The sequence below is a fragment of the Pontibacillus yanchengensis Y32 genome, assembly GCF_000770635.1.
GTDB classification, from domain to species: Bacteria; Bacillota; Bacilli; order Bacillales; family BH030062; genus Pontibacillus; species Pontibacillus yanchengensis.
Genome location: NZ_AVBF01000014.1, coordinates 1 through 57671, shown reverse-complemented (window position 1 = coordinate 57671; position 57671 = coordinate 1). Strand labels below are relative to the sequence as shown.

The window sequence follows — 57671 nt, the reverse complement described above, 5'->3', positions numbered from 1 at the left end:
AAGGTATCCTTACAAGAAGCATTAAAAAAACAACAAGATTAAAAGGAAAACCAGCGTGGCATCCCAACCATGCTGGTTTTTTTTGTGCGTTTATAACCGCGCGCCCTTAGCTTTAGTTTATGACTTTTCAATAATCTGGATTATCGGCTAGACTAAAAGAAGGGAGGAGATAGTTTATGCAAATTAAAATAAGAGATGAAGAACCACAAGATTATAAAGTAGTTGAAGAAATTGCTAGAGAAGCATTTTGGAATTTATATTTTCCTGGATGTCATGAACATTATGTTATACACAAAATGAGAGAACATGAAGATTTTATTAAAGAACTTTCGTTTGTTATTGAAGTTGATGGTAAGGTAGTGGGTGGTATTTTCTATACTCATTCAAAGATAGTATCCGAAGATAATAAAGAATACAAAACAATTAGTTTTGGACCCGTTTTTATATCTCCTGAATATCATAGGCAAGGACTTGGGAGAAAGGTAATAACTCATTCTATTCAAGTAGCAAAGGATATGGGGTATCGTGCAATCATCACACTAGGATATCCATATCATTATGAGCCATATGGATTTCTAGGAGGGAAAAAATACAACATATCCATGCCTGATAAAAAGTTCTATAAAGGATTGTTGGTATTACCTCTTTATGAAGGCGCATTAGATAATATATCTGGGTATGTGATGTTCTCAGATGTACTAGAAGTTGCCGAAGATGAAGTAAATGAATTTGATCAATCATTTCCTCCAAAAGAAAAGAAGTTTCAAGAAAGTCAAAATGAATTTGAAAAAGCAGCATCTATGCTGGATGAATAATTTCGGTAGAATTCGAATGATCGAATTCAAGTTCTCTCTGAATTCCAGGCGCAAATCTAACATAAGATTTTGCGTCTTTTTATTGGATATATAGCTTGAAAATCTGGTACAAACCATCACGGGAAAGGTATCTGTTAAAAAGCATAAAATATGTGAATGAAGGTGATAAAAGTAAGTTGTTTATTTGAAGGTCTACATAGAAATACCTCTAGGTCGAAGTTCGACTTAAGCCTTTAACGTGTGACAACGTGGAACTCCCTACGTCGTATAGGAGAACAGAACGCAGGTTGTTCCACAGCCACTTTTATTCTACTTGAGCCTTTAATAAAGCTTTATATAAATTGCTTTTCTAGCTTGACTTCCTTATGAAACACATAGACTAGATCCTCAATAACGGCACTTGCGGTTGGTAGTTTGCCTGCGCCGGGACCTGTAAGTGTGAAAGTTCCCAGAATATCGGTGTGGACAGTAATGCCGTTGTTTACACCATCTACGCTATAGAGTGGATGTTCATCATTAATTTGCATTGGTTGTATGGATGCAGCCACTTCTCCATTACGCATTTCAACAGTTGCTATATGCTTGATTTTCTGTCCTCTTTGAGCCGCATGTTGTATCTGATCATTTGATATTTCTCTAATTCCTTCTCGATATACATACTCCCAATTTGGTTGTTGACCATAAACCAATTCACTTAAAATCATGGACTTATAAAATGCATCATGTCCATCTACATCATTACTTGGATTAGCTTCTGCATACCCCTTCTCTTGAGCTTGCTCTAAAGCATCTTCAAAAGAGGTGTGATTCATCGTCATTTCAGTGAGGATATAGTTTGACGTACCATTTAGTATAGCTTCCATCTTTTCAATTTGATTTACCTGTAACAATTGCTTGAGTGTCCGTAGAATAGGCGTACCAGAAGCTGTAGTAGCTTCATAACCTATATGAACTTGATTCTTGGTAGCTTTTTCTTTTAATTTTTTTCCATAACGAGCGAACATTGCTTTGTTGGCTGTGATGACATGAATTCCTTTTTCAATGGCTTGGGATAGGTACTCAAAAGCTGGGTGATCTCCAACTGTCGCTTCAATGATGACATCTACGTCTTTAGAAAGAATATCATGGTAATTTGTTGTAATTGGTATGTTGTTTGGAAGATTACGCTGTTTTGAAGAATCGTTCACGAGTACGCCTACGAGCTCTGTATCTGTTCCTAGCTTTTCGGATATATATTGGCCATGAGAAAGGAGTGTCTCATACACTCCTTGCCCAACTGTCCCTAGACCCAGAATGGCTATCTTAATAGTCATGCTTTTCCTCCTTGCTCTGCCTCATATCAAACGAGGATTATACTTTAGCTGTTTCATGAGTGCTTTTTGGAGCTCTTACACGTTGAGCTTCACGATATAAACTATCCGTTTCCTTGTAAGAAATTGATAAGTCGTTCAGACGTTGTTTGGATGTCGGATTTATGATGTTCTGGGTGATGAAGAAAGTAGAGTCATGAATCGTTGAAGCAGCTTTTTCGATGCCAAGATTACTTAGGGCATACACAATGTCTGTCTTTTCAGGTAATGATTCATATTCAAAATAAAGAGTAAAACCTAAACGTTCCAATTTAGAGAATTCTTCTGGTTTACTGGTTCGATCAGCGCCAAACACAGCAATGGTTTTAGGGCGTACGCTGTGTTCATCTCTAAATAAGGAAGAAGAAAGCACTTCTTCTATAGCTGGTTGATAATTGGAATAATCACTCTTTAAACCAGTAGCTTGCTCGATTGCATATTCTAAATCACTAATAAGATCATCTGTTGACTCTAGTCCTATGGATAAACGTATTAGATCCTCTGTAACACCTGTTTTAACAAGGTCTTCTTGATTTAACTGTTGGTGCGTAGTCGATGCTGGATGAATGATTAGGGATTTTGCATCTCCGACGTTGGCAACATGAGACCATAAATGTATATTGTCAATTACTTTTCGTCCTTCTTCACGTCCACCTTTAATACCAAACACGATAATGGAACCATAGCCATTATGAAGGTACTGCTGTGCTAATTGGTGGGATGGATGGTTTTCAAGACCTGGATAGGATACCCAATCAACTCCAGGATGCGCCTCTAGGTAACGGGAAATTATCTGCGCATTTTCAAGATGTCGTTCTACTCTAAGGTGAAGTGTTTCTAGTCCCTGTAAAAGATAAAATGCATTTTGGGGACTTAAACATGCACCAATGTCACGCAAAAGCTGCACACGAAGTTTAACTGCAAATCCTGCTGGTCCGACATCTATGCCATATCGAATACCATGATAACTTTCATCAGGCTCAGTGAAGCCAGGAAACTTGTCGTGATTCCAGTTAAAACGGCCACTATCTACGACGACACCACCTATAGAATTTCCGTGTCCTCCAATCCATTTCGTTGCGGAGTGGATAACAATATCTGCCCCCCAAGAAATCGGTTTACAGACGTGAGGAGTGGCAAATGTACTATCCACTAGAAGAGGGATATGATGCGCGTGGGCAACATCCGCAACACCTTCAATATCAAGCACATCTAAACTAGGGTTTCCGATTACTTCAGCAAAGATAGCTTTTGTTTTAGGAGTAATGGCTGAACGGAAGCTTTCTGGATCCGTTCCATCCACAAACGTTACGTTAATTCCATATTTCGGAAGCGTTACTGCAAATAGATTATAAGTCCCACCATATAGGTTCGTGGAAGTAACAATTTCATCACCAGCACTTGCTATATTTAAAATGGCTAAAGTAATAGCTGCCATACCTGAGGAAGTAGCTACTGCAGCAACACCGTCTTCTAATAATGCAACTCGTTGCTCAAAAGCATCGATGGTAGGGTTGCCAATTCTGGTGTAGATGTTTCCAGGTTCTGCTAATGCAAATAAATTTTGAGCATGTTCTGTGTCATTAAACACGTAGGATGTTGTTTGATAAATAGGTACCGCTCGTGATCCAGTAGTTGGATCTGGGGATTGACCTCCATGTAAACTTAGTGTCTCCAATTGATATTGATGATAGGGTAGTGTCATACAACAATTCCTCCTTAAAATTTTGAAAGATACTAGGAAAAATTGCCTGACAGGTAAGGGGGAAGAGGGGATAATAAAAACCCCCTTCCTAAGAAGAGGGTGTATATGTACAGTCCTCCTCTTATCTTCCAGATCCTCATGACCTGTAGGAATTAGCACCTTTTCCAAACCGTTTGTCTGGATGGTTGCCGGGCTTCACAGGGCCTAGTCCCTCTGCCGCTCTAGATAAGAGATATGAAATTAACTTTCATTGTTCCACTTGTATAGGATTATATCCTATACTGCATTAAAACGTCAATACAGTTGTTAGATAAATTAGAATATTAAATCTGCAATGAATATTCTAACGATAATATAGTGACTATTTAGCAAAATATGTTAGTTTAATACTTGCAACAACTTAAAAGGTATAGAATACTAAATGGTAAGAGAAAAGGGAAGCAGGAGTTGAGATTTTAATGCTTAAATATGCAAGTTTTGGTAGAAGGTTTTTGGCTGATATATTGGATTACTTATTGTTCGGTTTAGTAGTTGCTACAATAATCTTTTTTGTAACAGGTGAATTTTCTTTAGTGGATGCGAGCGACTCTATTTACTTTGAGCTCTCCCATCTTCTCTATATGACCTTGTTGCCTTTACTTTGGAGTGGCTATATTGTTGGTAAGCGAATATTTAATATTTATGTTACCAAGGATGATCAACCTTTAACATTAACAACTATGGCACTTCGTGAAATCTTTGGTAAGTATATCTTAGCAGGTCTTACACTAGGTATTACTTTAATCATTAGTTTTTTTATGGTAAACATTCGTGAGGATCGACGTGCTATTCATGATTTGATTGCTGGAACGTATGTGGTTCATGGGAAGCCAGCAAAAACATAAGCCTTTTTCATTTTTGGTATAATGAAGGTAGTATTATATATGGATGTGATACACAATGGCAAATAAGATTATTCTCTTTGATGGGGAATGTAACTTCTGTGATGCTAGTGTGCAGTTTATTTTAAAACGAGACAGGCAAGAACAGTTTACATTTGCTTCTCTACAAGGTGAACACGGTCAAAAATTATTAAAGCAGCATGGTATAGCTTCAAGTGTTGATAGCTTTGTTCTAGTGGATGGTAATCAGATACACTTCCAATCAACCGCAGCGCTTAACGTGTGTAAGGAATTGGCTGGCGCATGGAAATTGCTCTATGGGTTTATTGTCATTCCAAAACCAATTAGAGATAAAGTGTATAAAATTGTTGCTAATAATCGGTATAAATGGTTTGGGAAGAAAGAGCAATGTGCTTTACCTTCACCAGAAACAAGAAAGCGTTTTTTAGACTAAGAAAACCTCCTAGTGGTAGGAGGTTTTTATGTTGTATAGTAAGTGAAGTGGCCACGTCCAGCTCCAGCGCCTCCCCCCTCGGGGTCTTAAGGTAATCCTCGATGTGGCAAAAAACGCCACTTCGAGGTTTGCCTTAAGCCTGTCGGAGGTGACCAAGGCGCTTGCGCTTATGCATCGTCCAGCTCCAGCGCCCAGCGACTAGTATGCTTCCCTCGCCTCCGTACGATAAGTTAACATCGAATCACTACGTTCTTCGTGTTTCCTTTATCTCCTACGGCTTCAGGGAAGTTCGATTAAAATCGCTACGTCACGTAGCAACATCGAACCAACCCACGTCGTGTGGGCAGCAGTTTGTACGTCGCTAACCGGGCGCCCCGAGCTTTTGTTCTTAGCCCTTGCGCTTTCGTTTCTAGCGATGTTCTTTATCTCCTTGAAATCCTTTTTTGGAATTACGGTTAGAGGCTCTTTCCATCTTCTCACGACTAATTGTTTCATCGTTTAACTCTACATTACCAAGGCTTTCTGTAGGCGTCATGTTATTCTTTTGTGCAGCATCATGTGTAACTTTGCGTTTGGTCATAGTAGACCCTCCTTTCCCTTCTATTTTTTACAAATCATAAGGTATCATGCATGTATTATTCCTTTTCAATTTCCTTCATCATAGTGATGAATGCTTCAGGATCTTCAAATTGTTCCACTTGCCAATTGGCATGAATCCACTTCACTAATTCCTCTTTAGAATTAAAAACTTCACCACTTGTATCTTCTTTTCTAATCATGTAGCGTCCATTGTCAGGATCAATGGTGACTACACAAGGGTAAGCTCCGCTTTTGCCATACAATTGATATTCCAAAACACAGTCTCCTTTTTATCGTAGTATTTACCCTTAACATGGACTTATTCTTAATACGATTAATGAATGAATCTTGTGGGAAAATCAATACTAAGAACACTTATATAAGGAGGTATACTCTTATGAAAAAAATTAAAATCAACCGTGAAAGTAATAATAAATTAGCTGGTGCTTTTAACGCTAACATGAAAATCAGTAAAGCGTTTAATGAACAAGATAAAGAAGATGGTGTTACAGAGGGTGAATTACTGTCTAGTTATTACATGAAAGAAGACATAGATGATGTGAACTATTCAACACAAAGAAACGGGAAAAGCGTTGACGACCAGGTTCGTAACCACGAATAGTGCGATGAAGAAATAGTTTTTATTTGTAGGCTTTAATAAAGGATTAATCTTCAAAAAACCGGCATGCTTTGAGAAGCATGCCGGTTTTATGTTAGTCCAGTTCATTATGACCTTCTTCATCCTCAAGGTAGCTATCTTTTTCAGAATAATGTATTTCTCCTACTATCGACATCATTCCGGACTCGTCTAGGTCTTCTTCATATTCATCATGTTGGGCGTTAGGGTACACTGTTACATTATTGCCATACATATCAACACCTGTGAAGTTTTCATAATCCTCAACGTAGCTAACATTTTCATCTGAGTTTATATACGTATCATCATATTGTTCAATATCCTGACCTGAGAAATCGGAAGGTGTTTCAGAGGTTCCGTAACGGGCCACATCTTGCCATGAATCCTCTGAGTCATAGAATGCGGTAGAAGTGGATTCATCTGAACGTCTACGTAATCCAGGTTGAAGTACTTCTTCCTCAACAGGACGTTGCTCATGTTCTTCTTGGTCTGGACTGTGTTCTTTACAATATACGGTCGTCGGAAGGGCTTCCAAACGTTCGAATGGTATTTCTTTATTACATTCTTCACAACGTCCATAACTTCCTTGATCCATTCTATATAGTGCTTGAACAATATCTTTTAACTCTTTTTCTGCATGCTCATTTAATGCAATATCCTTTTCGCGTTCATATAGATAAGTGGCATTATCACCAGGATGGTTATCATAATTGGAAAGCTCACTAACGGACTCTTGCACGGCTTCGTTTTCCAAGCCATAGTGGTCATTTTGCTCTGAATGGGTCAACAGCTCTCTTTGTTGACTGTACAATTCTGTTCTTAGTTGCTGGGTTTGTTTCTCTGTTAACATGGTTTTCCCTCCTTGGAGGTTTTACTTTTCAATCATACATATAGTATTTACATCCTTTATGAATTCATGCTTTAAGATATACCATCAAGTCTTACGATAAATACGTCTTAAGGCTTATTTGAAAATATGGCTGTAGCTCATTATGCAAAGCTTTTGAGACAGGTATGATAAGAGTAAGAAAGATGAAAGGAGGGCAACCACATGAAACAATTTCTATGGTTTATCGCTGGATTAGTTGCTTTATCTCTAGTTCTTGCTAACTTAGGTCCAATGATTTTGCTTGGAGTTAGTGTATGGTTGTTGTACATCATTTTCAAGAAATTTATGAAGACCGATTCTACAGCAAAAAAAGTCTTATGGGTCATATTGGGCTTAATTGTTTTAAGCATAACGGTGTCCAATTTATACGCCTTAATTGGAGTAGCTGCAGCTTATGTTCTTTATGTACTCTATAAAGGCTGGAAATCAAAGAAAAATGATCACGTTGTTGGCGATTCTATCCAAAAAGATGATGATCCATTTATTAATTTTGAAAAGCAATGGGCAGAATTAAACAAATCGTAAGGGAGAGATTACATTGGCAAATTTATTTACTCGTATTAAAGAATCCATTTCAGCTGATTTACACGATATGTTAGATGAAAAAGAAGAAAAAAATCCTGTCGCAGCGTTGAACCACTACCTTCGACAAAGTGAACAAGAAACAGAAAAAGTACGTAAGCTTGTAGAAAGACAATATCGTCTGAGAGAAGAGTTCTCGAAAGAAGCTCAACAGGCGAGAGATATGGCTGATAAGCGAAAGCAACAACTAGAAGTTGCACGAAAAGCTGGAGAAGAGCAAATGGTTGAGTTTGCAATGAGAGAATATGAAGAATACACAGCTCGTGCTGAGCGAATGGAGCAATCAAGACAAGAAGCAGCCAGCCAACTAGAAACGTTAGAACAAAAGTATGAAGAAATGAAGCATCGATTAAAAGACATGAAACTTAAGCGAATGGAAGTGATGGGGCGCGAAAATATCGCAAGAGCTCATCATCGTATGGATAGTGTGATCAATGAGTCTTCTGATAAGCCATATTCGCGTTTTGGTGAGCTAGACCAATACATTCAAGATTTAGAATACAAAGTGAACAGTTCCTATTACAAAAGTACATTTGACAGTAAAATTGCTCAATTAGAAAAAGATATGGAAAATAAAGAAAACGTTTCAGTACAATCCTAAAAATATGATATCCTAAAAGAAATTAGTGAAGAAAAAAAGGCGCAGTGCTCTGCGTCTTTTTATATCGAAAGGTACAGGTTATTATAATAAGATCAACTACGAAAGAAAGGAGGACATCAAATGCTATCACGGTTATCAACCAGTACATTAAATTGGATTATCATCATTGGATTTATACTGTTAGGCGTAGAAATAATTTTCTTTAATGGTGGTTTAATCTTTTCGTTACTGTTCTCCTCTCTTTTATTGTATGTAGGGAAAAGAAAATACTACAGAACCCTTGGTAAAGTTCTGTTCTGGGTAGGAGTCATCACACTTTTCTTTACAGTAATAAATATGATTGCTGTACGTTTCTTATTGATAGCAGGTATTGTCTTATTTGTTCGTTATTACTATAAGACAAAACAAAATCCTGACAAATGGGAGGATATATTTGCAAGTTCAACGGTTCAGGATAATGAGCCCTTATTGCGAACAGCACCATTACTTAAACAACGACTAATGGGCGATCAAATCACAAGTGAAATTGGATATGAATGGCATGATGTCAATATTCATGGTGGATTTGGGGACCGTGTACTTGATTTGAGTAATACCGTTCTACCGGATGAAGCTCTCATTTCTATACGTCATTTTATTGGGAATATTGAAATCTACGTTCCCTATGAGGTTGAAGTAAGTATCCACCATAGTTCTGTATTAGGCAGAGCTAATATATTTGGAACCCATCATCTTAAATTGATGAATCATCAACTTTCATACCATACACCTGGATATGTAACAGAGAAGCCCAGGGTTAAGATCGTTACCTCTTTATTCTCTGGAGATATCGAGGTGAAACGAATATGAATTTATTATCTCGTCAAACCATAGCTGGAGTGTTGTTTTCATTCACGATAACTGTTCTGATATTATTTATTACTTTTATAGCATTTCCACTCAATGAGTGGTCTGATTTATGGAATCAAGAAACATTTGATATACCTTATATCATGTTTATTAGTACCTTTGTTATTTGTACAGGTGTACTCGGAGGATGGTATTATGGCTGGATGTGGAGAAGGAGAATCCATGCAATATACCAGCGTTTAGATGAACTAATGAAAGGTCATCCACTCTCATTAGACCAAGCGGAACAGGTTGTCGAATTTATTCAATTGAATCAACAGCTTCAAAAACTTGAAGCTAAACTTACCAAGCAAACAGAATTATCCCAACGGCTAGCAACGGAAAGGGCAAACGAGCGGGAGGAAAGCCTTCAAGAAGTAGTCGTTCAAGAACGTAATCGCTTAGCTAGAGAATTACATGATTCGGTAAGTCAACATTTATTTGCGGCTTCTATGATGATGTCTGCCATAAATGACTCCAACCCTCCTGAAAATGATGACGTAAAGAAGCAAATGGGTATGGTTGAACATATGATTCAACAATCCCAGCTTGAGATGAGAGCCCTGCTTCTTCACTTGCGCCCTGTGCCTCTCACAGGAAAGAGTCTCCAAGAGGGCATGGAGGAACTGTTAACGGAGCTTACTCAAAAGGTTCCGATGGAGATTGACTGGAAGGTGGAAGCATTTCATCTTGATAAAGGGATTGAGGATCAATTGTTCCGGATACTACAAGAAGCAGTCTCCAATACCCTGCGCCATGCAGAAGCACAATCTCTTCACGTCATGCTCATCCAAAGAGATGAATTTGTTATCATGAGGGTAGTTGATGACGGAAAAGGGTTTAAAGTGGAAGAGGAAAAAACAAGTTCATATGGATTACATAACATGCAAGAGCGTGCTATGGAAGTTGGTGGGACATTAAAGGTCATTAGTGTACCAAAGCAAGGTACTCGTCTTGAAGTGAAAGTACCTTATGTTAAAGGAAAGAGGGATGAAAGTGATTAACGTTCTATTTGCAGACGATCACGAAATGGTTCGTATTGGAGTTTCTGCTTATTTATCTTCCCAAAAAGATATTGACGTTATTGCTGAAGCAGATGATGGTCAGCAGGCTGTAGACTTAGCTCTTGAGCATCGACCTGATATAATTTTAATGGATCTTGTCATGAAAGAGATGGATGGTATAGAAGCAACGAAAAAAATAATAGACCAATGGCCTACCGCAAAAATAATCATTGTGACAAGTTTCTTAGATGATGAGAAGGTGTACCCAGCTTTAGAAGCGGGGGCCACCAGCTATATGTTAAAAACATCAAAAGCAAATGAGATAGCAGATGCCATTCGCTCCACATATGAGGGGCAATCCATTCTTGAACCAGAAGTAACAGGGAAGATTATGAACAAAATGCGTCAAAAGCCTGTGGATTATCCTCATGAACATTTAACAGAAAGAGAAAAAGAGATTTTAATGTTGATGGCAGAAGGGAAAACGAATCAAGAGATAGCTGAGGAGCTATATATTGCATTGAAGACGGTGAAAGTTCATGTAAGTAACATCTTAGGTAAGTTAGAAGTACAGGATAGAACGCAAGCCGTTATTTATGCCTTTAAACATGACTTAGTAAAATAGAACATCAATACCCCCTTTTAAGAAACATACATAAAAGGGAAATACCTAACATTTACTAATGAAAAAGACTATGCAAAGGGTGAAGGAAATGTCCAAAAAGAAGGTAGGTATATTATTTGGAGGAAAATCCTCTGAACATGAAGTGTCATTACAGTCTGCTAAGAATATTGTAGATGCTATTGATAAGGAGAAGTATGAGGTAGTATTAATTGGTATCGATAAAGAAGGCGGGTGGCATGTGAATGATCAATCTCATTATTTACTGCATGCTGAAGACCCGAAATTAATATCGTTGAATAAAACAAATGAAGGCGTAGCAGTTGTTCCGGGAAGCTCTAATAATCAGATGTTGAACCTCTCGACAACCACGAGCTTAGGTCAACTAGATGCTGTCTTTCCGATTCTTCACGGAACATTAGGCGAAGATGGTAGCATTCAAGGGATGTTTCGCTTGGCCAATATCCCCTATGTTGGAGCCAATGTGTTAGGTTCTGCCATGTGTATGGATAAAGATATTACGAAGCGGTTGTTACGTGATGCTGGCATTGGCGTAGCTAATTGGTTCTCTTACAAAAAGCATCAAAAAGACCAAATTCAATTTGAGGATATGAAAGAGAATTTGGGTCTTCCGTTTTTCGTGAAACCAGCCAATCAAGGTTCTTCAGTAGGAGTAAGTAAAGTAAGAAATGAAGCGGAGTTTACAAAAGCAATAGAAGAGGCATTTTTATATGATTATAAAGTTATCATCGAAGAAGGAGTAGTAGGAAGGGAAATCGAATGTTCTGTTTTAGGTAACGAAAATCCCAAAGCATCCGTACCGGGAGAAATTTTATCTTCAACCGATTTCTATTCTTATGAAACGAAGTATATTGATGAAAGCGGGGCATCTTTGGAAATCCCTGCTTCATTAGATCAAGAAACCGAGGATCGTGTTAGACAAATAGCTATTGAGGCATTTCAAGTGCTTGAATGTGAAGGGTTATCACGAGTAGACGTTTTCCTAAAAGATAATGGAGAAATTATCGTGAATGAAATCAATACATTACCAGGATTTACGAAGATCAGTATGTATCCAAAGCTCTGGGAAGCAAGTGGGATTTCCTATCCAGCTCTTATCGATGAATTAATTGAGCTTGCTATCCAAAGACATGAGCGTGATGCTTCTTTGAAGAATACCAGAGAAGAATAATACGGTAGCTTACTACCCTAGCACATAATATGTGCTAGGGTTTTTTATATTTTTGTCTGTTAAAGTTTGGTGTTAATTATAGAGACCTGTGTTTTTGCTAAACAGTCGTTTGGGCCTTTTCATTGCGGCTTCTTCTTATGAAGAAGCACCCCTTCTCCCGAAGTTACGGCCTCTCTGTGTGGTCTTCACTCGATCGTATTTCCGCGGAAAGCGAACCATTTCACTGCAGCCCCTTCCTCACAAATGTAACGGCTCCAGACTCAGTAGTTATGAAAGGTTATGGTGCTTAATGGAAGAACCTAAAACTATTTCATTATTATATCAACAACGAACTTTAACACAGCCAATTTCTTTAGAACTACAAATTCAACCTTACCTCCTTGGCTTAACAACCGAATATAGTGTTTATAAATTAATAGAATATTATGAATATCCTCAAACACCTTAACAAACTAAAGGATAAAAGCTATACTTGGTTCCATCATAAAGAAACACGTGTTCATTTGAGGAGGACAAAAATGAAAATAGGACTTTTACCACGATTAATTATTGCGATTATAATAGGAATTTGCTTCGGATTGATACTCCCTCAGTGGTGGATACAATTATTGGCCACATTTAATGGTTTATTTGGTGGCTTTTTGAACTTCATTATCCCACTTATTATATTAGGATTTATTGCTCCAGGTATTGGAGAATTAGGGAAGGGCGCTGGAAAACTAGTGGCACTAACGACGACTGTAGCTTACACCTCAACTGTTGTCGCTGGATTGTTAGCCTTTTTTAGTGGTCGTATGTTATTTCCTAGTCTTTTATCAACAGGGAGCACATCTGGGAACTTTGAAAACCCAGAAGAATTTCTTCAATCTCCGTTATTTGAAGTGAATTTAGAGCCTGTAATGAGTGTGATGACAGCTCTAATTTTAGCTTTTGTCCTTGGTTTAGGATTAGCTGCCATTAACGGAACCTCGTTGCAAAAGGGAATGGTGGATTTTCGTAGCATTATTGAAAAGGTCATTCATTACGTGATTATTCCTTTGCTACCTGTCCACATATTAGGGATTTTTGCGAATATGACTTATGGTGGACAAGTGGCGATGATTATGTCCACATTTATAAAAGTGTTTGCTGTTATTATCGTACTTCACATTGTGATGCTTCTGGCTCAGTATAGTACGGCATCAGCACTATCAGGCAAAAATGTGTTCCAATCATTACGAAATATGGTTCCAGCTTATTTTACAGCACTTGGTACGCAATCTTCTGCCACAACGATTCCAGTGACGCTTAAACAAACGAAAAGCAATCAAGTGAGAGAGAAAATAGCTGATTTCGTAGTACCACTGTGTGCCAACATTCACTTGTCTGGTAGTACGATAACACTTGTCAGTTGCTCGATGGCTGTCATGATGCTAAATGGTATGCAACCTACTTTTACAAGTATTTTCCCATTTATTTTAGCGCTAGGCTTAACGATGATTGCGGCACCTGGTGTTCCTGGAGGAGCAGTCATGGCTGTTCTTGGGCTCCTTCAATCTATGTTAGGTTTTAGTGAAACAATGACTTCATTAATGATCGCCTTATATCTCGCGCAAGATAGCTTCGGTACAGCTACAAATGTTACAGGTGATGGTGCGTTATCCATTATGGTTGATAAGTTGATGGGGAACGACGTAAATAGTGTAGAAGTAGAGGAGGAGGAAAGTAGTAAAACAGCTTAAGAACAAAAACAAAAGCGCTGGAGCGGTACGTGGATATAGATGATAATAAAAGCCGAAGAGGGGACTCTTCGGCTATAAATGTAAATCATTATTCCCAAACGTCTTCTTAAAGTGATAACTCTGCTCTTCTTCAAACAGTTGATTATAATAAACAGCATGAGCGTACCCGTCATAAATGGAAAATAAATAAATCGATGGAAAGAAGAGTAACCATTGTACATCAATTAGGTCGGGTATTAGTGCAAATTTTCCAGTGAATGTATAGAGGACCATTAATGGAATTTTGGTATAGTAACTGATAATGATTGTCCACCCCAACAGTGTCATCCCACTAATTAATTTGTTATTACAGATATGGAAGAGACCTGGGAATATTGTATTCCACACATAAGCCATCTTTGGATTGCGTACATTCAATGTGTTGATCCCCCACGAGTCAATTACTCCAAATGTTAATTCTCTACTAGATTGTTTTTCTTCAATTAAACTGGATTTATTCGTATCAATACAAATCCGATAAGAATCCCATACCGCAAATACGAAAAAGGAACAATATAAAGAAAGCCAATTATAATTAATCACCTCATGTACCTGCGAAAAATTACCAGTCATGGAATAGAAAATGGCCTCATTCAGGCGAGAGAAGTTATTTAAGATAATTTCACCACTTACTAATAATAGTCCTTTTAAATAATGTCCAAGATGAATATGCCCCATACCAGGCAGGGCAGCAGACCACCAAGCTATAATAAGCGGTCGACGTTTCTTTATGTAATTTACATCGAAAGGTCCAATCTTTAGTTTTGCTCTTCTTGGTTTAAACATTTTTACGGTTTGGATATTTTTTGCCAAAATAATCACCTCTAACGAGTATTTTGCCCATATCTAGCCACACTATCTAATGGTGTTATTTGTAAAATGGGGTGTTGTTATGCATGTCTTTGCTGCTTTTGAAAGTAATGAATACGTTGAAATGGCAATTGGAGAAATTATAGAACATCAATTTCCTAGGGAGCATATTGTGTTTGTTGAGATGAACAACGAGGAGAAACAGCGTACGTTAGTAGATACGATTAATTATTCAGATGGCATGAGCTTTTCAGACACAACGGCAACCTTTGCTACTATTGGAATGCTGTTGGGTGTCATTTATGGTTCGGTACTTTTTTTAGGGCCTGTTTTTATTGGATTAATTGGGCTGGTACTTGGAGGAGGAATTGGTTATTTCTTTGATAAGCGGAAAGAAAAGCAAAAGTTAAAGAGAAGGCAACAAGAAATGAATATAAGAACATTATTTGTTATACAATGTAAAACATTTGAAGAAGTACAACTAATTCAAGAAATATGCAGAAAGTATTTCGTTTCCTATCTAGGAGTGTACAACAGAGAAAAGCAATCCAAAAAAGGGGAGTAAGGGAGAAGGTTACGTTTCGTAGCGTTCTCTTTTGCTTTTAACATGTTGTAATGCCTAATACTACTTTTAAAATGATATAATTCTAATAAGCTTTAAAAGATTAGGGAGGTAGAGCACATGGAGCCCTTTATACATAATCATCAGTTCAATTTCATCCAACAACAGATATATACGTTGCAGTATTCTGTTAACAGCGTAGTGGATCAAGAAGTCTTAGAAATTGTCCGACTTAATACGGAAGAAAAAATACTCCATTTGTTTTCGAATATAACTAAGGAACAACAGCAATTATTGTCTTCATTCAAAGACCTAAAGCGAGAGCATGAATTCTATGAATATTTAGAATCACTGTTACCCTACAGAGTAATGTTTCCTTATGTGACGGAACAACATCTAAAGGGTTTGTTTAAGAAAACAAAAAAGTTACAAACCCCAGCTCTTGCTGACATCAACTTCAAATCAATTACATTTCTCGCTTGGAACGACTCTAACGTTCAGAAAAAGTACTTTGTATTTCCGTACAATGGAATAGTTAGAGGGATACAGGCAACGATTACACCGATGCAACAGAAAAATATCTGTTCGCTTTGTAAGCAATTCACTAAGGTTGGAATGGTGACTGCTGAGACAAATAATCGTTTTGAGTCTTCGTATAGAGCGATAGGGAATTATATGTGTCTAGACAGCTATGAGTGCAACCGTAACATAACAGATAGAGAGCCTATTGAAGCATTTTTTGAAGACGTTTTAGGGAACTAACAAGTAATAGGGAGGTAAATATGACGGAAAAAGAGAAGATGCTAGCAGGAGAATTTTATGAAGCAAGTGACCCAGAGCTATCTCAGGATCGTTTGCGAGCGAAGCAAATATGTCATCAATTTAATCAAACGAATCCGAGTCAAATGCAACATAGGCAATCTATACTGAAAGAGTTATTAAATCAAGAAACAGATGCTCATATTGAACCACATTTTTATTGTGATTATGGTTATAACATCCATTTAGGCGAGGGCTTTTATGCGAACCACAATTGTGTGGTGTTGGATTGCAATACTGTAAAAATCGGAGACTATGTACAATTTGGTCCGAATGTACAGGTGTACACAGCTACCCATCCAATTGATTCAAAGCAAAGACTCGAAGGGAAGGAAATGGCTTATCCTATTCAAATTGGGGATTATACTTGGATTGGGGGAAGTACTGTTATTATGCCAGGGGTTACAATAGGAAGGAATACGGTAATTGGTGCAGGTAGTGTGGTAACAAAGTCAATTCCAGATGGAGTAGTTGCTGCAGGAAACCCTTGTAAAGTCATTAAGCACACATAAAAAGTAAATCAAATTGGAAAAGGGTGGTGCCCATAGAGGACACCACCCTTTGTATTTATATATTCACATTTTCATTACTTCAAACCTTATGCCGCGGTATGATCACTGTGCTATACTTTGAAAACCTTAAATAATGAAAGCCCTACCTCTCTCTCATCCTTGCGGCTCCTTGACCGCGCCAGTGAAAATAAGGTGCTGTGCGTTCAATGTTTTCACAGTTGCCAGTTGATTTTACCGTAACGTTAATGGAACTATCTTTTATAGAACAGATTTATCTGTTCTGTAGTACAATTATATAATTTATCATTGTTTTAGGATAATGTAAAGAGTTTATTTGAATTTTTTTGGTTTTGTAGAGGAAAAGATGTGAAGTTATTCAAGATAAGAGGCATAATCTTGAAGACTTGGATTCGAGATAATTCTGAGTGGAGAGATGTTTCCGTTACGTATATAAGAGAAAAAGATGGGCCGGGAAATAGCTCGCTTTCCTGCGGCCTCACACGACGTGAGGTCGGTCGAGTTTGCTACAGGATGTAGCGAATTTACTCGACCTTCCTTAATTACTTACAAAGTCTCCTAGGGCCAAAATACGGCCCTGTGGGGTCTCGACACATCCGTTTTTCCGCGGGAGTCTCGCCATTTCCCGGCCCATCTTTGCCTTAATGTGGTTTAACGGAAACATCGCTATATGTATTTCTTGAGAATTCATGGAACTGATTTAATTTATCTATGCTCTAACAACATATAGAAGTATGTAAACAACCTACTCGTTTATCCTTCTTATCGTTTCTTAATAATCATATGATCTCTATTTTATTAAGAACCTTCTGATACGGACAGCTAACAATCAAAAATTTTCATCTAATCGAAGAATAAGAACTTCAGTTAGCTTACTTACCTAGCACCACCTCTTGTTTATTAACCTTTTATGTTGTAGACCTTCATTCAGAATTCAGTAGCATATACCATTCTCACTCTAACCTTGCCGTGTTTCCGTTCCTCCAAACAACAGCAAAGGTGGCCGTGGAACAAGGAGACTCCCGCCGGAGAAAGAGGTAGGCAAGATCCCCTGAGGGCGTTTTTCCCCGAAGGTAGCTTGCCAGCTCGCCGGCAGGACGCGAGTTGTTCCACGGCCACCTTTATTCTCACGAAAGCAACGGAAACATCTTTCATACCCAGATTTATCTCGAATCCAAGTCTTCAAGATAATGGGGCTATTCTGAAACAAGTATGTGTTTGAAGAAATAAAATCAATCACAGTAAAACTTTTGTACTAAAATTATTTTTATAAAAATAGGAAGATTTTACATAGATATTTCAGGGTAAATTTCAAACAAATAGAATAAAATAAAACCAAAAGGAGGGTAATGATGACCATGAAGAAATGGAACAAAGTAAATGAACGTTTTGAAGCAGATGACCAAGAATATGCTGAAAATATGTACTATAAAGACCATTATAAAGACGATCGTAAAATGACAGATTTAGAATTACTATCCATATATTATAGCAACAACAATACCATCCCCATTGATGTGAGCAAATTTAATAGTAGAAGATAAGAACTCTGCATTTACTGCAGAGTTCTTTTTGTGTGAATCAGGAAAATAATATATAAAAAAAACGTTATCGTTTCGTTATTTTTTGTTTGAAGCGAGTGAATGGACATTTAGTTGGGATGGTCTCATCATCTCGTAAGTAATATTGTTTCCACTCATAGTTATCTTCTTGACCATACCATTTTAATGAGGGGTGAACTGGTATCTTATCGTAGTTGGTTAACCTATCCCGAATTACTTGTTTGATTTTTCTACCAAAAGCTGTTGTATCATTAATTTCATCAAATACCCATCTTGGCTGTAGAGCAATTAGGAAGTGGGAGAAATGACGACTTTTTCTTAATTGATGGGCTGGCGTAGCACAAAAAGCAAAGTAGGGCTCTCCGTGAAAACAAAATTCCCACTCATGGTCATCAGGGTCTTTAGGTATGGAGTCAGGCCATTCTTTTTCATCTAATTTGCTTACACCGTTTAGAACGGACCAGAATAACTGTTCATAGCTTTCATCATTAAAGTGTTGCTTCATTTCTTCAGGGGTGTAGAACAATAGAGCCAAGGATGCATATTTTCCAGTATCTCGAGAACATAAGGTATATTCTTTTACGACATTTGCGAATTGCTGATACGTTTCTTCATTTCTAGGATCGCCTAAAAAACCATAGCGTAATTCATCTTCCATAAATCCTTGGCGTCCAGGTACACATGGATACGTATGATCTCCTATCATAGTAGCAAAATCTTCGAATGCTTGCTGCTTCCATGATTCAAGAGATGAAAGGTTTTCCTCAATCCAACTTCTAGTGTATAGTTCAGTCATTACCTAATTCCTCCTTACACCATATAACATAATCAATGGAGAAAAATAGGTGACTGTCCTATCAAGGTTAAATTAAAATCTTACAAGCTTGAATGAAAAAATATATCCCAAATCCAATTAACACTAATCCAGCTATTACCGAAATGTATGTAAGTATTTTAGGTTTACGTAATTTCTTTAAAGAACTTGCTACAAGTGCCATGATGAAATCCCAACACAATATGCCTAAGAATATTCCGGAGCTATAGATAAATAGTTGAGATTGTCCGTATTGGTCCATGGTCTTAGCAAGAATGGAACCATAAATTCCTAACCAAAACAAAATATTCAACGGGTTGGAAAGTGCCATGAAAAAGCCAGTAAAAAAAGATTTGCTAGATGTAGCTCTTTGTGAATCTTCTTCAGAGGAAGTGGCGTTGGCAGACTTAATACTCTCAACACCGGTGTACACCAAAACAAAAGCACCGAAGAACCATATGAATGTTTTTACAATAGGAATCATAATAAATTGCGCTAATCCAAAATAAATCAGTAACATAAAACCCATGTCTGCGACCATAGCTCCAATTCCTACTAGCCAAGCGCTTAGAAAGCCATGCTTAATTCCTTTATCAAGTTGAGCTGCGTTAATAGGACCTATGGGTGCAGAAAGGGAAAGGCCAAGAAAAATGTAACTAAAGAAAATACTCATCCACTTTTTCCCCCTTGTTCTTACTCTCCCTTATATTTTATGCATCTTAACAAGCTTGTACTACAAATATGAAACCTGATTAGAATTATGCTCGTCAAAAGGTTACGATCTCCGTTCTAAAGGTAATGTCATACATCTTATACCTCCGCCACCTTTTTCTAATTCTGTAACATCTATGGAAAGATATTTTTTCTTTTTCAACTCAGGGTGGTCTCTAAATATTTCTAAGTTGGCTTGTTTGCTAATAAGTATTGTTTCTGGATTAATATTTAAGAAATTAATATCAGGAATGGTTTTGTATGATTCAATCCAATATACATCAAATCCGTGTCGATTCATAAATTCCTGCAACATACTATAACGAATAGAAGATCGGGAGAGAACTTGAATAGGTAAGTAGCGTACAAAACTTTTTGAAATCAATACATTTGGACCGACTACGTTGCAATTCATATCTAAATGAAGCGTGCTTGCGCTTCTAGGTAAATCAATGATTCCAATTTCAGAAAACCCTGCTTCAAATATACTATCTTGTATTCGCTCAATACTTGAGATACTGGTGCGCATTCCTACATTGATAAGGATGGCATCTTTGTTTAGTACTAGTACATCACCAAATTCAAGTGATGTAATATCATTGTTCTCGTGTATTTGAAAGTGATTTGGAAACCATTCCGCCAATAAACCGTGGAAGTGAACATATTCAGGCTTTCGCATAGAAGTCCCTGCTTCACCTGGTATGATGGTATTCCCGAAAACACAAGCTAGATCTCTTACAAACGTGCGATTAATTAGTTGATTACTTAACTTATAGTCTTCCTGAGATAGTGCATCTTCATATGTAATGACATGCACGCCTTCTTGTGATAGAGCTCCTGTCAAATTCTCATGGTTTTCATGGGCGATTTCCTGATTAACAGGGCCGTTCCATCGTACCATTGTTGCTGTTTTTTGGTCCGGTACATCAAGGCCAGAAGGAGGGCATAATACGACAGATTTTAGTTGTTCATGTTCAGAAAAGCAATTTGGTGATAGATTGTTCATCTTTATTACCTCCAAAAGTATTCATCTTATTAGAATCCCCTTGTCCATAGAAATAATACTTTCTGATATAGGTGGATCATTTTTAGAAAGAGAGGAGTGAAGGAATGGTTAAACAATTCATGAAATTTTGGTTATATTATGCTGTAGGTATTGTGGGGATAGTAATCATTAGCGTTGTTCCATTTATTATTCAAGATGGAAATTTGCAAGATAGTTTTAGTATCATATGGAAGATGTGTATACAGTTAGTTAATCCTGAATATTGGGTGTTCATTTATAAAGATAATCCAGAACCGATTTTTTCATTCCTTTGGGGTCCTTTTTTGTATTCTATGCAATTATTAGGGAGCGCACTTTTTATTGGCTTTTCCTTGGCTTTTATACTGGCTTTTTTAGTCAAAAGAAGTCCGAGTGCAGTACGAAGAAGTGTACAGGTATTTTTAAATGTGTTTGAAACAGTACCAGACATCTTGTTTGCTTATGGACTTCAGCTGCTCGTTGTATATGCTTACCAGAAGTTTGGTATGGAATTATTCGGGATTGCAACTACTGGTGATGATTCACGTATCTACTTAGCACCTATCCTAACAATTGCTATAGTTCCCTTTATTTCTATGTTTCGACTCGTCTTAATTGAAATAGAAGTAGAGGAACAGAAACCTTATGTGCAATTAGCTAAAGGGAAGGGGATCCATCTAAACTTAATTTACATAAAACATATGCTCAGAAATATACTTCCTATAGCGATGTACCACTCTAAAGTAATCGTATGGGCTTCTTTATCGAGTCTTTTTGTTATTTCAAGAATCTTCAACATTTTTGGAATTACGTATTATATGACATTAGATTTTCGACCAATGTCTATTGCTTGTTCACTCATCATGATTTTTACTCCTTTTTATATTTTATATAGCCTAGCTGATAAGTATATAGAACGTAATGTGAATATGGGGGTAGCGTCCTCTTCAGTGGAAGAACCATCACCATTTAAAAGAAAAAGCCTCCATTTAACTAGTGGTTTGAAGGAGTTACTCTTCACGTTATTACGTGTTTTACATCCTAATAGATGGCTGAGTGTTTGCAAGAAACTGATAATATCTTTAAGTCGACATATGAGAAATGGGAAGTTTGCTGCAGGAAGTCTATTTTTATTTTGCTTATTTATGTATAGCCTCTATTTATCTTACTTGGCGAAAACACCAATTGATCAAGTGAGATTTCGAAAAGGAGAGGATGGTGGTATTACAGGTGGACCACCTCATCCACCAGGAATGCCTTTCTTGCTAGGTTCCGATCGCTACGGTTTTAGCATAGCTGATCAGATCATTGTTGGGGCAAAATATACATTGCTTGTTGCATTTGTAGTTGCTTTGCTAAGAGTTGGAATCGGTTTTTTATTTGGAATTGGTTATGCGTTCTTCTTGAATTCCAAATTTCAAGAAGTAGTAAAGAAATTGACAGACCCACTTCATTTTTTACCACTTTCCGTTGTTGCATATATATTGTTGAAACCTATTATTTTCCCTGCTACCAGACCAGATATATGGACGTACGGATTTTTTTCAAGAATGGGACTAGAAGTGTTGATCCTCACGATACTTGTAATCCCTCTTACAACGGTATTAGTAGGGAACGAGATAAGGTCAATTCAAGAAAAAGAATTTATTCAAAATGCCAAAACACTAGGGGCTAGTAGTGGACGGATATTAGGTGTGCATATTATGCCACATCTGTGGACGAGATTGTTTCTATTATTTGGTAGACAATTTAATCAAGTATTAATTATCTTGCTGCATCTAGGTGTTTTTAATTTATTCTTCGGCGGAACTATTCAAGAGAAATATGACAACCCTCCAAGAAGTGTAACGAACGAATGGGCAGGTTTAATAGGAGCTAATAAGGACCATATCTACTCAGGTAAGTATTGGATGGTCGTTTGGCCGTTGCTTGCATTTATGGTAACTATCTTTGCCATGCAACTTATTGTAAAGGGAGTGGAGGAAGTGCAGTATAAAAAGCTTGGTGCTCCCCAAGCCAAACCAAAACAACGTAAGAACAATCCCTCGCTGCCTGCTACAAAAGAAGCACATAATCAAGATGAATTTCAATTTAAATATCCATATCATTTTTAGTGAAAACAGTACAGATAGAGTAAATTGTGTTGTTTAGGAAATGATGAGTCTATAAGCTTATTAGTTAAAGAGGTGCACGGTATGGATGTTTTAATGGATGTAATGAAAGTAATTTTTCGGATAGCTACTATACTTCCATTCATGCTTGTAATTGGCTTGTTTATGGGCAAACGATCAATTGGAGAATTACCAGTTTTTGATTTCCTAGTCATTTTAGTGCTTGGTTCCGTAGTAGGAGCTGATATTGCTGACCCCGAAATCAATCATATTCATACAGTGGTGGCAATGATAGGAATAGCTGTTCTTCAGAAAATCATAATTTATCTGAAGCTAAAACATCGACCTGTTGGTAAGTTATTAACGTTTGAACCCATTGTCGTGATATACAATGGCAAATTCGTTATGGAGAATATGAAGAAAATTAACTATTCCATTGATAATGTGTTACAGATGCTCCGAGAGAAAAATGTATTTCATACAGAAGATGTAGAAATAGCTATTATTGAAGCGAATGGAAAAATGAGTTTGAAACTACACCCGAGCAAAGAGTCTATCTTACGCGAGGACCTATCGATATACAAACCTGGCAAGAACTTTGAGTTGCCTGTCATCTTAGATGGTGAGATACAACATGATATCTTGGGGTGGTTAAATAAAACGGAGGAATGGCTGATTGAGCAACTTAACGCCCTAGGTGAGCCTAATCCAGAACTACTCTTTTATGTCGGATTTACACAAAATCAAAACCTTATTGTTTCCAAGAAGCATCAAGCCATGGATCAAATTCCACCAATAGAGCATTGATGTATGTAACTATCCTATGATGAATATCATAGGGTTTTTTGTATGATTTATAGGGTGGATTCATTGGCCGTGGAGGTGGGTCGCTCCAATTTTGGAAAAGTTGCTCCTAAATCTGAATTCTCGCTCCTAATTTCGAAAACTCGCTCGCAACGGCTGCTAGCTCACGTCTGAGCGCAAGTCCCACTGCGGCTGGGGCACCGCACGAAGCCAAAACAGCAGATGCTCCTATTTTTCAAAAGTTGCTCCTATATCCATAAACTTGCTCGCAAAGCTCCCAGATCACTCCGAGCCAAAAATTATATAAATAAGTTAGATGAAAAGCAATTGAGTAATTTTGATCATTTTACATGTAATAAGATTAAAAAATGCCTCAGGTGGTATCAGTGTTAATGGATATTTTTACAAGGAGGTTGGAATAATGGAAACACATACAGAAGAACAAAAGGTCAATATGCCACGGATTGGAGATGCTGCACCACAGTTTAGTGCTGCGACAAGCCAAGGGAATATTAATTTAGAAGATTACAAAGGTAAATGGGTCGTCTTGTTCTCTCATCCATCTGATTTCACTCCAGTATGTACCACAGAATTCGTTGGATTTCAGGACATTTATCCAGAGTTAAAACAGTTGAACACAGAATTATTAGGTTTAAGTGTAGATAGTGTGCCTTCTCATATTGCCTGGATTCGAAGCATTGAAGAGAATTTTGATACCAAAATAGAATTTCCAGTTATCGCTGACTTAGATAAACAAGTTGCCATGAAATATGGGATGATTATGCCAGGTGAGAGCCAAGTTGAAACAAGTCGAGCTGTATTTGTTATTGATGATAAACAAAAAATACGCTCTATTATTTACTATCCTCTTACAACAGGAAGAAATATGCAGGAAATTCTTCGTTTGGTGAAAGCTCTACAAACGACGGATGAGCATGGTGTTTCTACCCCTGCCAACTGGCAAGAAGGGGATAAGGCAGTTGTTTCTCCACCAAAAACCCAAGAAGAAGCAGCTAAACGTGCGCAAGAAGAGGGTATTGAGTATATCGATTGGTATATATCCAAGAAAGATGTGTAACCAATGTTATATAAAACCTGAATAATAAAGGAGGCTATCACGAAGATAGCCTCCTTTTATTATTGTATAGCGAAATTATAAAATTCAATGCTTGGGTACAACTAAAAAAGTGAAGTAGCCACGTCTAGCTTCAGCGCCCAGCGAATTCGGGCGCTTGCGCTTTTGTTCGTTAACTAGATTAATTGTTAATATAACGCTCAAATATAGCACCAAAATCTTTTTGCGTGTACTTTTCTTTACTTTCTGCTAGCCAATTAAAGGCATGTTGATTGATTTGCTTAAATTCTTCAAAGACCTTAGTGTCATTTCCATGCGTATGGTTTTGACTTAGTGCATTGCTTGCATAATCTAAGCTTTGTTTTGTGAAATTCATATAGGTGTCATTTTCTTGCGAGATCTCAGAGATTTTAAGTAATGCTTTGTACAAGTCTTTTAGTTCCTCAAGGTTCTTTTTGTTAACATCAATCGAGAAATGTTCATTTCCCAATGTGAATTTGATTTCTACGTCTAAGTCGACAGTGCCGGCTGTTTCAAGGGCGACATTCTTAATTGTGTTCTTGTAATAATCGTACCGCTTAAGGATGCGTTTTTTGCTTGTAGCACTTGTCCCATCAAGGTGAATGAGCGCTTTATTCGTGAAGCAATATTCATCAGATTGGGACATAATAAGGAAGTAAATGGTTTCGCCATCCTCATGCATTACATAATCATCTGCATCAACCTTATCAAAATCTTCTCGTTGAATAACTTTTCCTACATCACTAAGACCGAGTGCATCAGAAGCAACCTTTTTAAACATGGAACCAACCTTTCCTTTGTGTACTTTTTCAACATCATTATATCACAAACAGATTACTATAAAATGGAAAAATGGAAGTTGTTTCTACATCGTACTGTTTAAGGTTTTATTTAAAGAAGACTCCAAATACCAGAATAACTAATCCATTAATATCCAACTTCTACGGATGCATTCACCATATACATTAGGTCATTTTTGTCTTCTTTATCAGGTAACTCAATACCACTAGTAGTAAGCATACCTCCATCCATGATTACAACAGAGACGTTTCCATAAGGAATGCATTGTTTAATAACTTCGTGATCTACCTTTTCTTGATCAGTAGGTACGGCTAGCTTAATATTGACTACCATATTATCTAAGGACTGTTCTGGAAGGCTATAACGAATACCTGGCATAGAATTGGTGTGAATAGCATTTTTAATGGCACGTTCTGCTGCTTTGGTTATGTTCTGTCCGTGAACATCAACACCCATTCCAGTTTGAATAAATAACAATTGATTCATTTATAATCCAATCCCCTTTCAACATTCATTTAATGCAATGGTATCACACATGCCGTTTGCAGTTGAAATGACAGGTGAAGTACATACATCCTTAATGTTGGGTGAAGGAGGAAAGGTGACTAGTTTCATTGTAATTGGTTACTTTCCATGAATCTTCCAAACGCTCAATATTTGTAATACATGCGTTAATTAGTTTCGTTTTACCCGAGCCAATCTCTCCATTTGATAATACAGATAAAATCCCATTGATCACTGCTCCATGTGCTACAAGTAGAATTTTTTGATTGGGGTACTCTTGATGAACCTGGTGGAGTCCTTGAAAGATGCGTGTTTTGAAAGCTTCCCAAGATTCCATACCTGGGTAATTACGATCTGGATAGAGCGATTGAATCTCATGGAAGTATAAGCCTGAGCCTTTACCAAATGAGCGTTCCTTAAACGCGTCCATCTCGATAATATCCAAAGGAGTTTCCATGTATGTTTGAATGATTTCAGCTGTTTTTTTCGCACGGGATAAAGGGCTAGAAATAATCATGTCCCACTGTTCGGTTTTGAGATGCTCTCCACATTCTTTAGCTTGTTCTATTCCTAATTCATTTAAAGGAATATCCTCTTGTCCTTGTAAGCGTTTATGTTTATTCCAATCGGTTTCTCCGTGTCGTACGAGGCATATTGTTGTAATTGTAATCAGTCCTAACTTCTATAATCTCTTCTTTATCTATTGAAGCGTATTTCTTCATGAGAAGCAAATCAGAAAAATGTAAAATTGGATGGTTGGGACTAGGTATGAGCAGTGCCTTATTCTACCTAGTGCTAATAGGATAAAAGAAAGCTTATTAAAAGGTGTGAACGATATGACAAAATCTGTACTTGTCATTGCTGCACATCCTGATGATGAACTGTTAGGAGTAGCAGGAACATTAAAGAAACTAATGAATGAAGGCTCTACCGTCATTTCCGTTATTGTAGCTAAAGGTAGAAAAGAAGAAGAAGCTAATATGAAGCAAACTATACATCAGGCAAACAAGGAAATAGGTATCAAGGAAGTCAAATTCCTAGAATATGAAAATTTAAAGCTTGAACAATTACCTCTCCATACACTTACAAAAGAGATCGAATTACTAATAAATCATTACCAACCTCAAACCATTTTCACTCATCATTATGGAGATGTAAATCGAGATCATCAACAGGTGTTTGAAGCGGTGTTAACTGCAGTGCGCCCTCTACCTGACCAACCTCCTATAGAACTAATAACTTTTGAAACTGTTTCTTCAAGTGAATGGAATATTCAAACCAATGATAAAACATTTAAACCCAATTATTTTGTAAATATCACTGATACTATTGATGATAAAATCAAAGCTTTAGAAAGCTACGAGGTAGAGATGAGAAACTTCCCTCATCCCAGGTCTTATGAGGGTGTAAAGTATTTAGCACGAGTACGAGGGATGACAGTAGGGGTTTCCTACGCTGAAGCATTTGAAGTGATAAGGAGGGTGTGGTTATGAAGGCAAACGAAATTCTACCTCACTCAGATGTCATCAAGATAATGGATGATTATTATGGAGTATCCTCCCCAATACCAGAAATACCTCATGCCCCAAAGATAAAGCACCAAAAAAAGAAAAAGTCCAAGAAGAACTTATCGATACTAATCGCCACTTTCTGGGACTTCCCTCATACGGGAGGTTTATCAAATTATATCTCTAATTTACGTGATGGATTACAGGAAGAAGGGCATGAGGTAGATGTTATTTCACCTAATCAATTTCCAACTTCAGTAGTGGCTTCGTTAAAGAAGGAAGTTGAGTCTGCATTAAATCGTTTGTTTAGAAAACGATACAAAACAATAAGTAAAAAGATCCTCCAGCATGCAAGGCTACTATTCATATATGAGCATATGCTCGCCAAGCATAAGAATATTGGCTCTTATGATGTGTACCATGCTCAGGATGTATTTACCGCAAATGTACTGGGTCGATTGATAGGGAAGAAGAAACCGGTATTTTACACACCTCATGGTATGTTTACGAGCAACCGACTGAGGTTTAATCGAATTGAGAAGGGCTCGATAGAAGAAGTCTATTATACTCATATGGAAAAAAAGGCGATCCAATATTCTAACGAAATCATTATTTTAGGAGATTCTTTTCGTAAACCCCTTATGGCATTAGGTGCTCGTAACGAAAAGATGATAACGATCCCTACTGGTATTCAATTTAATGTCACAGCAGCGAAACGGGATAAAAGCAATTCCAACAAACTTACGATAACCATTATTTCACGACTTGGACCTAGAAAAGGGCACTCTGTATTTTTTAAAGCCTTATCATTAATCAAAGACTCATTAGATAATGTTGAAGTGCTAATTGTGGGTGATGGAGAGATGCGATCACAATTAGAGAATCAAGTGAAAGAGAGCAAACTATCCAATGTTACATTCTTAGGGAAAAGGGAAGACATCCCTGATTTATTAGGTAGAACCGATATCTTTGTGTTGCCAACATTAAATGATACATTGCCGGTAAGTATTATGGAAGCGATGCATAGTAAGGTAGCAATACTATCAACTACTAGTGGAAGTATTCCTGAGATGATTATTCATGGCGAGACAGGACTTCTTGTAGAACCAGGTGATGTGAAAGCATTGTCTAATGCTTTAAAACAGTTCATTCAGCAACCTCATGAACGAGAAAAGATGGCAAAGGCTGCTTATCAGTATGCGAAACAACACTTTTCTAGAGAACGAATGATCTATGATATTGAAAATCGTTATGGGAAGCATGTTGGGGGAGATATCAAATGAACCATGACCATCCAGCAGTAGTCTTGGATCTGAGTGCTAATGGAATAGGAATCATTCGTAGTTTAGCAAGAAAAGGGATTGATGTGTATGCCTATGATACAGAGGGGTCTTATAGAAAAGGGAAATCGAGACTAGCCGAGTGTGATATATGTCCAAACCCTATAACGGAACCTAACAAACTTCTTCATTTTTTAGTAACAATAGCAAAAGGTTTACCTAAAAAGCCAGTCCTTTATGTAGGGTCTGATGATTACGTTTCTTTTCAATCCCGCTATCGAGAGCAGTTAAGGCCTTACTTTTTGTTTCTTATTCCAGAACCAGAAATGATTGAAACATTACTAGATAAGAAGGAAACCTATAAATTAGCTGTTGAACATCAAATTCCCACTCCGAAGACATTCTTTCTTGAAGATATAAGCCAATTACAAGAGGTCATTAGTGAAATCCAGTTCCCTTGTATATTAAAACCCTCCCATGGCTATCAATTCCGTACAAAATTAAACAAAAAGGCAATACGGGTAGAGGATGCAGCACAATTAATGAAAGATTATGAGTACTATCAATCTATTGGAGAAGTGGTTATTCAAGAAGAGATTCCTGGTGATAATCGTTGTTTTTATAAATTAGCTACCTTCTATGGGGAAGATATGAAATTATTGGCTTCCTTTACTCTTCAAAAAAATCATCAATTTCCGGCTGAATTTGGGACAGGTGCTCATATTGAAAGTCGTAAAGTACCAGAGTTATATACACTTGGTTTACCGTTTTTTCAAAAACTTCAATTGAAAGGGATTGCTATGGCTGAATTTAAAAGAGACCCAAGAGATGGTGTGTTTAAGTTTATTGAGATAAACCCACGTTTTTGGTTAACGCATAGTTTAACAGGAGCGGCAGCTATTGATTTTGCGTACTTGTATTATTTATATCTGACTAAACAAAAGTTCACCGCCACTAATGACTTCAAAGAAGGAATCAAGTGGATTTATTTAGTGCGTTATTTTCTCACTTACCTTGAAAAAAGGAAAGAAGGGAAGATGAATTTCGTTGAATTTTTAAGAGGGCTTAAAGGGGAGAAGGTATTTGCACTACTCGCAAAAGACGATGTAATGCCATTTGTTCGAAGTTCTATCTCCCATTTATGGAAAGCTTGGAGAAAAAGAAGAAAGGAGTGATAGATATGGATCAGTCGAAACGTTTAGCGGAACAAATAAAACAAACAACTATCGAGTCAAAGCTTACTTCTTCTTTTAATGAGGAGGTTATCGTTGATTCGTCTATCACTTGTCTGAAATCCACTTCAAGAAGTAGTATCTATTCAATGACGCTTGTGGGAAAACAAAGAAGCATCCCCATTATTTTAAAAGTGTATAGTCATGCTAAATACAAAAATGAAGTAGAGCTTGCTATCTACCGTCAAGCGCAAGATTACCTTGCAGATTTTTTGCCACAAGTGTACCTGATTCATAAACAAGGAGATGAGACATGGGTGTTTATGGAGTTTGTCCAACAGGTTAGAGGGAGAACCTCCTTCTCCCCGTCTCATTTAGACTACATCATTCCCGCTGTAGCACAACTCCATGCCCATACGTACCAACTATCCCAAGACTCTAGTCACCACCTATCTTCTTGGAATCTACCTGTTTACTATTCTGCCACTATGGCAAAAGAACGAAGGAAATACAGTAAGAAAACCGTAAGCTTTATAGAAAGATCGTTACAAGATGATCAGTTAATCTCATTACTTGCTCCTCATGCTGATTCGCTTTTAACGATATATAAAAAAGAATTATTTATGTTTGATGAATTGTGTCATGGTGGGGTGGCGCTAACTCATGGTGACCTCCATATGCAGAATATATGCACGCATGATGTTTCCAAAAAAGAACCATGGGATATTCAGTTCATTGATTGGGAAGCAGCAAAGATTGGTCCAGTCTGGTTTGACATGGTGGTATTAGTAGAATTGTTGTTAGGATTTCGGAAAGATTGGCAAGCAGATGCAGATGCAATTCGAAAACAATGTATTGATACGTATGTGAAGGAAATGAACAGTCATGGCATAACATTTCAAACAGACCCACTAAAACTATATAAAATGGCGTACCTACAAAGAACGCTAGAAAAAGGATTACACACTCAACTCAGACGTATTTTTGATGGTCGAAAGGGCGAACTTTTACCTTATCATTTAGAAAAAATCTCTACCTGGGGTAAGGAATTAGGAATTTATCAAGCATAAGAAGGAGGGCGAGGTATGGGGGAGAATATCCATCCCAGTTTACTGTATGAACTAGATACCTTTTACGGAAAAAACCCCAGAATATCTAAGGTTAATCTGAGTGAAGCGGATATCAAAGATACGCTTCTTCCCAATAAAGAATCACTAAAAATCCTAATTGTGACCTCATTTCGATATCCAATAACAGGAGGCTTATCACACTATATCACAGGGCTTCAGAATGGATTGCAGCAAAAAGGTCATGATGTAGATGTTCAAAGTCCTAGTCAACTTCCTGAAGAAGAATTTACTGCTAGGATTACCCATAATAAAAAAGCGATTGAAACCTATTTGATAGACCGTTACGGGGAAGCTATTCCCAAAATCGTAAAGAATGCTAGCTTTATCCAAACGTATCAAACGTTTTTGGAGGAAAAAAATCTACAAAAATACGATATCATACATGCTCAAGATTTATTTTCTATTTTCATTTTAGGAAAGCTTAATACCCATCTTCAAAAGCCCCTATTTTTCACTCCTCATGGTTTGTTTACTCAGAGTCGGTTGAAATTCAATAAAATTAAGCCCAATTCAGTAGAAGAAACGTATTTTAGCGAAATTGAAAAACAAGGACTTAAAGCAGCTAATAAGGTGATCCTCATAAGCAATTCGTTCAAAAATCCACTTAAGATTTACGACGCTACAGAAGACAAAATGATACGAGTGCGAACAGGAATTGATTTTTCAATTAACGATGTAAAACGTAATCCTAATCAGATTGTTCTATCATGCATTGCTCGTTTATCCCCAAGAAAAGGTCATTCCTATTTAATTGAAGCTCTCTCGCTAATGAAAGAGAACTTACATGATGTGAAGGTGAACATTGTAGGTGAGGGTACAATGCGTGAATCATTAGAAAAACAAGCGAAACAATTAAATCTGGAGAATATTCATTTTCTCGGAAAGCGTTTTGATATAGAAGATATATTGGCCACTTCTGATATATATGTTTTGCCAACTATTAATGACAATTTTCCAATATCCGTATTGGAAGCTATGTTTGCGAAACAAGCAATTATCACTACCAACTGCGGAGGAATTCCAGAAATGATTGAACACAACAGAACTGGCGTAATCTGTGAGCCAGGTAATGTAGAACAATTAACAGAAGCACTGGAATTACTCATAAAGGATGCTTCTTTTAGAAAATTTCTTGGCACCAATGCCTATCACTATGCCAATCAATATTTAACGATTGAGAAAATGGTCGAAGGGATAGAAGGGGTGTATCGTAAAACAGTTTGGGATGAGAAGAATGGCACGTAACAATAGACAAATAGAAAGGGGGGGAGGGAGATGAAAGTACTTGTGACAGGAGGCGCAGGCTTTATCGGTTCCCATGTTGTAAAATGGTTGATTCACGAAGGACACTCTCCTATAGTGTTAGATAATTTATCAAGTGGGAAAAAGGAGCATTTACCAGATTCTATCCCTATCTACCAAATAGATGTAGCATCAGATGAAGTGATAAACGTTTTTAAGGAGGAACAACCAGATGCTGTTATTCATATGGCTGCTCAAACAGATGTAACATCCTCGATACTTCAGCCGGAAGAAGATATACGTACAAATGTACTTGGGACGATTAAACTACTTTCATGTGCAAAAGAATACAACATAAAACAGTTTATTTTCTCTTCATCTTGTGCAGTGTATGGGGAGCACAAAGGTCTTATCAATGAACAAACTCCAACAAATCCTATCTCCATATATGGTGTCTCTAAGCTTGCTGCGGAAACATATATTAAACTCTTTCATCACCTGTATGACATCCCCTATACCATTTTTCGATATGGAAATGTGTATGGTCCAAGGCAAGACTGCTCAGGTGAAGGTGGGGTAGTAGCTATCTTTATACGAAACCTGTTGGATAATCAACATCCGATCATATATGGCAATGGACATCAAACAAGAGATTTCGTTTATGTACAGGATGTGGCAATAGCAAATGAAAGAGCATTAACAGCAGCTTTTAATGATACGTTTACGATAGGATCCTCTCAAACCCTCAGTGTAAATGACCTCTACCATCTACTTACTCGTAAAATTCCAGGGAACCATGCCCCTATTTATAAACCAGAAAAAGACGGTGACATACAAGAATGTGTTTTAGATTATGCAAAAGCTAATAAGTATTTAAATTGGACTCCATCTGTAAATATGCATACAGGTATAGACGAAACGATTAATTGGATGAAGAAAACGTTATAAGGTGGAGTGGCCAAAAGGAGGTTGCTCTGAAAAATTAAAAAATGATCTGAAATCGAGAAATTTGCTCTGAAATTTCAGAAGTTGATCTGAAACTGAAAATTTTGCTCCGAAATGTAAAAATTTACTCTGAAACAAAAAAGGAAGAGTCAGCACTCTTCCTTTCTTTTTCGTCTAGCTTATAAACGGGATTGGTTTGTGTGTAACATGTAAAGTGATGTTGCCGCGTCCAGCTCCAGCGCCCAGCGACTAGCAAACTTCCGGCACCTCCTTACGATAAGTCAACATCGAATCGCTACCGCTCTTCGTGTTTCTTTTATCTCAAAATACACAGAGGAAGTTCGATTAAAATCGCTACGTCACGTAGCAACATCGAACCAACCCACATCGTGTGGGCAGCAGTTTGTACGTCGCTAAACGGTCGCTTACCCTTTTGTTTATCTAAGCAATTTTTTCACAATGGACAGTCCCAATTTAGATCCGGGGTAGCGGAATGAGAAATCGAACTTAGTCGTTTGGTGAACAACACTTTTCTGATGAGTAAATGCGTCGAAGCTTGCCTTGCCGTGGTAACTTCCTAATCCACTAGGTCCTACACCGCCAAATGGGAGGTGTGGGTTTGCGACGTGAAACAAGGTATCGTTCATACAGCCGCCTCCAAATGGAAGCTGATCAAGTATTTTTTGCTGTTTTTGCTCATCTTCAGAAAAGTAATATAAAGCTAATGGCTTTTCCTGTGTCTGAACTTGTGTAATGACTTCGTCCAGGCTGTCAAACGTTAATACTGGGAGGATTGGACCGAATATTTCATCTTTCATGATGGAATCATCCCAGCTTATATGGTCCAATACCGTTGGTTCAATGATAAGCTCTTCCGGGTTTGTTTGTCCTCCATGGACCAATTCTCCATTATCTAAATAAGCAGACAATCTTGAGAAGTGTTTCTGATTGACGATATGGGTGTACGCATCGTTTTGCATCGGTTCTTTTCCATACATCTCTTCAATGGAATCTTTTAGTTTGCTTAATAATTCTGGTTTTACGTTACGGTGTACATAAAGGTAGTCAGGAGCAATACAGGTTTGCCCTGCATTTGTGTATTTCCCCCAAGCAATACGCTTCGCTGCCACATCAAGCTTTGCGTCCTCATCCACAATAACTGGGCTCTTGCCTCCAAGCTCTAGAACAACTGGGGTAACATGCTTTGCCGCTTTTTCCATTACTATCTTTCCAACAGGTACACTTCCTGTAAAGAAAATAATATCAAAGCGTTGCTCAAGTAGCTCTTGTGTCTCTTTCACTGCCCCTTCCACAACAGTGAAAAAGGCAGGATCGAACGCTTCTTCCACCATTTGTTTTAATAAGGAGGAAACAGTAGGGGTTAATTCTGATGGTTTGAGTACGACTGTATTTCCTGCAGCGATAGCACCAATTACTGGAGCTAAAGCAAGTTGAAAGGGGTAATTCCAAGGTGCGATGATTAAGCTTGTGCCATAAGGTTCTTTATGGATGTAACTTTTAGATCCAAAGTGAGAAGCAGGAGTTTTTACTTTAGTTGGTTTCATCCATTCCTTCACTTCTTTTATCATGAAATTTATTTCCGCATATAAAAAGCCTATTTCATGCGTGTAACTATCGAATTCAGATTTATTAAGATCTTGATTCAAAGAATCCATAATACGCTGTTCATTTTTTTCTATCATGTTTTTTAGCGTTTGCAATTGCTGTTTTCGAAACGCAACAGATTTGGTCTTCTCTGTATAATAGAATTGTTTTTGATAGCGCGCGATTTCACTAATATTCAATACGAGACCACCTTTTTTTGAAAGAATTATTTATTTAGTTCATACATGTCTAGCTCTAGCATCCGAAAAAGTGTTTCACTCGCCTCCACAGGATAAGAAAAGTTCTCTGATTATCCTTGATCGCAAAACAGCTACATCGAATCAACCCATGTTGTGCGTGTAGCCGTTTGTTTGCTAATCACTAGCTTTTATCTATAAAACTGGAAATTGTGAAAAGTCTGTTGCGATTTTCGTGTTTGCAAATTGCTCTCTAGCTTCGTTTACAAGCTCTTCAAGGTCATCATCTTGATAGCGGGATGAAATATGAGTCAGGATTAATTCTTTTACATTTGCATCACTTGCAAGCTGAGCTGCTTGTTGTGTAGTAGAGTGGAAGTAATTATAGGCAAGGTCTGTTTCGTTTTTTGAAAATGTAGCTTCATGGACAAGCACGTCTGCGTCTTTTACAAAATCTTTCAATTTATTCATGTATCGAGTATCTCCAAGAATACAGACCTTACGTCCCGATTTCTGTTCTCCAAGGTAATCTTCTCGATGAAGAACGTTTCCTTCGAAGGTAACAACAGGATTCTCCTTAATTTGTTGATAAATGGGACCAGGTGGCACTCCTTGTGCTCTTAATTTATCCACTAGTAACTCACCAGGCTTATCATGTTCTTGAATACAATATCCAAAGCTCGTAATCACATGGTCTAACTTATAACAGGTTACTGTACAATAATCATCCTCATAAATAATACCCTCTTCCACTTCATAAAATTCCAAGCCATATGTTAAATTCGTTCCGCTTATCGCAAGAGCTGTCTCAACATAAGCCTGAATCCCTTTTGGTCCGTAGATGGTTAACGTCGAATCTCCACCTTGAAACGAACGACTCCCCAAGAATCCTGGTAGCCCAAATATGTGATCGCCATGTAAATGGGTGATAAATATTTTTTCAATACGTCTAGGTCGTATATTTGTATGTAAAATTTGATGCTGAGTGGCTTCACCGCAATCAAATAGCCATGTGCTGCCTCGTTCTTGTAGCATCTGTAATGCAATGGATGTAACATTCCGTTTTTTAGAGGGAACACCAGCTCCAGTCCCTAAAAAATACAAATTCATGATAAGCCTCCTACTTCATACATTGTTCATCAATGCCATCGATTAATTGTTTCAAGAGATCCATTTTTTCATCAAGTGTTAAATAATAATAGCGTTTGGTACCTTCTTTTTCGATTGATACAATTCCTGCTTCACGAAGGATTTTTAAATGATGGGAGATTGCAGGTCTGGATAGAGGGGAGTGTTCGGCTATCTCGCTAACATTTAACCGTTTGTGTTTTTCTAAAAGAAGGATAATATCTTGTCTAGCAGTGTCCCCTAAAGCATGAAACGTTAACGTATTCAATCGAAGCAACTGTTCCAACTGACCTGTCATATAACTTGTTCTCCTAATTGGTTTAAATTTTTAAACGAAGTATAATCGTTATTCCTTTAAATTGCAAGAAATAGGACAAGTAACGTAACAATATACAAAAATTTGAAAAAAGTTGAATCCAAATCAAGTTTTCATCCGTCTAAAATAGTGATTAGAATTATATATGGAAAAAGGATGAGTAAGGATGAAGCGTTCCCTTTTATTATTTATTATAGTGATAACCGCACTTCTTTCAGGTTGCGGCCAACAATCTAATAGTCACACATTGGAGGAGCTTGAGGAAGAATATCCTTCCCTTAAAAAGCAATTAAGCACACTAACAGAAGAGGAAAGAGAAAGGGTGAAAATCCCAGACTATATCCCTTTCCATGTAACGAATGTAGAGGCCGTTGTTTCGCCTGATGAAAAAGATTCCATTGTAGAGCTTGTGTTTACAAATGGAACGTTGAATTTACACGTAATGATTATGGAAGGTAATAATGATGTTTATCAGCACCAGAAACAAACTGTTGAATTGGCTAATGGAGGAAAGGCTAACTACTCTATAAATGAGTTTGGAAAGAAGCTTTATTGGAGTGACAAGCAAACGAATGGAACCTACATTATCAAGTTAATGTCCTTCACCCCTGAAAATAAAATGAACTACACTAAGAACGACGTGGTTCATATAGCAAATTCTATGTATCCTTCCATATCATAAAATAATGATACTTAAAAAATCCTAACAATTGTTGTTCATTTGTTAGGATTTTAATGTGTTATAAGGTAATTTCTGATAACGTAGAGAGGTACATTATTTTAACAAACATTAGCAAGTAGGTTTTTCTCTATTTAGCCATTGCGTTCATGAAAGGACTGGTTCATATATGGGAATAAAGGAACTACATAATAAAAAAGACTGGATCAAAGCCTTCCCTGTCATGAAGCAGCTAAGAAACCAACTAACAGAAGCTACATATCTTACCATGATAGAGGAAATGAAACAGAAAGGGTATCGACTCTTTGCGTACGAAGAAGAAGGAGACATCGTAGCACTAGCAGGAGTAATAATCGATACTTGTTTCGCTTGGGGTAGGTATGTATGGGTTCACGACCTTGTAACTAATGAAAAGGTAAGATCACAAGGTTATGGAAAACGGATGTTGCACTTTATAGAGGAATGGGGAAAAGAGCAAGGCTGTAAACAAGTAGCTTTATCCTCCGGCCTAGAAAAAGAATTGGCACATCAGTTTTATGAGCATAAAATGGATTATAAGCGAAAAAGTTATGTATTTCGAACTATGTTATAATCAACTTTTAGAGCGAAAATGCCTAAGTATGCTCAAGATGCAGAAACATAGGAATACTTGGTTTCTGTATAAACGAAACATATAATGTAATGATTGTTTTTAGTCTTACACTGTGCTACAAAAAAAGAGTAGAGTGTTTGTACGATATTATTTTCGATAAAGGGTTGATGCAAGTGGTAAAGTACCATCATGTCTATCAAGAATTACTCTCAATATTACCTAAGGAACATGTGATGGTGAATGAGATACTAAAAAACCATACTTATACACAATTAGGTGGAAGAGCAGATTTATTCGTTACACCAACTACCTATGAGGAAGTACAGCAAGTTGTCAAAATTGCAAATAAAGCCGAAGTTCCTTTTACGTTACTTGGGAACGGTTCGAATGTGATTATTAAAGATGGCGGTATTCGTGGTATTGTGTTGAGCCTGAAGAAGCTTGATTCCATCAAACGAGAAAACAATAGTATTATCGCAGAAAGTGGAGCGAGAATAATAGATGCATCAAGAGAAGCTCTCAATGAGAAGCTGACAGGTTTGGAATTTGCTTGTGGTATCCCTGGTACAGTAGGAGGCGCTCTATTTATGAACGCTGGAGCGTACGGGGGAGAAATCAAAGATGTGTTATATCACGCGATTGTAGTGGATCGTAGCGGTTCCCTTTTAACCTTATCTGCTGAAGATTTAGATTTGGAGTATCGCACAAGTAACATAGCTGAGAAAGGCTACATTGTCTTAGAGGCGCGATTTGATTTAGAACTTGGCGATTACGATACCATCAAGGAAAAGATGGATGACCTTACGTATAAACGAGAATCCAAGCAACCTCTTGAATATCCTTCATGTGGGAGTGTATTTAAACGTCCGCCTGGATATTTCGCTGGAAAGCTAATTCAAGATAGCGAACTACAAGGAAAAGGCGTCGGGGGAGCAGAGGTTTCTACGAAGCATGCTGGTTTTATCGTCAATAAATCCAATGCTACTGCAGAGGAATATATCTCTGTGATTGAATTGGTTCAAAAGACAGTGAAAGATAGATTCGGTGTATCACTGGAACGAGAAGTGAAAATCATTGGAGAAGACGAAGAAGTCACTGACTAATAACCTCTAATATAGAAAAGAGCTTGGAATGGAAATCCAAGCTCTTTTTGTATTTTGGTATAAAAAAGTACGAGATAATGCTTCTTCACGTTCATTACCATCCGCGCTTATACTGTTTTGGAGCTTCTATCTCTACACCTAGATCATCTGCAGCAGCTTTTGCCCAATAAGGGTTTCGAAGCATGGCACGAGCCACGAATATTAGGTCAGCGCGGCCGTTTTGTATCACTTCTTCTGCTTGTAAGCCGGACGTGATTTTTCCTACAGCGCCAGTCGCAATCCCTGCTTGGTTACGAATCTCATCCGCATACTTCAATTGGTATCCAGGAAAAACAGGTGGACGAGCTGGTATGACGCCTCCAGAGCTACAATCAATCAAATCGATGCCAAGCTTTTTCATCTCGGTTGCGAAATAAAGAAAATCTTCGCTTGTATTCCCATTGTCATCATACTCATTAGCAGATATCCGAGTGAAGATGGGACCTTCCCATGTTTCTTGCACGGCTTCTATGACTTCTCGGAGAAATTGAAACCTCGCTTCTGCATTTCCGCCGTACTCATCATTTCGCTTATTTGTAAGAGGGGATAGGAACTGATTGATTAAGTATCCATGAGCACCGTGTAATTCAATAATATCAAAATGAGCTTCCTTAGCACGACGGGCACCTTCTGCAAAAGCATGAATGGTTCTTTTTATATCATCCTTCGTCATTTCATTAGGCGTCTTCATATTCTCGTCAAACGGAATGGCGCTGGCAGAATAGATATCACCTTCTAAGCGAGCTTTCCTTCCAGCGTGTGCCAATTGAATCCCGGAACGAGCACCATGACGATGAATGCCTTCATTGATTTTCTGCAGTCCTTCTATATGATCGTCACTCCATATACCAAGGTCTTGTGGAGAGATTCTTCCTTCAGGTAAGACAGCTGTTGCTTCCGTCATAACCAATCCTGCCTGACCGGCAGCTCTGCTTTCATAGTGAGCAAAGTGAAAAGGAGCTACTTGACCGTCTTCTGTTTCTGATGAATACATGCACATAGGTGACATGACAATTCGATTCTTAAGGGTGACTTTTCCAAAAGTTATAGGTGAAAAAAGAGCCGCTTCCATTACATTTCCTCCTTGTTTGCTTCCATCTCTATTGTCGTTATTTTCTCATAGATAGGGAAAGGGGTCACAGCTTTTGCTTATAGATTGAACTATCGTTCTTGATGGCATGAATCCAAATATTGTATGTTGTGATCATAAGAGGAAGGGGAGGGACAGCAATTATAATTTCCAAAGCAATGAAAAAAAACAGAAGCATCTGGCTATAGATGCTTCTGCTTCTTCAAGGAAGATAAAGGATAAAAGGTACCGCGCCATGTAATGCCACCTTGGTAGTAGGTTAGCAGAACAGCTCTAGATATCGTAAAGGTAAACAGAAGAGCCTGAAGAGGAAATAGGATTACGATTGGTAATGAATAAGTGGTTAATTTCTTTGTTGTCAAACTGTGTAAGGCATAAATAAGCACTATTACCAGAAGACTAATCCATTTTGTTATCCCTTCAAATACAAAGAAGACGAGGAAGGGGAGAACCTGGGAGATGAGCGTGCCTGTTATGGCAAATAAAGCGAATAGCCAAGAATAGTGGAGCCCTGCGAACGTGTTCTTCTCTAACCCCTTGATTGCATTTCTCAGGGTTGGATACCACTCCACTTTTAGATGCTTCAAACCAGTTACGAGTCGTTGTTTATGTCCATTTTGCTTTACTTGCTGGCCCAGGTAGAGGTCATCATCTGGTCTATTCGCCATAGCTTTATGGGTACCTACTAACTCATACACTTCTTTCGATAATAGTTGAAATGCACCTACACCCATTCCACCCTTCCTCGAGGTATCGTTATTGGCTGTCCAAGGACGCTTGAAAAAGCCAAAACCAAATAAAAAATAAGCAATGAAGCCCTTAAGCAACATCCCTTTTGCTTCTAGGTCTGGTGCAACCGTTACATGAGATGCTTTTTCTTGCAGGAGCAATGAAAAAGTCTTCTCAATCATATTTGGTTTATATTCAATATCAGCATCGGTGAAGATCAAATAATCCCCTGTTGCTATGGTGTAACCTTGGTATAGGGCATGATTTTTTCCTAACCAATCGTCTGGAAGTGTCTCAACATGATGTACCTTAACATTTTCGTATGTTGCGTAACGGTTGGCAATTAACCCTGTATCATCTGTGGAACGATCGTTTACAATAATCAATTCTAGATTAGGATAGGTTTGTTTCATTAATGATGTGATACTTTTCTCTATTGCATTTTCTTCATTTTTTGCAGCCATAATAACGGAAATCTTTTCATTGGAAGGCTTGGAAGCGAGCGTTTCTAGTCTTGGTATACGACGAAGGCCGATATAGGCATCGAAGAGAGCAACCACCCAAAATAACGCAAGTATAATCATGAGGATTAACATAGTGGACACTCCTTCGAGTTCTAAGATGGTACTATCATATCATTGAATGGATAAGAAAACACGACAGCGATGTGCGCTGCCGTGTGTTTTATCGGAATGAGAAAGCATAAATTTCTTACGCTTACGTGTCTAGCTCCAGCGCCCAGCGACTAGCAAACTTCCTGCACCTCCTTACGATAAGTCAACATCGGATCGCTTACGCTCTCCGTGTTGCCTTTATCTCTGGAGTCGGAGGAAGTTCGATTAAAATCGCTGCGTCACGCAGCAACATCGAACCAACCCACGTCCTGTGGGCAGCAGTTTGTACGTCGCTAGCAGGGCGCTTGCGCTTTTCTTATTTACGTTTGGTTCTCTCTATCGTTTTGTTTACAGCGTCAGTGGTTTTATCTACAGCGTTCATTGCTGCACTTTCGGTAGCTTCAGCAGCTCCTTGAACGGTATCGAAAACAGCATCTGCGCCATCTTTAAATGTTTTTGCTGCTTTTGTTACATTTTTTTGCGCACGGTTACGATTGGCCATCCTTCTTCACCTCCTATTCCTTTCATGAATAGGTTGCTTTACAAGGACTGTTTTATACTAGTTCACACCTTGGAATATATATGGAATTGCATAGTTTTGCCTGATATATGTACTGATCCCATCTTTGTAAAATGGCATGTGAGTATCTGCCTCTTCTAGATTCATCCACACGACATCCTCAATTTCATGTGGTCTGGTGATCGTTACCTCACCGCCTTGGATTGTTCCATGAAACGTAAAAAATATCGCATGATGCCCATTATGTTGAAAGAATGATTCATTTACAGACATTAAATTACTTACTGTGACATCAAATCCAGTTTCCTCTTTAGCTTCCCGAATTGCAGCTTGTTCCAGCGTCTCACCCTTTTCTACAGCTCCACCAGGTAAAGAATAATCATATGAATCGCCTCGTTTGTTTCGGACCATCAGTATTTTTTGGCTTGGTTCATCAAAAATTAAAGAATACGCAACATCTACACGTTTCATTAATAGGACACCTCCAACTATTTCCATACAATAGTAATAGTGTACCATGTATAATTTTGAATGTTTAGAAAAAAGATGGATATTGTAAATTTCTGCTTTGGCTTATTTAACGCAATCAAGCTATAATAAGAAAGGAACAAACTAAATAACAACTTACAAGACGTGGTGAACATGATGATTGTAATCATTGATAATTATGATTCATTTACATATAACTTAGCTCAATATATAGAAGATATGGTAGGAGATGTCGCAGTGTACCGAAATGATGCTGTTACATTATCAGAACTTAAACAGTTGGAACCAAATGGTATCATTTTATCTCCCGGTCCAGGCACTCCGGATCAAACTGGTATTAGTCGAAGTGTACTGGAAACATTTTATAGAGATATACCAATACTCGGGGTATGTTTAGGCCATCAATTAATTGTGGAAGCTTTTGGAGGTAGTATTCAAAAAGGGGCAAGTCCTATGCACGGAAAAGTTACCACCATCCATCATGATGGGAAAATAGTGTATCAAGGGGTGCCAACGCCTACAAATGTTACAAGGTATCATTCGTTAATTGTTCAAGAAAAGAATTTGCCCTCGTGCTTACACATTACAGCCAAAACAGATGATGGTGTTATTATGGGCGTGCGCCATAACGATTATCCTATTGAAGGATTGCAATTTCATCCTGAGTCTATTTTAAGTACACACGGATATAAAATGCTGCAAAATTTTATTGAATTGACATCAACATATAGAGCAACAACGGTGGGGATATAATATGAATGAATCTCCATTTATGCAATTTGAATTTAAAGAAGAGACGACACAGTCATTACAATTTTCGAACCCAGTAAAAGAGTTCATGGCTTTTACAATAAAGGATGTACAGCAATGCTTCTCAGAAATCGAAAAGTGGATTGATGAAGGATATTACATAGCCGGATATATTTCCTATGAAGCGGCACCAGCCTTCGATTCAGCTATGATAGTCAACGAAGGAAATAAGTTGCCACTTGCCTGGTTAGGGGTCTTTCGTGAACCGGAGAGAAGGCATATTACTATACCTGAAGAGAAATATCAGCTCTCAGGATGGAGTAAGGAAACCGATTATTCTTCCTATTATAAAGGAATCGAACAGATTAAACATGCCATTGAAGAAGGGAATACGTATCAGGTCAACTATACAACAAGACTTCGGTCCACATTCCTAGGGGACCCATATTCCTTCTATAAGCAGCTCGTTCAAAATCAAGACGCATCCTATAGTGCTTTTCTTCAACATGAGAAATTCTCAGTACTGTCTGCTTCACCAGAATTATTCTTTCAAAAGAAGGGAAACAAGCTAACCACTAAACCTATGAAAGGCACGATGAAAAGAGGGCGTTCCTCAAGTGAAGATGAACTACTTGGCGAGAAGCTGTTTCATTCAGAGAAGGATCGATCGGAAAATCTAATGATTGTAGATTTGCTTCGAAATGATGTAGGGAGGATAGCTATCCCGGGTTCTGTAAACGTGCCAAAATTATTTGAAATTGAACGGTATCCAACAGTTCTACAAATGACATCAACGATTGAAGCAATCATCAACCCCTCTATACCATTTTATGAAGTGTTTAAAGCACTCTTTCCGTGTGGGTCTATTACAGGTGCACCAAAAATTAGAACGATGGAGTATATCAAACAATTAGAACAATCCCCGAGAGAAGTGTACTGTGGAGCTATTGGGTATATTACTCCTAATCGCGATGCTGTGTTTAACGTACCAATCCGAACGGTCTGGATTGATCATGAAACAAATGAAGCCGTGTATGGAACTGGTGGAGGTATTACATGGGATTCCACATCAGAAGGGGAGTATGAGGAGTTACAAACCAAGGCTAAGTTGCTTACAGAAAAAAGGCAGTCTTTTGAACTGTTAGAAAGTATGTTGCTAAAGGATGGTTCCTATCCTCTTTATTCATTGCATGTAAAGAGACTTCAAAAAAGTGCCCATTATTTTGGTTTTGAGCTCGACTTAACTAAGTTGACGGAATCATTACGAAACGTTTCCGAGAGACACCCCGTAAACAAGTGGAAGATTCGATTGTTACTTTCGAAAGAAGGCACCATTGCTGCTGAGGCTCATCCATTAGAGATGATGAATGAACCTGTTTTGTGTGCCGTAAGCACATCTCCCATCAACGCAGAGAACCCATTTTTATATCATAAAACGACCAATAGGGATGTGTACAAGGATAGGATGAGTGAGGCACCAGAGGGAGCATTTTCTGTTTTGTTATGGAATGAAAAGGATGAAGCAACAGAATTCACAATAGGAAACCTTGTTGTTGAAAAAGACGGGGAGTATGTGACACCTCCTGTCTCGAGTGGTCTACTAGCAGGTACCTTCCGCGAACATTTACTGGAAAATGGTGTGTTGAAGGAAAAGGTGATTAGGGTAGATGAGGTATATGAAGCAGAATCCATATGGATGATCAATGGAGTACGCGGTTGGCTAAAGGTCAATCTCATCTAATATATTGAAAGAAAGGGGGAAACAAGATGGACATGTTGTTATGGGTGCTGGTTGTTGCAGGATTTATCGTTAGTTATATCGGATTGATTTATCCCGTTTTACCAAGTCCGTTATTTTTGTGGGTTAGTCTGTTAATCTACCAATTCTTTATTAATCCCAATGAATTATCGATTTGGTTCTGGATTACGATGATTATTTTGACTGTGTTACTAATTATTTCTGATATTATTATCAATAGTAAAGCAGTCAAGCGTTTTGGCGGATCAAAGTGGGGAGAGAGGATGGCCGCAGTTGGAGTGATTGTCGGCTCCTTTATCATCCCTCCATTTGGCGTCATTGTAGTACCATTTGTGTTGGTGTTTATTACTGAAATGGTACAGAAAGAAGATGTGGAAAAAGCATTTAGATCGTCTTTAGGTGCCTTGGTAGGTTTTCTTGGAGGGACGATTGCCAAGCTTATTATTCAAACGTTTATTATTATTTGGTTTGTAATTAGTGTCTTTATTTGGTAAGAGACCCTATTGATAGGGTCTCTTGTTTATACGAACTGGGAGGGATAAATTGAAGGATTTTCATTGTTGTGCTACTTGCATTCATTACCGGGTAGAGAAAACGAGTTCTGGAACGAAACGTTATTGCGAAAGGCTTGGATATGAGACAAATCCCAAGTGGCAATTCAATTGTTGGACTCCTACGGAAACAGTGAAGAAATTAATGGACAAGCAACAAAGGAAACGTAATTAATCGTTTAGTGGTTCCTGAAATTGGTGAAAAAGGATATACTAAACTAGTCTACTAGTTTAATAGACGGTAAGTGGTTCTATGAGACTAGTGGAAATACATAATAATAGGGAGGAAGGCATGAAGAAACTTAGTATAGGAATAATGTTTTTAGGATTGCTATTAGCACCATTTATGGGGAGTAAAGCTTTTGCAAACATTGTTCAAACAAACGATACGTATACATATGACATGATGGAGAAAGATTTAGATTCACTAGATAAACAATTTAAGGACCTAATAGAAGTCTATAATATCGGAGACACTCCATATGGACGTGATTTATATTTGGTGAAGGTTGGCTATGGAGATGCTAATGTTATTTATAATGGCTCTCACCATGCCCGTGAATGGCTTACCACAACATTGAATATGAAAATGATGGAACGATACGCTCAAGCCTATAATACGAATAGTAGTCTAGGTGGATATAATGTGAAAGATTTATTACATAAAACGACCATGTGGTTCGTGCCAATGGTAAACCCGGACGGTGTTACGTTACAGCAATTTGGATTGGATGCATTTCCTAAAAGTGTACATAACGAATTAATTTCCATGAATAATGGAAGCAGTAACTTTAAACGATGGAAGGCAAACGCCCAAGGGATTGATTTAAACAGACAATATCCAGCAGGATGGGATTCTGTTATTGCTGCAAATCCAACACCTAGCTGGAAGAACTATAAAGGGGACCACCCATTCCAAGCTCCAGAAGCAAAAGTGATGAGAGATATCACCTATATTTTGGATCCAGATATCACTTTGGCATATCATACTGCTGGGCAGATTCTTTATTGGAATTTTAATGTGGAACAATCAAACTTGGCAAGAGACCGTAGAATAGCATCGAAATTCTCAACAGCATCTGGTTATAGGATGGTGGATACCCATTCAGGAGCGGGATACACAGATTGGATTAATCAAGATTTCGATCAACCAGGTCTTACTCCAGAGTTAGCTGTTTATCCAGGAGAAACGAATGTTGATCCGAGTAAATTTCAAGAAGCCTGGGTCCGCAACAAACATGCTGGATTAGCAATGGCAAATGAAGGGGTTAAGATTCATACTGAAAAAGAAAGAAATACAGAACAAGAAACGGTTTATGTAGATCAAAAAGCAAAAACGGACATTTTACCAAACAATCAAGCTGCACCGTATGATCAAGTGCAAAACGTGAAGGAATCCTATCATTTAACGTTGGCTGAATCAGTCAAGTTATATAGTTGGTACCAAAATTGTCAGGCTTGTAGTTTACAAGATCAGCAAGCTGCAGACATTTTTGATAAGCTTGTTCATTTTACAGAAAAAGACTCAAAGAAAGATGTAACTCAAGATAAAACATGGAACATCACACTAAACACAGAAATTGATGAGTCTAGTGTTTCGAAGGAAAATATTTATGTTATGAATGAAGATGGGGAAATAGTGACAAATCCGCAAATGGATGTAGATGACAAACGTATCCTTATTACTTCACCGAAAGCTAACTATCAATCTGGTGAAACGTACACATTATATGTGAAGGACCTTGTATCTACAAAAGGAAAGAAAATGGAGAAACCAGTAGAAATGACGTTTACAATACAATAAATCAAAATAAAGCCAGCCTCTTACTTGAAGAGAGCTGGCTTTATTCATACTTAGTAAGCTCTTCTATTAAATTGGACAATGCCTGCTATATAAAAGAGAAGGAAGCTTCCACCAATAACAGCGAATAACGTAATAAAAGGGACATAGAACATACTTGATGCATCTTGTTGTGGAAACATAGCTAAAAAGGGTTGAGCCCAAGGGTAGTAAGGTCCGAAGTCTCCTGATTGTGCGATAAGGATGGCAGGGATAGTGAATATCACATTGATTGTCATCGCACCAGCGAAGCTTTTCCAAGCACTAGAGACCCATAACTGAAGAGCAATCAGAGGCAGCGTTGCTACCCAACCACCGAATACTCCTTTCAAGAGAATCTCAAAAGGAATCTCTCCCTCCACGCCAAGTACAATTCCAAGTAGTAAGAAGGATAAGAACATAAGAATTTGGATTGTGCCAATAGCCATAATGGATAGTAGGAATTTGCAATTATATACTTGCCATCGCGTTAATGGTTGAGATAAAAATTGCTTCCAATTATCTTGTTCATGTTCAAATCGACATAAATACGCAACAGTCAAGGCTGCCATTAGTGGGAGTAAAAGCATGCCATGCATATTGAATAACTGATAATACAGTCTCATCCATGATGATTGATCAGAAGTTGTGAAACTAATTACGGCAAATAGCACAGCGATAAGTGGGACTGATAGAATCGTTTGCCACAATTTGGTTCTTTTTATTTTGATGAATTCTGCTCGTAATAGTCTGATCAATGCATAACATCCTTTCTGACGAAATCTAAAGTGCTTAGCATCCCCAGTATGAGAGCTAAACCTAGTCCCAATCCTACATTCAAGAGTGGAATTCCATACTCATTGTATAAACTAGGCCAAGATACAGGGTTCCAAATAGGTAACATACTAGAATAAGTAGACCAGGCTGCTCCGAGAACTCCAGTTGTTATGGCCACACTTTGGTTTTTAAATGTAACTGCTAACCAGATTTGAAGGATAAAAAAAGGAGACGCGGCTAAAAAGGGCAAAAAGCTACTTTTCATAAGGATTGCCCATGGAATGTCCGTTCCAAATGATAATGCTAATCCAAGAATGAGACTTCCAATGGCAAGGACTAAACAAGATACAAGCAACATTCCAATGCCAATGACACACTTGGACCAATATAGAGCATGTTTATGAATTGGATTGGCAAGAAGTTGTTTCCAGGCATTTGTATCATGTTCCAGTCCAGCTAACATGGATGTAATAATAGCCATGCCTAATAAAATGACGGGTGGGGAAAACATTTGGATCGTTGAAAGTAGGCCTTCCCACAGATCATCAGCATATACGTCTGTTAAGTAATCATATCGCAAACCAAAATTAACCGCCTGTAGTCCTACGATGCCAATTGGACCTAGGAGTAACAAGAACCACATCCAACTTCTCTTGCACTTAACGAGATCAGCCTTTAACAGACGAAGAAACATGTTGGTCCCCCTCCTTTACAACTTGAAGGAAGATGTCTTCAAGTGATGTGGTAACTTCCTCAACCCGGTAGATAGATATGTTATGACTTACTAATTTCTCAATAACAGAAGCAATTATTTCATTGTCTACGTTAAAAATAATAATCGATTCATCTTGAATATCCGATGTATATCCACCTGCTAACATAACATTCCATGCTGCATCCTTTTTATCTACTTGGAAACGAATCCTAGGTTGGGCTTTTCTACGTAGTATATCTATTTTGTCTTGGAAGATAAGAGAACCATTTGAAATAATGCCAACATAGTCTGCCATTTGATCTATCTCACTTAACAGATGACTGGACACAAGTATGGTGATTCCTCTTTCCTCAGCAAGCCGTTGAATTAATGTACGTATTTCTTGGATGCCTTCTGGATCTAGTCCGTTGGTTGGTTCATCAAGAATGAGCAACTCTGGATCTCCTAGCAAAGCAATCGCAATTCCAAGTCGTTGCTTCATTCCAAGAGAATACTGCTTTACCTTTTTGTTTGAAGCGGATGATAATCCCACAACATCCAAAACTTCCTGGATTCTATTTTTTGGTGCTTGTAAAAGAATCCGATATATTTCCAAATTTTCTACGGCATTTAAATGACCATAATAGGATGGATTTTCCACCAATGATCCCACCTTGCTCAAAATTTCTAATCGATGGTTTTTTAGTGGTTTCCCAAACATATACACTTGGCCAGAAGTTGGTTTGATTAATCCAAGTAGCATTCGGATGGTCGTTGTTTTACCAGCGCCATTAGGGCCGAGAAATCCGTAAATAGATCCTTTAGGTATTTGCAAGTTTACCTCATTCGCTGCATATTCTTGTTTGTATGTTTTTGTAAGTTGTTTTGTTTCAATAATATAATTCATGTTTATCACCTCTACTGTCATGATAAAGGCACTACCTTAAACAGAAGGTTATCCAAGGTTAAATTCAGTTTAAATTTCTTAAGATATTTAGTTTTATAGAAACAGAGTACGTTATAATAACTTTACATTGGTTGTTTATGGAAGGAGTGTGGAAGATGACTTCCATTTTATATGTAGAAGATGACTTAGAAATTGGAGAATGGGTGAAAAAGGAATTAGAAGCGGAAGGATACTTAGTGCACTGGTATGTATCAGATGAGGGAGTCGAACAATCTATCCTTGAGGCTGATATCGCTATACTGGATGTAATGCTTCCTGGGATTGATGGTTTCACACTTGGTAAGCGAATCAAAGACAAGAAAGAAAACATTCCTATTATGATGCTAACAGCTCGAACAGCTGTAGATGATAAAGTGTACGGTCTGCAATTCGCTGATGATTATGTAACGAAGCCTTTTCATCCAAAAGAGCTCTTAGCTAGAGTGGACGTATTATTGAGAAGGTTTGAACATTCCCCAACGGATTCCATTCAGATTGATTATTTAACGGTTTTCCCAAAGCGTTATCAAATCATTAATGAAAACACTGGTGAAGAAATTATTTTATCTGGTAAGCAACATAAAATTTTCTTTTATCTGGTACGTCACTTAAATCAAATTTTAACAAAAGAGCAGATATATGAAGGGATATGGAATGAACCTTATATAGAAGGGGATAAAACCCTCATGGTACATATGCGTCATTTAAGGGAAAAAATTGAACAAAACCCTAGTAAGCCTGCTATCATTCAGACGATAAGAGGCATTGGCTATAGGGTGAAAGCATGAAAAAACAACATTCCAGTTCCTCCTTATTACGCAAATATGTATTTATTATCTTTGGTGCCATCATCCTTGTACCTATGTCTCTACCATTATTAAGTCTAGTGTTTTATTCCGTGACAGATTGGATGTATGGAGCACCTACGATGTATCAGGGCAGTGAGTTAGAAGAAACCATACATACTAATGCAAAACAATTGGAAACGGCTAGCCCTAGCGAAGTCAATAGAACCATAAATGAAATAAAGGAAGAATATCCCGATGCCTCCTTGTTTTGGGTGGATAAGGAAGGTGAACTTCAATATCAAGTAGGTAATCCAAAAGGTGCAAGAAAAACATGGAATACTAGTGAAGCCATTCAATTTATGAAAGAGAGTATCAATGAGAACCCCTTTACAGTAGTAGCTTTTATTGGGGAAGATCGCAGCAATGGCTTTCTTGTTTTCCAAATATCCAGAACATTTTTAGATAACAAAATGAATCGTTATATCATGGAATATGGTCCTTATTTTTATTTTGCTGGGACCGCGGTTATATATATTGCTTTCATTGTTGTCTCCTATTTATTTTTCCATAGGATACGTAAGAGATTAATAGGCTTACAAGAGGCTATGATACCATCAGATACGAATACGATACCCAAGCCAATTCCAATTGATAAACGAGATGAGATTGGTCTACTGAAAGAAACGTTTAATAATATGATCTATACATTAGAAGAAAGTCGCACGAAAGAGAAACAGGAAGAAAAGCTTCGTAGGGAGATAACAGCTAATTTATCTCATGATTTACGTACCCCACTAACGACACTAAGGGGACAAATCTATACACTTAAAGAAGAAGTAACATCTGAACAAGGGAAGGAAGCCTTATCACTAGCAGATGAAAAAATAAGTTATTTAGGAGAGTTAATTGATAATTTATTGGCTTACTCCCTTTTAACGTCACATCGATACCCTTATAACCCAGAACAGACGGATTTAGTTAGGTTGGTACGAACATCCCTGGCTGAATGGTATCCTAGTTTTGAGGGGGAGGATTTTGAAGTGAATGTTGCGTTTCCAAAACAACCTCTTAACGTGTTTCTTGATCCGAAATGGATGCAGCGGGTGCTTGATAATGTTTTCCAAAATGTAATTCGTCATGCCAAGCAAGGAAAATATATAAACATTACCATTATCGAAAAAAATAATGATATTACACTTGAAGTAAATGATAAAGGTCCTGGCTTTGAACAACAACCCTCTTCATCAAAAGGTACAGGGATAGGTCTTCGGATTATTTCATTAATGGTAAAAGAAATGGGTGGAGAGTGGGATATACAGTCATCTACTGAGGGAAATAGTTACTACTTTCATTTTCATGCGAAAAAGTAACCAATTGTAAAAGTCGTCCTTCTTTTCAACTTCTATGGTTATGTAGTAACATAGGAATGCTTAACGAAGCAATGCAACTAGAAAAAGGGGATACGAAATATGAGTGAAGAGCATACGGAAGAACACTATGAATTTTTAGCAGATGATCCAAATTTTAATGTCATGCCAGTCATGATTTCATTAATTATTGGAGCTTTTTTCGCCATTTTAAATGAAACATTATTGAATATTGCTTTAACTACATTAATGGAGCAATTCTCGATTTCCGCCCCTACCGTTCAATGGATGGCAACTGGGTTTATGTTGGTAATGGGAATTATGACTCCAATATCAGCGGTGTTATTACAATCATTTCCGACAAGGAAAATGTTTATTGGAACGATGACCGTATTTACTATTGGAACGACGATATGTGCTCTTGCCCCTACATTTCCTATTCTTCTAGCGGGTAGGTTGCTACAGGCTGTAGGTACAGGTATATTAATCCCAATTATATTTAATACATTTCTATTATTGTTCCCACCAGATAGAAGGGGTTCTGTAATGGGCACAGTAGGACTTGTTATTATGTTTGCTCCAGCAATTGGCCCAACGTTATCAGGTATCATTGTCGAGCATTTAGGATGGAGATACTTGTTTATCACAGTTATACCATTTGCTTTATTCTCTATTGCTTTCGGTTATAAATTCTTAAAAAACGTTGGAGAAGTTACAAAGCCTAAAATTGATGTCTTCTCTATTTTATTATCAACCTTAGGATTTGGAGGTATTGTTCTAGGATTCAGTTTAGCTGGAGAAGGGGAAGCAGGATTTCTTACACCTAGAGTATATCTCTTAATTATCACCGGCGTGATTTCTTTGATTTTCTTTACGTTACGACAGTTAAAACTACCAGAACCTTTACTGGATGTAAGGGTATTTAAATATCCTATGTTTACCTTAGCTGTATCTTTATTTCTAATTATCATCATGACGATGTTCTCATCAGAAATTATTTTGCCAATGTACATGCAAGGTCCATTAGGAATACAAGCTGCAACAGCTGGATTGGTTCTTTTACCAGGAGCTTTGTTAAATGGTTTAATGTCACCAGTAATGGGGAAATTGTTTGATCGATTTGGTCCTAGAAAGCTAATGATTCCAGCTACGTTTACGCTTTCCATTATTATGTTTGCACTAAGCAGAGTAGGAATGGATACTCCACTTTGGTACATCATTGTTTGTTATCTATTTTTAATGTTATCTATTTCTGCGGTCATGATGCCTGCCCAAACCAATGGGCTGAACCAGCTACCAAAATCGTTATATCCTCATGGGACGGCAATCATGAATACACTCCAACCTGTATCAGGAGCGATGGGTGTTGCCGTATTCATAGCCATTATGACGAGCAGACAGCAAGCTTACTTGAGTAACACCTCTAATCCAAATAGCCCAACAAATATCAATGAGGGCATGGTTGCTGGTGTAGAATTAGTTTATTTAATTGTATTTGCTGTAGTGGCTATAGGTTTTGTTCTTACCTTGTTTGTAAAAAGAGCAACACCAGAAGATATCCAAACGAATCAGAGTGAAGCGGAAACAGGTTCATAATGATATTGAAGAAAGTAGGCGCATATAGAGTGCCTACTTTTTTATAGATTATAATAGATATATCTTTTAATTATGGATGCCACCTTTATGATTATAATACTGTTGAGAATAAGGTGCTTGTAGTGAGCAAGTTGAAAAAGATACAACTAGAGCCCTTAAAGACCAATTTAATCTAACAGGACTTCCATTCTTATGGAAGTCCTGTTTTTTCTATAGATGATATCAACATTAAAAAATTACAGGGGCTTATTTTGTTAATGGTTTTTTAAGCAAATTTAATAAATGGAAATATATCATAGTGCAAAACATAGATAGAACTAGTAATCAATTAAAGTGTTGTATAGAGACTCCCTGGGCAGTTACAGAGCCAGTATTCATTAACGTAAAGGATGAGTTAGTGTAAAGAACTTCTCCAATATATTTCAAAATCAAGCCTTCCCATTTGTCTTATTATAGATTGTTAAAAAGGATGAATAAATTCTACTAATTCTACTGGATATTTATGTTAGAATTTAGGGAGGTCTAGTAGTAAGAAAAGATGCTTCATAATTGGCTTTTAAACAAATACCAAATTATGCTTGTGAAATAAGTGTGAAATGGAGCATCAAGACAACGGAATATGTATGAATATATTTAACCAAAGGGGAAGGATAGGTATTATGCGAATAGTTCTTATCTCTATTACATCTATACTGGTGTTGGCTATATTGACATTTTCTATTTCGATGGCTTCGAATCCTTTTAAAGCAAATAAAGTTGAGGAAAAAGCAAAAGACTATGTCGATAAGAAATTTGATGACAATATTGAATATATGAAGATTCTTAATGATAATATGGGCAACTTTCCCAATCTGGATTATGCAGCAAAAATGGTTAACCAAGCAGACAATATCCAATTTTTAGTTTATGAGAATACTCAATCTGGAGAGATGGAGGATACTTATATAGCAGAAAAATGGGAAGAAGCATTAACAGAAGAAATAACACCATATATTAACGAACACTTTAATAAAGTGTTAAGGTTTAATGTTCACTTTCAACAGAATGTAGGCAAGAAGTTTAATGTTTCATCTGAAAATCCTATTAGTTTTAAGGAATATGATGTAAGACCTTCTGTTTCAATTACTCTTGAAAGAGAGGTCAAAGAAGGTGACAAACCTTTATTTAATAATTTCGTAACATACCTTAATGAAGAAATTGGACTGCAAAAAGGGTTTGTTACAATGAAATATAGCCCAAATCCTCCTGGTCCATTACTTAAGAAAAGCTGGTCCACTAATATTGAGGAAAATAAATAAAAGGGTACTTTGGTCATGATAATTAATCTACAGGTCACTTCATTTATGATCCCTTTTGAAATGCTTCCCTTAAGCTAATCATCTTTTGTAGGAATCATTTTCAGTGAAGCTAACCTGCAATAAACAGTAATTTAAAGACCGTAAAATATAAGTTTTATACAAAAACTTATATTTTACGGTCTATTACTATACAAAAATTAAATTTCTTCCATAATAAAATGCTAAATATAAAAGGGAAAAGAGATTTCTATAAGTAATATATATAGTTTTCAGGTTTTAGGATAATCTCATTAGAAATGTCTTAATTAATGGTATGGCTATCATAATAGTAGCGAACAGGAAAAGGAAACCAATGTGCCCTTTCTTTTCTTGCTCAGATCAACAATACTCCAAATCGCCATTGCGCCAATAATAAAACCGGTAATCCATTGTATTAATGAAGGAAAGGATATTTCATAGTTTCCCGAGATATGTGAATATAGAGCTACCAATATACTAATTGCAGCTATTAAGATTTTAATAACTTTAGGCAACTATTTACCTCCTAATTCAATTCTAACAATGCCTTTAATAGTTATAGAGTATAGGGGGATAATGAGTAAAAGAAAAATAAATGAAGAAGATTGGAAAGCCAACACCTATGAGGTATTGGCTGTTTTTTTATCGTTTCTCTATTCTTCGGATTGTTTATCTAATAATTCAATGAGAGCTTCAGGTGTGATTCCTTTTTCCTCCATGGTATTGATAAAAGGTAACCATTTTTCAAACTTATCATATACTTCGTCGGTTTCCTTAGGATCTTCTCCAATAAATGTGGATAGTGACGCATCATATGTTAGTGCTACTTGTCTAAGAATTTGTAGTGATGCAGTTTGGTCGCCATTCTCTATATCCGAAAGGTCTTTATGGTTTAACTCAAGTTTCGAGGCTAGTTCCTCTATTGTATCGTTATGTTCTTCGCGTAAAGTTTTGATTGTGGTACCAACGTTATTCATACGAATCTCCTTTTAGAAATAGTTCTAATATTATATCTCTGACTACTATAATAAATCGAATAGCTGACTTAAATCAAAGTATTTCTATGGACTAATTGAGTAATTAAGAAATTAAGTACCCTGATTCATTTTAGGTTAAGATAACAGCATTATGTTGAAAAACGGTGAGCCGATTATAAAACTCATCATTTATAATGTACAGCGGCGGAGATGTGATGGAAATGCAGGAAATAATTAATAGTGAATCCTGTTTGCCTCCTATGTTACTTTATTATTGATTACGATTGAAGGAGGTAGATTCTTTGTTTAAGAAAACTTGGATCTTTACTATTGTGGCTCTTTGCACGTTAGCTTTTTCCTTTCCGGAGCAAAGTTCTGCCCATGCAAATGTTTATACCGTCCAAAAGGGCGATTCGTTATATAAGATTGCGATGAAATATGGTGCTCCATTGAAACAAGTGATGGCAATGAATAACAAGGATACAGCAATGATCTATCCTGGTGAACAGGTGAAAATCCCTGTCCATGCTAGCGCTTCTGAACAAGACCTTCTAAGTCGGCTTGTCGAAGCGGAAGCAAAAGGAGAGAGCTATGCAGGTAAAGTTGCAGTCGCCACTGTTGTTCTGAATCGTGTAGAAAGTGATCGCTTTCCAGATTCTATTAAGGGAGTCATTTATGATGGGAAGCAGTTTTCACCAGTTTTGAATGGTAGTATCAACCAATCAGCCAGCCATGAATCTAAGCGTGCTGTAAAGGAAGCTCTCGCTTATCAAGGATATGATAATGAATCTCTATTTTTCTATAATCCGGATAAGGCACAAAGTGAATACCTTCGAAATAAAGAAGTAACAACGGTTATTGGGAATCATTATTTCTTAAGATAGATATTAGGCAAACACTCAATAATGAGTGTTTGCCTGTTTCATTGTTCAGTTATGTACACTTTGTTTGTATGTGCATGTTGATGAATTATATGCTTGAATTGGTTCACTTCATCACTAGATTGAAAATATCGCTTAGGCAATACAATTGCTTTGTTTTTTGATATATAGAGCTGAAACATCTCTTTGTGCTCGTATATGGATAAGACTTCTTTCCATTCAAGGTAGGTGGTTGATCTTCCTAAATACTGATTGATTCCGTCATCAGTAAAGTGGTATGTAATTTCTCTTTGTATGATTGGATCACTCTTGTATTCCCTTGAAGAGCGTATTTTTATCCCTACTGTCGTGAGTAAGTACAACGCGCCTGAGAAAAAAGAAGCAATGAATAATGATATAAATACAACTGAAAAGAAATCCCCTGAGACTGCATTAGAAAATAAAAAACCAAACATGATCAAGGATAAGGAAGATAATAGAATTCTACTTTTTTTAGTGTGATACAGGTTGTGTGTTATGTATTCCTTACGCTCTAATATACCATTCACTTTTACTTCATTTGTGTTATCCATATGTTTCACTCCCAAGTCGATTACTCTACTACTGTAACATATTATCAGAAAAATGTGAGTCTTTAGACCTGATTAGTAGGTTCTTTAATCATTGAAGTTCTGTTTTATTTCAGTTACTATATAGGAAAGAATACATAAACTCAATGAACTGGAAAACTGTAGCTAGGGTTCCGCTTTTATATAAAGGTCTGCGACCGAGGGCTACATCTTTTGCTTACATAGCTTAAGGCACCTAATGACACAAAAGGTCCGAGGGGAAAGGTTCAGCGTATTTGGTATGCGTTGAAATCTTTTCTCTTGGGCCTTTTTTTACTGTATAGGAAATTATAAAATTCAATGCTTGTCTATAACTAAAAAGTGAAGTGGCCACGTCCAGCTCCAGCGCCCAGCGACT

62 protein-coding genes and 1 riboswitch (1 of these 63 running past the window's edge) are annotated in these 57671 nt (G+C 37.5%); of the genes, 37 read left to right on the top strand and 25 right to left on the bottom strand.

Annotated elements, in window-relative coordinates; all coding sequences use genetic code 11:
- Both N782_RS07140 and N782_RS07135 read left to right on the top strand, forming a co-directional pair.
- On the top strand, positions 1–42 hold the 3' end of the coding sequence (locus N782_RS07140; protein WP_036817900.1) for an ABC transporter permease. It extends 2232 nt beyond the left edge of the window; 42 of the gene's 2274 nt are visible here — the last part of the coding sequence; the start codon falls outside the window, past its left edge; it ends in the stop codon at positions 40–42.
- 134 nt (positions 43–176) lie between these two features.
- On the top strand, positions 177–815 hold the full coding sequence (locus tag N782_RS07135) for a GNAT family N-acetyltransferase (protein WP_036817898.1): 639 nt from the start codon (positions 177–179) through the stop codon (positions 813–815).
- Positions 816–1147: 332 nt separating this feature from the next.
- Here the strand turns inward: N782_RS07135 and N782_RS07130 are convergent, their stop codons facing one another.
- Both N782_RS07130 and N782_RS07125 read right to left on the bottom strand, forming a co-directional pair.
- Complete coding sequence (locus N782_RS07130; protein WP_052111217.1) at positions 1148–2128, bottom strand: homoserine dehydrogenase; 981 nt, start codon at positions 2126–2128, stop codon at positions 1148–1150.
- A gap of 37 nt (positions 2129–2165) precedes the next feature.
- On the bottom strand, positions 2166–3869 hold the full coding sequence (locus tag N782_RS07125) for an O-acetylhomoserine aminocarboxypropyltransferase/cysteine synthase family protein (RefSeq protein ID WP_036817897.1): 1704 nt from the start codon (positions 3867–3869) through the stop codon (positions 2166–2168).
- Between the two features lie 118 nt (positions 3870–3987).
- Positions 3988–4101, bottom strand: a riboswitch (SAM riboswitch).
- Between the two features lie 226 nt (positions 4102–4327).
- On the opposite strand from N782_RS07125, the gene N782_RS07120 reads away from it, so the two are divergent.
- Positions 4328–4753: an RDD family protein gene (locus tag N782_RS07120; protein WP_036817896.1), complete on the top strand. Its 426-nt coding sequence runs from the start codon at positions 4328–4330 to the stop codon at positions 4751–4753.
- 55 nt (positions 4754–4808) lie between these two features.
- Positions 4809–5204 carry a thiol-disulfide oxidoreductase DCC family protein gene (locus N782_RS07115; protein ID WP_036817894.1) on the top strand — a complete coding sequence of 132 codons (396 nt, stop codon included), beginning with the start codon at positions 4809–4811 and terminating at the stop codon, positions 5202–5204.
- Positions 5205–5613: 409 nt separating this feature from the next.
- Here the strand turns inward: N782_RS07115 and N782_RS21780 are convergent, their stop codons facing one another.
- Positions 5614–5784 carry a hypothetical protein gene (locus N782_RS21780; protein WP_202595673.1) on the bottom strand — a complete coding sequence of 57 codons (171 nt, stop codon included), beginning with the start codon at positions 5782–5784 and terminating at the stop codon, positions 5614–5616.
- 55 nt (positions 5785–5839) lie between these two features.
- Complete coding sequence (locus tag N782_RS07110) at positions 5840–6058, bottom strand: hypothetical protein (protein ID WP_036817891.1); 219 nt, start codon at positions 6056–6058, stop codon at positions 5840–5842.
- Positions 6059–6180: 122 nt separating this feature from the next.
- On the opposite strand from N782_RS07110, the gene N782_RS07105 reads away from it, so the two are divergent.
- Positions 6181–6405: a hypothetical protein gene (locus tag N782_RS07105; RefSeq protein ID WP_036817889.1), complete on the top strand. Its 225-nt coding sequence runs from the start codon at positions 6181–6183 to the stop codon at positions 6403–6405.
- A gap of 91 nt (positions 6406–6496) precedes the next feature.
- Here N782_RS07105 and N782_RS07100 read toward each other — a convergent pair whose 3' ends face one another.
- Positions 6497–7270, bottom strand: a complete 774-nt coding sequence (locus tag N782_RS07100; protein ID WP_036817887.1) for a TraR/DksA C4-type zinc finger protein — start codon at positions 7268–7270, stop codon at positions 6497–6499.
- A 201-nt stretch (positions 7271–7471) separates the two neighbouring features.
- Here N782_RS07100 and N782_RS07095 point away from each other — a divergent pair, with 201 nt between their 5' ends.
- The 7 genes from N782_RS07095 to N782_RS07065 all read left to right on the top strand — a co-directional run bounded on the left by N782_RS07095 (position 7472) and on the right by N782_RS07065 (position 13919).
- Positions 7472–7834 carry a lmo0954 family membrane protein gene (locus N782_RS07095; protein WP_036817885.1) on the top strand — a complete coding sequence of 121 codons (363 nt, stop codon included), beginning with the start codon at positions 7472–7474 and terminating at the stop codon, positions 7832–7834.
- Between the two features lie 13 nt (positions 7835–7847).
- On the top strand, positions 7848–8492 hold the full coding sequence (locus N782_RS07090; RefSeq protein ID WP_036817883.1) for a PspA/IM30 family protein: 645 nt from the start codon (positions 7848–7850) through the stop codon (positions 8490–8492).
- A 120-nt stretch (positions 8493–8612) separates the two neighbouring features.
- Positions 8613–9341 (top strand): cell wall-active antibiotics response protein LiaF, encoded by a 729-nt coding sequence (liaF, locus tag N782_RS07085; protein WP_036817882.1) that lies wholly within the window; start codon positions 8613–8615, stop codon positions 9339–9341.
- Positions 9338–10384 carry a sensor histidine kinase gene (locus N782_RS07080; protein ID WP_036817880.1) on the top strand — a complete coding sequence of 349 codons (1047 nt, stop codon included), beginning with the start codon at positions 9338–9340 and terminating at the stop codon, positions 10382–10384. The genes liaF and N782_RS07080 overlap by 4 nt, the downstream gene beginning before the upstream one ends.
- Positions 10377–11009 (top strand): response regulator transcription factor, encoded by a 633-nt coding sequence (locus N782_RS07075; protein ID WP_036817878.1) that lies wholly within the window; start codon positions 10377–10379, stop codon positions 11007–11009. Before N782_RS07080 ends, N782_RS07075 begins: the two co-directional genes overlap by 8 nt.
- 88 nt (positions 11010–11097) lie before the next feature.
- Positions 11098–12198, top strand: coding sequence for a D-alanine--D-alanine ligase (gene ddlA, locus N782_RS07070; RefSeq protein ID WP_036817876.1), 1101 nt, complete (start codon positions 11098–11100; stop codon positions 12196–12198).
- Positions 12199–12716: 518 nt separating this feature from the next.
- Positions 12717–13919, top strand: a complete 1203-nt coding sequence (locus N782_RS07065) for a dicarboxylate/amino acid:cation symporter (RefSeq protein ID WP_036817874.1) — start codon at positions 12717–12719, stop codon at positions 13917–13919.
- 72 nt (positions 13920–13991) lie between these two features.
- Here the strand turns inward: N782_RS07065 and N782_RS07060 are convergent, their stop codons facing one another.
- On the bottom strand, positions 13992–14771 hold the full coding sequence (locus N782_RS07060) for a hypothetical protein (protein ID WP_052111216.1): 780 nt from the start codon (positions 14769–14771) through the stop codon (positions 13992–13994).
- A 79-nt stretch (positions 14772–14850) separates the two neighbouring features.
- Between N782_RS07060 and N782_RS07055 the strand changes: the two genes are divergently transcribed.
- The 4 genes from N782_RS07055 (at position 14851) to N782_RS07040 (ending at position 18223) form a co-directional block, all read left to right on the top strand.
- Positions 14851–15333 carry a hypothetical protein gene (locus tag N782_RS07055; RefSeq protein ID WP_036817872.1) on the top strand — a complete coding sequence of 161 codons (483 nt, stop codon included), beginning with the start codon at positions 14851–14853 and terminating at the stop codon, positions 15331–15333.
- 117 nt (positions 15334–15450) lie between these two features.
- Positions 15451–16092, top strand: coding sequence for a FusB/FusC family EF-G-binding protein (locus N782_RS07050; protein ID WP_036817870.1), 642 nt, complete (start codon positions 15451–15453; stop codon positions 16090–16092).
- A gap of 20 nt (positions 16093–16112) precedes the next feature.
- The gene (locus N782_RS07045) at positions 16113–16661 is read left to right on the top strand and encodes a sugar O-acetyltransferase (protein ID WP_036817869.1); all 549 of its coding nucleotides are present in this window, start codon (positions 16113–16115) and stop codon (positions 16659–16661) included.
- Between the two features lie 1370 nt (positions 16662–18031).
- On the top strand, positions 18032–18223 hold the full coding sequence (locus N782_RS07040; RefSeq protein ID WP_036817866.1) for a hypothetical protein: 192 nt from the start codon (positions 18032–18034) through the stop codon (positions 18221–18223).
- Positions 18224–18287: 64 nt separating this feature from the next.
- On the opposite strand, the gene N782_RS07035 is transcribed toward N782_RS07040, so the two are convergent.
- The 3 genes from N782_RS07035 to N782_RS07025 all read right to left on the bottom strand — a co-directional run bounded on the left by N782_RS07035 (position 18288) and on the right by N782_RS07025 (position 20772).
- Entirely contained in the window at positions 18288–19037 is a 750-nt protein-coding gene (locus N782_RS07035; protein WP_036817865.1) for a YqcI/YcgG family protein, read from the bottom strand.
- Positions 19038–19104: 67 nt separating this feature from the next.
- Positions 19105–19728 carry a LysE family translocator gene (locus tag N782_RS07030; RefSeq protein ID WP_036817864.1) on the bottom strand — a complete coding sequence of 208 codons (624 nt, stop codon included), beginning with the start codon at positions 19726–19728 and terminating at the stop codon, positions 19105–19107.
- Between the two features lie 102 nt (positions 19729–19830).
- The gene (locus N782_RS07025; protein WP_036817861.1) at positions 19831–20772 is read right to left on the bottom strand and encodes an arginine deiminase family protein; all 942 of its coding nucleotides are present in this window, start codon (positions 20770–20772) and stop codon (positions 19831–19833) included.
- Positions 20773–20891: 119 nt separating this feature from the next.
- Here N782_RS07025 and N782_RS07020 point away from each other — a divergent pair, with 119 nt between their 5' ends.
- The 3 genes from N782_RS07020 (at position 20892) to N782_RS07010 (ending at position 24783) form a co-directional block, all read left to right on the top strand.
- The gene (locus tag N782_RS07020; protein WP_161783080.1) at positions 20892–22904 is read left to right on the top strand and encodes an ABC transporter permease subunit; all 2013 of its coding nucleotides are present in this window, start codon (positions 20892–20894) and stop codon (positions 22902–22904) included.
- Between the two features lie 81 nt (positions 22905–22985).
- The gene (locus tag N782_RS07015) at positions 22986–23708 is read left to right on the top strand and encodes a DUF421 domain-containing protein (RefSeq protein WP_036817859.1); all 723 of its coding nucleotides are present in this window, start codon (positions 22986–22988) and stop codon (positions 23706–23708) included.
- A 418-nt stretch (positions 23709–24126) separates the two neighbouring features.
- Positions 24127–24783 (top strand): peroxiredoxin, encoded by a 657-nt coding sequence (locus tag N782_RS07010; protein WP_036817857.1) that lies wholly within the window; start codon positions 24127–24129, stop codon positions 24781–24783.
- Positions 24784–24961: 178 nt separating this feature from the next.
- On the opposite strand, the gene N782_RS07005 is transcribed toward N782_RS07010, so the two are convergent.
- The 3 genes from N782_RS07005 to N782_RS06995 all read right to left on the bottom strand — a co-directional run bounded on the left by N782_RS07005 (position 24962) and on the right by N782_RS06995 (position 26770).
- A complete protein-coding gene (locus N782_RS07005) occupies positions 24962–25582 on the bottom strand; it encodes a PH domain-containing protein (protein WP_036817854.1) in 621 nt (206 codons plus the stop codon).
- A gap of 146 nt (positions 25583–25728) precedes the next feature.
- A complete protein-coding gene (locus N782_RS07000) occupies positions 25729–26088 on the bottom strand; it encodes a Lin0512 family protein (RefSeq protein WP_036817852.1) in 360 nt (119 codons plus the stop codon).
- A gap of 91 nt (positions 26089–26179) precedes the next feature.
- On the bottom strand, positions 26180–26770 hold the full coding sequence (locus N782_RS06995) for a histidine phosphatase family protein (protein WP_036817850.1): 591 nt from the start codon (positions 26768–26770) through the stop codon (positions 26180–26182).
- Between the two features lie 172 nt (positions 26771–26942).
- Here N782_RS06995 and N782_RS06990 point away from each other — a divergent pair, with 172 nt between their 5' ends.
- From N782_RS06990 to N782_RS06965, 6 genes are read left to right on the top strand one after another with little or no spacing between them, the layout of a single operon-like run.
- A complete protein-coding gene (locus N782_RS06990; protein WP_036817849.1) occupies positions 26943–27599 on the top strand; it encodes a PIG-L deacetylase family protein in 657 nt (218 codons plus the stop codon).
- Positions 27596–28897 (top strand): glycosyltransferase family 4 protein, encoded by a 1302-nt coding sequence (locus N782_RS06985; RefSeq protein ID WP_036817848.1) that lies wholly within the window; start codon positions 27596–27598, stop codon positions 28895–28897. The genes N782_RS06990 and N782_RS06985 overlap by 4 nt, the downstream gene beginning before the upstream one ends.
- The gene (locus N782_RS06980; protein WP_036817847.1) at positions 28894–30069 is read left to right on the top strand and encodes a carboxylate--amine ligase; all 1176 of its coding nucleotides are present in this window, start codon (positions 28894–28896) and stop codon (positions 30067–30069) included. Before N782_RS06985 ends, N782_RS06980 begins: the two co-directional genes overlap by 4 nt.
- A gap of 5 nt (positions 30070–30074) precedes the next feature.
- Positions 30075–31136: a phosphotransferase gene (locus N782_RS06975; protein WP_036817845.1), complete on the top strand. Its 1062-nt coding sequence runs from the start codon at positions 30075–30077 to the stop codon at positions 31134–31136.
- A gap of 15 nt (positions 31137–31151) precedes the next feature.
- On the top strand, positions 31152–32441 hold the full coding sequence (locus N782_RS06970) for a glycosyltransferase family 4 protein (protein ID WP_036817844.1): 1290 nt from the start codon (positions 31152–31154) through the stop codon (positions 32439–32441).
- 30 nt (positions 32442–32471) lie between these two features.
- The gene (locus tag N782_RS06965) at positions 32472–33386 is read left to right on the top strand and encodes an NAD-dependent epimerase/dehydratase family protein (RefSeq protein ID WP_036817842.1); all 915 of its coding nucleotides are present in this window, start codon (positions 32472–32474) and stop codon (positions 33384–33386) included.
- A gap of 434 nt (positions 33387–33820) precedes the next feature.
- On the opposite strand, the gene N782_RS06960 is transcribed toward N782_RS06965, so the two are convergent.
- From N782_RS06960 to N782_RS06950, 3 genes are all read right to left on the bottom strand, one after another.
- Positions 33821–35182 (bottom strand): aldehyde dehydrogenase, encoded by a 1362-nt coding sequence (locus N782_RS06960; protein WP_084103006.1) that lies wholly within the window; start codon positions 35180–35182, stop codon positions 33821–33823.
- 198 nt (positions 35183–35380) lie between these two features.
- A complete protein-coding gene (gene rnz, locus N782_RS06955) occupies positions 35381–36295 on the bottom strand; it encodes a ribonuclease Z (RefSeq protein WP_036817837.1) in 915 nt (304 codons plus the stop codon).
- A 10-nt stretch (positions 36296–36305) separates the two neighbouring features.
- The gene (locus N782_RS06950; protein ID WP_036817835.1) at positions 36306–36611 is read right to left on the bottom strand and encodes an ArsR/SmtB family transcription factor; all 306 of its coding nucleotides are present in this window, start codon (positions 36609–36611) and stop codon (positions 36306–36308) included.
- Positions 36612–36795: 184 nt separating this feature from the next.
- On the opposite strand from N782_RS06950, the gene N782_RS06945 reads away from it, so the two are divergent.
- The 3 genes from N782_RS06945 (at position 36796) to murB (ending at position 39003) form a co-directional block, all read left to right on the top strand.
- Entirely contained in the window at positions 36796–37311 is a 516-nt protein-coding gene (locus N782_RS06945; RefSeq protein WP_036817833.1) for a hypothetical protein, read from the top strand.
- Between the two features lie 166 nt (positions 37312–37477).
- Positions 37478–37900 carry a GNAT family N-acetyltransferase gene (locus N782_RS06940; RefSeq protein ID WP_036817831.1) on the top strand — a complete coding sequence of 141 codons (423 nt, stop codon included), beginning with the start codon at positions 37478–37480 and terminating at the stop codon, positions 37898–37900.
- Positions 37901–38133: 233 nt separating this feature from the next.
- Positions 38134–39003 (top strand): UDP-N-acetylmuramate dehydrogenase, encoded by an 870-nt coding sequence (gene murB / locus N782_RS06935; protein ID WP_420805582.1) that lies wholly within the window; start codon positions 38134–38136, stop codon positions 39001–39003.
- Between the two features lie 94 nt (positions 39004–39097).
- Here the strand turns inward: murB and namA are convergent, their stop codons facing one another.
- From namA to N782_RS06915, 4 genes are all read right to left on the bottom strand, one after another.
- Positions 39098–40114, bottom strand: coding sequence for an NADPH dehydrogenase NamA (namA, locus tag N782_RS06930; RefSeq protein ID WP_036817829.1), 1017 nt, complete (start codon positions 40112–40114; stop codon positions 39098–39100).
- 200 nt (positions 40115–40314) lie between these two features.
- Positions 40315–41457 (bottom strand): glycosyltransferase family 2 protein, encoded by a 1143-nt coding sequence (locus N782_RS06925; RefSeq protein WP_036817828.1) that lies wholly within the window; start codon positions 41455–41457, stop codon positions 40315–40317.
- Positions 41458–41791: 334 nt separating this feature from the next.
- Positions 41792–41977, bottom strand: a complete 186-nt coding sequence (locus tag N782_RS06920) for a hypothetical protein (RefSeq protein ID WP_036817827.1) — start codon at positions 41975–41977, stop codon at positions 41792–41794.
- Between the two features lie 57 nt (positions 41978–42034).
- Positions 42035–42466 (bottom strand): NUDIX hydrolase, encoded by a 432-nt coding sequence (locus N782_RS06915; RefSeq protein ID WP_036817824.1) that lies wholly within the window; start codon positions 42464–42466, stop codon positions 42035–42037.
- A 171-nt stretch (positions 42467–42637) separates the two neighbouring features.
- On the opposite strand from N782_RS06915, the gene N782_RS06910 reads away from it, so the two are divergent.
- The 4 genes from N782_RS06910 (at position 42638) to N782_RS06895 (ending at position 47348) form a co-directional block, all read left to right on the top strand.
- Positions 42638–43237, top strand: coding sequence for an anthranilate synthase component II (locus N782_RS06910; protein WP_338048245.1), 600 nt, complete (start codon positions 42638–42640; stop codon positions 43235–43237).
- A gap of 19 nt (positions 43238–43256) precedes the next feature.
- The gene (gene pabB, locus N782_RS06905) at positions 43257–44975 is read left to right on the top strand and encodes an aminodeoxychorismate synthase component I (RefSeq protein ID WP_237582600.1); all 1719 of its coding nucleotides are present in this window, start codon (positions 43257–43259) and stop codon (positions 44973–44975) included.
- A 26-nt stretch (positions 44976–45001) separates the two neighbouring features.
- Positions 45002–45487, top strand: coding sequence for a DUF456 domain-containing protein (locus N782_RS06900; RefSeq protein WP_036817813.1), 486 nt, complete (start codon positions 45002–45004; stop codon positions 45485–45487).
- A gap of 349 nt (positions 45488–45836) precedes the next feature.
- Positions 45837–47348 (top strand): M14 family zinc carboxypeptidase, encoded by a 1512-nt coding sequence (locus tag N782_RS06895; protein ID WP_052111213.1) that lies wholly within the window; start codon positions 45837–45839, stop codon positions 47346–47348.
- Between the two features lie 50 nt (positions 47349–47398).
- On the opposite strand, the gene N782_RS06890 is transcribed toward N782_RS06895, so the two are convergent.
- Genes N782_RS06890 through N782_RS06880 form a run of 3 tightly spaced genes read right to left on the bottom strand, consistent with a single transcriptional unit; the run spans position 47399 to position 49741 of the window.
- Positions 47399–48121 (bottom strand): ABC transporter permease, encoded by a 723-nt coding sequence (locus N782_RS06890; protein ID WP_036817811.1) that lies wholly within the window; start codon positions 48119–48121, stop codon positions 47399–47401.
- Positions 48118–48834 (bottom strand): ABC transporter permease, encoded by a 717-nt coding sequence (locus tag N782_RS06885; RefSeq protein ID WP_036817810.1) that lies wholly within the window; start codon positions 48832–48834, stop codon positions 48118–48120. The genes N782_RS06890 and N782_RS06885 overlap by 4 nt, the downstream gene beginning before the upstream one ends.
- The gene (locus N782_RS06880) at positions 48809–49741 is read right to left on the bottom strand and encodes an ABC transporter ATP-binding protein (RefSeq protein WP_036817808.1); all 933 of its coding nucleotides are present in this window, start codon (positions 49739–49741) and stop codon (positions 48809–48811) included. Before N782_RS06880 ends, N782_RS06885 begins: the two co-directional genes overlap by 26 nt.
- Positions 49742–49896: 155 nt before the next feature.
- Here N782_RS06880 and N782_RS06875 point away from each other — a divergent pair, with 155 nt between their 5' ends.
- The 4 genes from N782_RS06875 (at position 49897) to N782_RS06860 (ending at position 54829) form a co-directional block, all read left to right on the top strand.
- On the top strand, positions 49897–50568 hold the full coding sequence (locus N782_RS06875) for a response regulator transcription factor (RefSeq protein ID WP_036817807.1): 672 nt from the start codon (positions 49897–49899) through the stop codon (positions 50566–50568).
- Positions 50565–51938: a sensor histidine kinase gene (locus tag N782_RS06870; RefSeq protein WP_036817804.1), complete on the top strand. Its 1374-nt coding sequence runs from the start codon at positions 50565–50567 to the stop codon at positions 51936–51938. Before N782_RS06875 ends, N782_RS06870 begins: the two co-directional genes overlap by 4 nt.
- Positions 51939–52037: 99 nt before the next feature.
- Positions 52038–53531 (top strand): MDR family MFS transporter, encoded by a 1494-nt coding sequence (locus N782_RS06865; RefSeq protein WP_036817802.1) that lies wholly within the window; start codon positions 52038–52040, stop codon positions 53529–53531.
- A 659-nt stretch (positions 53532–54190) separates the two neighbouring features.
- Positions 54191–54829 (top strand): hypothetical protein, encoded by a 639-nt coding sequence (locus N782_RS06860; RefSeq protein ID WP_036817800.1) that lies wholly within the window; start codon positions 54191–54193, stop codon positions 54827–54829.
- A 320-nt stretch (positions 54830–55149) separates the two neighbouring features.
- On the opposite strand, the gene N782_RS06855 is transcribed toward N782_RS06860, so the two are convergent.
- Entirely contained in the window at positions 55150–55362 is a 213-nt protein-coding gene (locus N782_RS06855; RefSeq protein ID WP_036817798.1) for a hypothetical protein, read from the bottom strand.
- A 138-nt stretch (positions 55363–55500) separates the two neighbouring features.
- Positions 55501–55824 carry a helix-turn-helix domain-containing protein gene (locus N782_RS06850; protein ID WP_036817797.1) on the bottom strand — a complete coding sequence of 108 codons (324 nt, stop codon included), beginning with the start codon at positions 55822–55824 and terminating at the stop codon, positions 55501–55503.
- Positions 55825–56126: 302 nt separating this feature from the next.
- Here N782_RS06850 and N782_RS06845 point away from each other — a divergent pair, with 302 nt between their 5' ends.
- Positions 56127–56708, top strand: coding sequence for a cell wall hydrolase (locus tag N782_RS06845; protein ID WP_052111212.1), 582 nt, complete (start codon positions 56127–56129; stop codon positions 56706–56708).
- Between the two features lie 38 nt (positions 56709–56746).
- Here N782_RS06845 and N782_RS06840 read toward each other — a convergent pair whose 3' ends face one another.
- Complete coding sequence (locus N782_RS06840) at positions 56747–57277, bottom strand: YcxB family protein (RefSeq protein WP_036817796.1); 531 nt, start codon at positions 57275–57277, stop codon at positions 56747–56749.
- Positions 57278–57671: the final 394 nt, after the last annotated feature.

Bases quoted from the DNA above. Each gene is read 5' to 3' on its own strand.
- N782_RS07030 (WP_036817864.1), bottom strand. From the start codon at position 19,728: ATGAGTATTTTCTTTAGTTACATTTTTCTTGGCCTTTCCCTTTCTGCA.
- N782_RS07100 (WP_036817887.1), bottom strand. From the start codon at position 7,270: ATGTTAACAGAGAAACAAACCCAGCAACTAAGAACAGAATTGTACAGT.
- N782_RS06945 (WP_036817833.1), top strand. From the start codon at position 36,796: ATGAAGCGTTCCCTTTTATTATTTATTATAGTGATAACCGCACTTCTT.
- N782_RS07120 (WP_036817896.1), top strand. From the start codon at position 4,328: ATGCTTAAATATGCAAGTTTTGGTAGAAGGTTTTTGGCTGATATATTG.
- rnz (WP_036817837.1), bottom strand. From the start codon at position 36,295: ATGAATTTGTATTTTTTAGGGACTGGAGCTGGTGTTCCCTCTAAAAAA.
- N782_RS07005 (WP_036817854.1), bottom strand. From the start codon at position 25,582: ATGTTTAAAAAGGTTGCTTCTGATGCACTCGGTCTTAGTGATGTAGGA.
- N782_RS07115 (WP_036817894.1), top strand. From the start codon at position 4,809: ATGGCAAATAAGATTATTCTCTTTGATGGGGAATGTAACTTCTGTGAT.
- N782_RS07010 (WP_036817857.1), top strand. From the start codon at position 24,127: ATGGAAACACATACAGAAGAACAAAAGGTCAATATGCCACGGATTGGA.
- N782_RS07025 (WP_036817861.1), bottom strand. From the start codon at position 20,772: ATGAACAATCTATCACCAAATTGCTTTTCTGAACATGAACAACTAAAA.
- liaF (WP_036817882.1), top strand. From the start codon at position 8,613: ATGCTATCACGGTTATCAACCAGTACATTAAATTGGATTATCATCATT.
- N782_RS06885 (WP_036817810.1), bottom strand. From the start codon at position 48,834: ATGTTTCTTCGTCTGTTAAAGGCTGATCTCGTTAAGTGCAAGAGAAGT.
- N782_RS06865 (WP_036817802.1), top strand. From the start codon at position 52,038: ATGAGTGAAGAGCATACGGAAGAACACTATGAATTTTTAGCAGATGAT.
- N782_RS06965 (WP_036817842.1), top strand. From the start codon at position 32,472: ATGAAAGTACTTGTGACAGGAGGCGCAGGCTTTATCGGTTCCCATGTT.
- N782_RS06975 (WP_036817845.1), top strand. From the start codon at position 30,075: ATGGATCAGTCGAAACGTTTAGCGGAACAAATAAAACAAACAACTATC.
- N782_RS07050 (WP_036817870.1), top strand. From the start codon at position 15,451: ATGGAGCCCTTTATACATAATCATCAGTTCAATTTCATCCAACAACAG.
- N782_RS06985 (WP_036817848.1), top strand. From the start codon at position 27,596: ATGAAGGCAAACGAAATTCTACCTCACTCAGATGTCATCAAGATAATG.
- N782_RS06860 (WP_036817800.1), top strand. From the start codon at position 54,191: ATGCGAATAGTTCTTATCTCTATTACATCTATACTGGTGTTGGCTATA.
- N782_RS07095 (WP_036817885.1), top strand. From the start codon at position 7,472: ATGAAACAATTTCTATGGTTTATCGCTGGATTAGTTGCTTTATCTCTA.
- N782_RS07105 (WP_036817889.1), top strand. From the start codon at position 6,181: ATGAAAAAAATTAAAATCAACCGTGAAAGTAATAATAAATTAGCTGGT.
- N782_RS06850 (WP_036817797.1), bottom strand. From the start codon at position 55,824: ATGAATAACGTTGGTACCACAATCAAAACTTTACGCGAAGAACATAAC.
- N782_RS06900 (WP_036817813.1), top strand. From the start codon at position 45,002: ATGGACATGTTGTTATGGGTGCTGGTTGTTGCAGGATTTATCGTTAGT.
- ddlA (WP_036817876.1), top strand. From the start codon at position 11,098: ATGTCCAAAAAGAAGGTAGGTATATTATTTGGAGGAAAATCCTCTGAA.
- N782_RS06840 (WP_036817796.1), bottom strand. From the start codon at position 57,277: ATGGATAACACAAATGAAGTAAAAGTGAATGGTATATTAGAGCGTAAG.
- N782_RS07020 (WP_161783080.1), top strand. From the start codon at position 20,892: ATGAAATTTTGGTTATATTATGCTGTAGGTATTGTGGGGATAGTAATC.
- namA (WP_036817829.1), bottom strand. From the start codon at position 40,114: ATGGAAGCGGCTCTTTTTTCACCTATAACTTTTGGAAAAGTCACCCTT.
- N782_RS06990 (WP_036817849.1), top strand. From the start codon at position 26,943: ATGACAAAATCTGTACTTGTCATTGCTGCACATCCTGATGATGAACTG.
- N782_RS07000 (WP_036817852.1), bottom strand. From the start codon at position 26,088: ATGAATCAATTGTTATTTATTCAAACTGGAATGGGTGTTGATGTTCAC.
- N782_RS06875 (WP_036817807.1), top strand. From the start codon at position 49,897: ATGACTTCCATTTTATATGTAGAAGATGACTTAGAAATTGGAGAATGG.
- N782_RS07055 (WP_036817872.1), top strand. From the start codon at position 14,851: ATGCATGTCTTTGCTGCTTTTGAAAGTAATGAATACGTTGAAATGGCA.
- N782_RS06915 (WP_036817824.1), bottom strand. From the start codon at position 42,466: ATGAAACGTGTAGATGTTGCGTATTCTTTAATTTTTGATGAACCAAGC.
- pabB (WP_237582600.1), top strand. From the start codon at position 43,257: ATGCAATTTGAATTTAAAGAAGAGACGACACAGTCATTACAATTTTCG.
- N782_RS06980 (WP_036817847.1), top strand. From the start codon at position 28,894: ATGAACCATGACCATCCAGCAGTAGTCTTGGATCTGAGTGCTAATGGA.
- N782_RS06870 (WP_036817804.1), top strand. From the start codon at position 50,565: ATGAAAAAACAACATTCCAGTTCCTCCTTATTACGCAAATATGTATTT.
- murB (WP_420805582.1), top strand. From the start codon at position 38,134: ATGGTGAATGAGATACTAAAAAACCATACTTATACACAATTAGGTGGA.
- N782_RS07035 (WP_036817865.1), bottom strand. From the start codon at position 19,037: ATGACTGAACTATACACTAGAAGTTGGATTGAGGAAAACCTTTCATCT.
- N782_RS06940 (WP_036817831.1), top strand. From the start codon at position 37,478: ATGGGAATAAAGGAACTACATAATAAAAAAGACTGGATCAAAGCCTTC.
- N782_RS06970 (WP_036817844.1), top strand. From the start codon at position 31,152: ATGGGGGAGAATATCCATCCCAGTTTACTGTATGAACTAGATACCTTT.
- N782_RS07080 (WP_036817880.1), top strand. From the start codon at position 9,338: ATGAATTTATTATCTCGTCAAACCATAGCTGGAGTGTTGTTTTCATTC.
- N782_RS07015 (WP_036817859.1), top strand. From the start codon at position 22,986: ATGGATGTTTTAATGGATGTAATGAAAGTAATTTTTCGGATAGCTACT.
- N782_RS07040 (WP_036817866.1), top strand. From the start codon at position 18,032: ATGACCATGAAGAAATGGAACAAAGTAAATGAACGTTTTGAAGCAGAT.
- N782_RS06950 (WP_036817835.1), bottom strand. From the start codon at position 36,611: ATGACAGGTCAGTTGGAACAGTTGCTTCGATTGAATACGTTAACGTTT.
- N782_RS21780 (WP_202595673.1), bottom strand. From the start codon at position 5,784: ATGACCAAACGCAAAGTTACACATGATGCTGCACAAAAGAATAACATG.
- N782_RS06925 (WP_036817828.1), bottom strand. From the start codon at position 41,457: ATGTTAATCCTCATGATTATACTTGCGTTATTTTGGGTGGTTGCTCTC.
- N782_RS06895 (WP_052111213.1), top strand. From the start codon at position 45,837: ATGAAGAAACTTAGTATAGGAATAATGTTTTTAGGATTGCTATTAGCA.
- N782_RS06880 (WP_036817808.1), bottom strand. From the start codon at position 49,741: ATGAATTATATTATTGAAACAAAACAACTTACAAAAACATACAAACAA.
- N782_RS06910 (WP_338048245.1), top strand. From the start codon at position 42,638: ATGATGATTGTAATCATTGATAATTATGATTCATTTACATATAACTTA.
- N782_RS07045 (WP_036817869.1), top strand. From the start codon at position 16,113: ATGACGGAAAAAGAGAAGATGCTAGCAGGAGAATTTTATGAAGCAAGT.
- N782_RS07130 (WP_052111217.1), bottom strand. From the start codon at position 2,128: ATGACTATTAAGATAGCCATTCTGGGTCTAGGGACAGTTGGGCAAGGA.
- N782_RS07135 (WP_036817898.1), top strand. From the start codon at position 177: ATGCAAATTAAAATAAGAGATGAAGAACCACAAGATTATAAAGTAGTT.
- N782_RS07065 (WP_036817874.1), top strand. From the start codon at position 12,717: ATGAAAATAGGACTTTTACCACGATTAATTATTGCGATTATAATAGGA.
- N782_RS06920 (WP_036817827.1), bottom strand. From the start codon at position 41,977: ATGGCCAATCGTAACCGTGCGCAAAAAAATGTAACAAAAGCAGCAAAA.
- N782_RS07125 (WP_036817897.1), bottom strand. From the start codon at position 3,869: ATGACACTACCCTATCATCAATATCAATTGGAGACACTAAGTTTACAT.